Consider the following 57,671-nt stretch of genomic DNA (forward strand, 5'->3'; position numbering starts at 1 on the left):
TGGTCGAAAGCACTGGTCTTGAAAACCAGCAAGGGTTTATAGCCCTTCTAGAGTTCAAATCTCTATCTCACCGCCAAACAAAGAAAAACCGCTAATCGAAAGATTAGCGGTTTTTTGCTTTTTGATAGTTAGAAATTTTAAATAAGGGTTTATAGCACTAAACCTTGAGTAGAGTTCAAATCTCTATTTCACCGCCAAACAAAGAAAAACCGCTAATCGAAAGATTAGCGGTTTTTTGCTTTTTGATAGTTAGAAATTTTAAATAAGGTTTATAGCACTAAACCTTCGAGTAGAGTTCAAATCTCTTTCTCACCGCCAAACAAAGAAAAACCGCTAATCGAAAGATTAGCGGTTTTTTGCTTTTTGATAGTTAGGAATTTTAAATAAGGGTTTATAGCACTAAACCTTCGAGTAGAGTTCAAATCCACTCTCACCGCCAAATAAAGAAAAACCCATTACGAAAGTAACGGGCTTTTTGCTTTTTTTTCAATATCTTGTAATCTTCTTCAACACCCTAGCGTTAGAAATACAAATCAGCAAAAAGAGCAGTAGGATAAGCTTGTAAATCTGTTAATGATGAAACTAAAACTTCTGGTTCACAAGATGGTAGATCAACTCGTACTAATCTTAAATGTAGTGAACCGGTCGATATTTTATCTTTCCTACATCGACGAAGAGACTTTTCAGCACAAGGAAAATCAACGATATTATTATATTTCCCACTTTCTAAAAACGCTTTAATAACATTAGAGCTTTTAACAATGCGCATGCAAAAATTAACACTTTTTAACCTATGATATTTATAAAACCAAACGACAGGATAACCTCTGTCATAAACGATTAAGTCGCCTTTTTGGGTTTTATTTAAATGCTTTATAGTGATATTGGGTATAGAAACGCTTCTTTTGTCTTACTACTACTTTATTGTAACGACTACATAGGCGCCAAAAATCTTTTATTAAGTACGTTAACGTACAGAGTAATTATAAATACAACGATAAGGTAACCTTTACTTTGCCTTTACCAATAAGGCTGCTTTTTATTATTGATATTGGTTCAGCCAATATATAGGAGTTACCCATGTATGGATTCAGTGTGCAATTACAAATACCTTTCGATATCGCGTTTAGTACTGTTATTTACACACTAAATATGAATGGGAGATAAACATGTTATTTCGCCAATTTTTTGATTCTGAATCCAGCACTTATAGCTATCTGTTGGCTAGCGATAGTGGCCACGAAGCGTTACTAATCGACCCGGTAATAGATAAGGTGGATATGTACCTGAAACTAGTCGAACAACTCGATGTTCGATTAGTGCGAGCCATCGATACTCATACCCATGCGGATCACATCACCGGTCTTGGAAAGTTGCGAGAAAAGACCGGTTGCATCACTGTAATGGGCGAACAGACAGAAGCGGACTGTATGTCTGAAACCATTCGGGAGGGCGAGCACATCCGGTTGGATGGTATTGATCTAGAAGCGTTGTACACACCTGGCCATACCGATGAGTCTTATAGCTTTTTGCTTCACAGCGAGCGTCCAGCAATATTCACCGGCGACGTGCTGCTGATTCGTAGCAGTGGCCGAACCGACTTTCAAGGTGGTGACGCTGGTCAAAGCTATGATTCTATTACTAAAAAAATATTTACGTTACCGGATTCAACGCTGGTATACCCGGCGCACGATTATAAGGGCTGGACCCGCAGCAGCGTTGCTGAGGAAAAGGCTCATAACCCGCGATTAGCCGGCAAGAGCCGTGCGGAATATATCGACATTATGAACAACCTGGATCTGCCTGATCCTAAGATGATGGATGTGGCCGTTCCGGCGAACCTTGGCTGCGGTTTAGCTGCAGATGCATAGCGAACTAACAGTTTGAACATTCATTCACACTACAATCAGGAGAAATTTTTATGCTTACGTTTTTAACTGCACAACAAATGATCGATGAAGCCAAAAAAGTGGTTGACACCGTCGACCTTGAAAAGGTAAGGGCTCTGCGTGGCAGCGGTGCGCTAGTGCTCGATGTTCGTGAACCCAATGAGTGGCAGGAAGGCCATCTGGAAGGTGCCGTCGCTATACCTCGTGGTGTATTGGAAATGAAAATTTCCGACGAAGAAAGCGATCACCAACGGCCTATAGTCACCTATTGTGCCAGCGGTGGACGTGCCGCGCTAGCCGCAGCAACGTTACGACAAATGGGCTACATTGCAGCTCTTGCATCGGAAGCAGGCTTTGACGATTTGCAGGCTACCGGACTACCTTGTAATAAGCCGGACTAAATTTCCACACAAACATAGGCATGTGCCTGTGCGATAGCAACTCGGAGCACGCAGACGGGTCCCGCTTGCGTGGTCTCACGGAATGTCAACTGGAGAGAACAGAAATATGATGAACGATATGGGTATGGGATTGGCTATTGATCGGCTGGAAGACGATCCAAAGCCAGGTAACCATTGTCATCATCCCTCACGAATAAGCCCTCGTGTTCAATAAAACCAGTCGCATGCTGGCTAATGCGATGAGTAAGAGTATTCAGTTCACTTTTTTCGTAAAAATTCAGTCGAGTTTAAAAAGACTTAGATTAAATTTATTTCTCCAAGGCAACTAGTTAATCTTTTGGATATCTGGCAGTTATTGGTAAAGCCGAACCGCCAGATCCCGTGATACGACGTTATGTCAGCATCATTGAATGAAACCAGGGATCAACTGTGAACCTTCTCCCATTGCTTGACCTGATCTTCGCCCCCAAAATCTATTCAACGGTAACCACTGAATTCATTTCCCGTCGAACTTTTCTTGTTCGCTCATAGATAACTTTTCGCATTCTGTTCATGGCGCCCAAAGGCTTATGCTCGGATAAACTGTTCCAAGGATTGAAAGCTAGGTTCTCGCAAAATGTATTTTGTGCATCTGTATCGAAGGTCTGTTTAGGAAAGTGGATACGCGCTACAACAGTAAAAGGTGCCTGCACTTCTTGCCATTCGATCATGGAATTTTCGACACTCATTTCGTCGTTTTCTCGAAGTTGAACCAGAAACTCCATGCAGCTTGGATTTTGGTCAAGGCTCGTCTTCATCGCCTCGCGAAGATAATCTGCACCGGCTTCCTCGGGAGCTTCATTTGTCGTGGCTGTACATGGGCGAACTGAGTATTTCACGGCTTTCCGCTGCTGTCCCATCCCAAGCTGGTAGGGAACTTCAGACCAATACCGTGTATGTAAAGGGTTGGCAATTTTTTTGCTAGTCAACTCGAGGCCAATAAGTGAACCTTGAAGTCCCAAATTAAAGGGTATTGCCAATTTATCCCAAAATCCGTCAGACGATAAATTTCGATGTACGGCCACATAGGTTTCAGGTTCTTTAACCGGAAAGACAGGGTGATTAATTAAGATAAAATCCTGCACTGTGCTTTTATCTGCTATGTGCCAGCCAGCCTCGGCTGGCGAAGAAAGCAGCTTTATTGCCATCCCCCTTGCGTCCCCTTTAATGTCCGGGCGATCAGGATCAGGATTTCCATTAGAAAAACGCACCCACGCGGAATAGGATTTACCTGCTTGGAATACACCTTGGCTTAATGATTTAGGTAAATCGTCTAGCACGTCAAACTCTGCGTTTAAACAGCCATGAGCTTTGGGGTGAACATCACGCCTGGCTTCTCCATTGGTATATCGATGGCGGATAATACCTTCAATGAGGTCAGCTGTTTCGTCGGCTAAAAGTGCCTCATGTGGATATAGTTTTTCCCCTAAGGCGGCATCTGCCTCGGGATAGATATTTTCAATAGTCGCAATTTCTTCAACGGAACGGTTCTGAGACTGATTTGCTGGTGAACTGCAACCAGCCAGTATGAGAAGAAATGATAGGAGTGGCGTCAACAGTTTCATATGAATGTTCCTTTAATAGCTTAACGAATAGGCAGGTAAAACGTGAATACTGAAAATTGAACAAAACGGATAGAAAGCACATTTTATTGTCAATCCTAGTCAATAATATTTAATCGGATTCCTCCTAGCACTTCTACTATACACCGTTTTATTCTACCTATACACACGCACTTATACGAGGTTAAAAATGAATAATAAAAAACAGAATCAGCGGCGCACTTAGTGATCGATGGGGTAATATTAAAGAGCGGTTTTGAGGCGCTTGTTTTAAATTCTAAATTATGTGAAAACAGTTGAGTAATAGATGAAAAATCGCCGATTTCCACCCCCTCAAGGATATAAAAGAGATGTAAATATGAGGGAATATGTATCGTTACTTTATAAAACGACATTTTATTTTACCTATAAACCACATCAGCTACGTCTGGTCCCGCTTGATTACTACAAGACCAATAACGTTGCGCTCCTATGACTGCAAATATTTAACAAAGCTATTCCGTTTAGTAGTCACTTTGCATAACTATTTCTGTTTGGGAATATTCTTGATTAACTTAATGATAACGCGATTATCATTAAGTTTGGCTAAGTCGAGCAAATAGCTTTTTTCAAGTTCTTGCACCGGTATTTTTGATAATAATTCTTTTATCAACTCCTCTTAACCATTTACTATGGCAGTTTTCAAGATTACAAAATTCGCTATACTGTGTTCATTTTGAACAGTCATGTTAGAACCCGTTAGTTACGCCTTGTTAATTTTTCGTTTTAAAGTTATCGCTTACGATTAGCAATATAAATTTATCTGCTGTAATGCTGCGGTTTGGATCAGCTAGGGCTTAAACTGAAGCAATAACAAACAAGTCCATAAAGCGGTTTACTGCTTTGGACTCAAGCGCGGCTTGATCTTTACACAGCGTGAAAATAGTTTTGCATTGATGGTTCGGAAACCGCGTCGCTAAGTTCGCTTTGAACTTTTGCTCCAATAGCGGGATCCCTTCTTGGCGCCGGCGACGATGTCCCACAGGGTATTCCACTAGCACTTCTTCTGTGCTGCTGCCATCGTTGAAAAAAATTTGAATGGCGTTAGCGATAGCGCGTTTATCTGCTTCTAAATACTCTGCGGTAAAGCGTTTATCTTCGACAACCTCCATTTTATCGCGCAGTTCATCAATGATGGGATGTGCCTTGTGAAAGTCGTCTTCGTAATGTTCGGCGGTTAGCCCTCCAAACGCCAGCGGCACCGCAACCATATACTGCAAACAGTGGTCACGATCTGCAGCATTAGCAAGTGCACCTGTTTTAGAAATAATGCGAATGGCCGATTCGTGGGTTCGAATGACGATTTTCTTAATATCCGCTAAGCGATTTCTCACCTCAGGATGCAGGATAACCGAAGCTTCCGCGGCAGTTTGCGCATGGAACTCTGCGGGGAAAGAAATCTTAAACAAAATGTTTTCCATCACGTAAGAACCATACTCTTGAGAAAACGAAAACTGACGTTCAGCCTCTGGTTTAAGTGCTTGGTCTTTATTCGTCTTCGAAAAAGAGACGTCGTAAAAGCCCCACTGCGGAGCGGTTAATACGCTTGGAATACCCATTTCACCGCGCATCGACATGTCGGCCAAACGCACAGCTCTTGAGGTCGCGTCGCCCGCGGCCCAAGATTTACGAGAACCCGCATTGGGTGCGTGACGATAGGTGCGCAGCGCAGAGCCATCGACCCAAGCTTGCGAGACCGCCGCCATGATTTGTTCTCTATTGCCGCCCATCATTTTTGTGATAACTGCCGTTGAGGCGACTCGAACTAACAATACATGGCACAAACCAACGCGATTAAAAGAATTTTCTAGCGCTATTACACCTTGAATTTCATGCGCCATGATCATGGCTTCAAGCACTTCTCGCATGGTAAAAGGCTGTTCGCCCTTCGATAGTCTGACCTGAGATAAATGATCAGCCACTGCCAAAATACCGCCTAAATTATCCGATGGATGTCCCCATTCAGCGGCCAGCCAAGTGTCGTTATAATCGAGCCAGCGGATAATACAACCTATGTCCCAAGCGGCTTTAATCGGGTCGAGCGACAACGATGTTCCTGGCACTCGCGCGCCGTTAGGCACAAGGGTGCCTTGTACGATAGGACCAAGGTGTTTTGTACATTCAGGAAAGCGCAGCGCTAGCAATCCGCAACCGAGGGTGTCCATTAAACAGTTGCGCGCGGTATCGAGCGCTTCTTCGCTAGTGACTTCAAAATTCATGACATAATCTGCGATATCTTGGATGACATGATCGTAATCGGGACGGTTGTTAATATCTGTATTACTATTCATTTCTTATCCTTATTCGTTTGATTTTTTAAGATGAGATGATAATTCGATACTTTTATCCTGGCGGATTTAATATGTATCGTCACTTTATAAAAAATGACGTTTTTCTTTTACCTATACTCTAAAGTCATTAAGGTGAAAAGTCGGTTTTGAAAAAACCATTTGGCCTACTGTTTGCGTGAGTGTCAAATGAGCGTGAGCCGCAGTTATTGAGCCGCGAGTAATACTCTTATAGTGTTCTGCCTATTTGCAAAGTCTCAGGCTTATTTGTAAATAAGCCTGACGGTATTATTGAAATAATACCTTGAATTAAAACCAGAATCTTAAACCTGCGATAAGGCTGGTGTCGGATTTCTTACCGCCTTCGGCGATTAGGTAGTCGGCTGTTTTACCAAAGGCTTGATTAAACTTAAGCCCGATGTAGGGCGCAAATTTTCTAGAAAATTCATAGCGTAAACGCAACCCTAGTTCAGCAGATGATAATCCAGATCCAATTCCCATAGATGCATCATCGGAAGAATAGGCACTGAGTTTTAGGCTGGGCGTTAATATCAGTTTTTGAGTAAATAAAGCCTCGTATTCCGTTTCGAATCTAAAACCAATATTTTTGTCGTTGAACACCACTGCTGCATTAGTTTCAAAGAAATAAGGGGCAAGGCCTTGTAAACCGATTACGGCCCAGTTTTGGTTTTTTTCAGGAGTCGTGTCATAACCAACCCCCATTTGAAGATCCCAATATTTTTCAATGGGATGGCTGTAGAGTAGCTGGTTCTCAGATTCGGTTTGTCCATGAAGTGTTTCCCCTTCGGATTTAAGGTAGAGTTTGTGCCAATCCTTACCTATCCAAGACGTGACACCCCAAGAAGTAGGGTTGCCAGTTTGGTCGCTAATTTCAAGCGTATCCATTAGAAAGTACGTTAATAAAGGGTCTCTTTCTCCACCTGCATGCACTTGTGATGTCATTAGTATGGACGAGATAAATATGGTGCGTAATATTACTCTGAATAATTTTTTCATTATATTTCTCCTAGAATACTGAATTTGACTATCGGATTTGTACACGTCTAAACATACCCATCATGTGATAGAGCATGTGGCAGTGGTATGCCCAATCACCACGAGCGTTCATAGTCACTCGATAACTGATTTTGGAACCTGGTTGTACAACGATTGTATGTTTTCTAGGAATATGATTTTCATCTCCCGTTTCTAAATCACTCCATACACCGTGTAAGTGCATAGGGTGATTCATCATGGTGTCATTAATAAACGTAACGCGAATGCGCTCACCGAAGTTAAACTTTAATGGTTGTGCTTCACCATAGGGGATGCCGTTAATTGACCACATATAACGCTCCATATTGCCCGTTAAGTGCAATAGCAGTTGTTTAGTGGGTTTAGGTTCATGGCGTGTCGGATAAAGGTTTTTTAAATCGGCATAGGTTAAGACCTTGCGGCCATTATTTCGTAAGCCAACGCCTGGATCATCTAGCCGATATTTTGCGCCAGTGGCACGCATCGCTATTTGTGGGCCTTCTTTTTCAGGCACATCAATGAGAGGTAGTTTTGGATTCATATCCATTGGAATTTGCTCGTCATCTAAATTAACATTCATGTTAGACATAGTCTGTGCATTTTTTGAATAATAAGCATTGCTGACATCCTGGCCCATTTGCATGCCACCAGACATGTCATTATCGTTCTGATTCTTACCATTCATTTGCATGCCAGTAAGCATATCCTGACCACTCTGATCCATGCCGTCCATTTCCATACCCATGTCTGTCATGCTTAAAATAGGTAATGGATCCATTGCTGGGACAGACGCCAATTTTGAAGCATTAGAGGTGATGGAGCCTATCGCATAACCGGAACGGTCAATGGCTTGAGCAAAAATCGCATAAGCTTGTTTATCTGTATCAGGTTCCACAATGACATCATAGGTTTCTGCTACACCAATGCGGAATTCATCAACCTCTACCGGTTAGATTAAGTTTCCATCAGCAGCCACAACGGTCATTTTTAAACCAGGGATCTGTACATCAAAGAACGTCATAGAAGAGCTATTAATAAAACGCAATCTTACTTTCTTGCCAGATTCCACCACGGTACGCCAATGTGCATTAGGGGAGAGCCCATTCATTAAATAGGTGTAGGTTGCGCCAGTTACATCTGACAAGTCTCGATCGGACATTTTCATGTTGTTCCACATTGAACGATCTTTCCAGGCTTGAGAAAATCCTTTTTGTTTTAATTCACTCCAAAAATCGCCGACCGTTCTTTGGTGGAAATTATAGTAATCACCCATCTTTTTAAGGTTTGCATAAATGGTTTCAGGAGGGGTATCTGACCAGTCAGAGAGTTGAATCACATAGTCATGGTCGGAGTGAACAGGTTCTTGTTTTTTTGGTAAAATAACAATTGCACCGATGACACCTGTTTGCTCTTGATACGCGGAGTGACTGTGATACCAATAGGTACCATTTTGTTTTACGGTGAATTGATAGACATAAGTTTCACCGGGCTTAATGCCGTCATAACTTAAGCCAGGTACACCATCCATATTCGTTGGCAAAATAATCCCATGCCAATGAATAGAGGAATCTACCATTAATTTGTTAGTCACGCGGAGTGTGATTTCATCACCTTCATGCCAAACAAGTGTTGGTGCAGGTAAAGAGCCGTTAACCAATGTTGCTAAAGCGGGAGTGCCGGTAATATTAACGGTCGTTTCGGAAATGGTTAAATCAAACTCAGTTCCCGTTAACATGGGTTGTTTTGGATTGAACTTAGTCGAGCCTTGCGAGATAAACTCATTGCTGGCAAAGGTTGATGGAATGTTTGATGCAACGGCAGCCGCTACTGAAGTTAATGCTAAACCGCGGACAAATTGACGTCGATTAATTATCGAGTGTGTGTTTTTAGTTGAAGAGGTCATCATTAACTCCTTAAAAATAATAAATAAAAGGCTTTGTTTGAAGGTGAAAATGGTCGTTCATCATAAAATTTATAGATGGATCCAGATTAAGCTAATATTCACCCTCGTTCGGTGCGACACCGAACAGATTGAATAGGATATTTGATGCAAACTGAGAAATGTTGACTCTATTAATAAAGCAATTATTTATTGTTTTCAACCTTTAATCTGGAGCAAATACATCATGTTACATACAATTAATGATTTAAAAAATATCGCCATTCAGGCCTCTGATGGCGATATTGGATTGACCAAAGATCTTTATTTTGATGATAAGCATTGGGTGATCCGATATTTGGTGGTGGAAACGGGGTCTTGGTTATCAAGCAAAAAAATATTGCTTTCACCCATATCAATCAAAGAGTTTAATCAGAAAGATAAAACGCTTACTGTCACAATCTCAAGAGAACAGGTAAAAAACAGCCCTGATATAGAAAGCGAAAAACCGGTCTCTAGGCAGCATGAGGTCGATCATATGGAATATTATGGTTACGAACATTACTGGGGTAACACAGGTATTTGGGGAAGTGAATCTAGTCCTAACATGATGGCACTTGGTTATTATAGTGTCGCGCCAAAGCCAGATAACTTAGATAACCCAGAGATATCCGCAGACATCAAGGCTGCACTATCACGGGATAATGATCATCATCTACGCAGCAGTCATGCCGTAGTGGGTTATCACCTTGATGCAATAGACGGTGAATTGGGTCACTTGCAAGGTATGTTGATAGATATCGACACTTGGGCTATTCGTTATTTGATTATTAACACCAGTAATTGGTGGTTGGGTCATCTGGTTTTAATTGCGCCTAAATGGATTAAAGAGGTGAGTTGGCCTACCTCTAAAATTTATGTTGATATGACGCAGCAGCAAGTGAAAGATGCACCAACGTTCGATCCCTCAGTGCCTTTTAGTTTTGAAGATGAGAAAAATTTGCAAACTCATTATAGTCGCAATGATAAATAACATTATTACCTCTCTATGATGGATTTCTGCTTTCTTACTTTCTAGCATTTGAAAAATCATATTCTTAGGCCAAAAATGGATAACTGAGACATATGTACTTATTTCGAGCAATAAATCCATCCAAAAATTTTGTTCATAATCTAAAAGTTGATAAGGGGTTATAAGCCCCCAAACACTGAGAGCAAGAAAAATCTGTTGCCTTAGCATATTCTGAGAAGTTTTGAGTAATAGACGACAGTTCGCCGACTTGGATATAAAAGAGATGTCAGTATGGAAAACATGAGGCAACATGTATTTTCATTTTATGAAAAATGACGTTTTATTTTACCTATATTCGACACTAGATAAGCTAATACACTGGCTGAATCTACATTAAAGGATAATGATAAAAAATAACGGGAATAATATTAATGGATCTCTCTGTATTAGATAAATTCTGGCAGTTAATTGACGAAAAATTACAAGGCTGGCTGGAAGCTGGCATTAAACACTTACCCAATTTTATAGTCGCCATTCTCTTAGTCATATTTTTTGGCTTACTGGCTAAATATGTTGGCAGAGCCGTTCGAAAAGTGCTTCATAAAACCCTAGAATCTGAACAAATTGCTGATCTACTTACGTCTATTATGAAGATGCTTGTGCTGTTCACAGGGCTATTTATCGCCCTAGAATTTTTGGGGTTAACCGGCACAGTAACATCACTCTTAGCTGGCGCTGGTATCATTGGCTTAGCACTTGGTTTTGCTTTTCAAGATATGGCAGAGAATCTTATTGCCGGTATTGCGATGGGTATTCGTAAGCCATTTCAAATTGGCGATGTGGTTGAAGCAGAAAATGTGCTTGGCATAGTAAAAACAATTAATTTACGTAACACATTAGTAGAAACGTTTTTTGGCCAGATAGAAGTTATTCCAAATAAAATCTTGTTTCGAAACGTACTAACAAATTATACGACCACAGGCAGCAGGCGAATCGAAGTACCCGTTGGTATTTCTTACGCAGACGACCCAGAAAAGGCAGCTGGAGTTATTGAAGAAGCGATAAATGTCTGTGATTTTGTTATAAAAAAAGAAGAAACTGCCGTGTTTGCCAAGGAGTTTGCAGACAGCAGTATAAATTTAGTTGTCTGGTTCTGGATTGACTATCCAGGCGACACTGGCTTTATGAAAGCTCGCCATACGGCGGTTGTAGAAATCAATAAAGCGCTGGCAAAAGCTGATATCTTAATTCCATTTCCTATCAGAACATTGGATTTTGGCGCCAAAGGTGGTGAAAAGCTCAATACCATGTTGTCGAAAAAAAATTCAGAAGATAAATCAGCAGACTCAAAAAAGTCATCATCGTCTGAAAATGAAAAGTAACCTCTGGGATCAGAGCAAACTTTCATTAACTAAACGTCCGCTTTGTCGCATCTGACTAATTTATTTACACTGCCCAAATCATTTATAAGGCTGGCTGAACGCTCATTGAACTCTATAAAAACAGTTGGCCATTGGCTTTCTGCTTGTAGTACATGTTTGCTGCAGAAGGCTTGTAGGTCGGTAACACTGAGATAGCCGACGTTCAGGTTTTTCTCTGAGATTTAAATATAAGCGCATACCAAAGTACGTTGAGCGAGATTTTGATGATTTTTTGTGCTGTGGTCGTCTCGAGTATGATTTTAAGCGTGTGATATGCGGTGATTGCTATCATTAGAAACTGGTTGCCTTTCTTTGTTCACTGATCCCGCATTTTTATCACAAAGAGTGGAAGTCAACGTGCCTGTCTAGCGCTTTTTGTCGATTTACTGGATAAAATTGATACCTAACACTATCAAATCCTAACCTTCTCATCCATTAACCTGCTTCAACAGTTGATCCAATGACCCTGAACCCAACAAAATCAGATCATGTTAAATAGATCAGGTATGTGGTTTATTCTTTTGTACTTTTTTCTTTGGGTCATTTATTCGCCACTAACATCGGCTCGTTGATGTTTGCTCGCGGTAGTGTTGGTAAGCGAACAGACAACTCACTCCAACGGACTGATAATACACTTGAGCTAACGCCAACGGCGTTTGCCTATCAGACCCGGAAGGAGCAACCATGTCGACAATCACCACCATTAATCCTGCGACCGAAAAAGAAACCCATACCTACGACATAATTACCGAAATACAAGCGACGGATCGGCTTGCTAATGAAAAAGCTATTGACTGGTCGGTGGGATCTTTTCAAAGGACGAGAAACGTCCACACGGTGGCTTTGGAATAAAAAAAATTGGTCAACGTAAAGTCGATTTTCCTGCCATAACCTGGCTTTAACTACCTAATTTCGAACATTTAATTTAACATTAAGGATTTTTCTATGAGTATGAACATTCTTGTCGCCGGTGCCACCGGAAAAACGGGCCAGTTTCTGGCCCAGTACCTGATAGAACAGGGCCATAAACCAACAGCGCTGGTTCGCGAAAGTTCGGATACCAGTTCGTTGCCCTTGGGGGTAGATGTTCGCCATAGTGATCTTACAGAACTGAAAACCGGCCTGTGCGACGGCATGGACGCGGTGATCTTTGCTGCAGGCTCCGGCGGAACCACCGGCCCTGAAATGACCAAAAAAGTGGATCGGGACGGCGCCAAACGACTGATTGATCTGGCGCTGGAATCAGGCGTGAAACGTTTCGTGATGCTCAGTTCGATCGGCGCAGATCTGTCCAACCCAACCGGTGATCTGGCCCCTTACCTGAATGCCAAGCACGAAGCGGACGAATACCTTAAGGCTTCCGGAGTGACCTACTCGATCCTGCGCCCCGTAGCACTGACCAACAAGGGTCGCGGCACTGATGTGATCTTGGGCGAGGACGTCGATAAATCAGCAAAGGCGTCCCGAGCAGATGTGGCCCATGTGCTGGTGGAGGCCGCCACTACAGGCTGTTACGACGGTATGGCGCAGAATATGCGGTCCGCATGACTGTCACGGCGTAACATCAAGCTTGGAACCTATAACTTGTAATATTTAATAATTCATTTCAACAGGAGAAAACCAATGTCAGAAATCAATGGCAAAGTCGTCATCATTACCGGTGCCAGCAGTGGTCTCGGTAAAGCCACAGCGCAACGCTTGGCAAAAGGTGGCGCCAAGCTGGTGCTTGCTGCCCGCCGTGAGGAACGCCTTGTGGAGTTGCGTGATACGATCAAGGAGCAGGGTGGTGACGCTATTTATCAGGTTACCGACGTCACTGAACGCGCTCAGGTTGAGTCGCTGGCCAAGGCAGCGAAGGAAGCGTATGGCCGCATCGACGTGCTGGTCAACAACGCTGGCCTGATGCCGCTGTCGCCCCTCGATGAGCTCAAGGTCGACGAGTGGGAGAAGATGGTTGATGTCAATATCAAAGGCGTGCTCTATGGTATTGCCGCTGTGCTGCCGACCATGCGCGAGCAGCATGTCGGCCACATCATCAATCTGTCGTCGGTAGCTGGGCATAAGGTCTTTCCCGCGTCCGCCGTTTATTCCGCAACCAAGTTTGCCGTTAAGGCGTTATCAGAAGGCATTCGTCAGGAAGGCGAAGGGGAAATCCGCTCCACCAATATTTCGCCTGGAGCTGTGGCGACCGAACTGACCAGTAAAATCAGCGACCCCGATACTGCTAAGGGTGTTGATGAAATGTACGAGATGGCAATTGACTCTGATGCGATTGCGCGTGCAATTGCTTATGCAATCGAGCAGCCGGCAGATGTTGATGTCAACGAGATTATCATCCGTCCCACCAGACAGCCGCTCTAACCAGGCAGCCACTCTATTGGACAGGAGCAATAGAGTGGTATGGTAAAAGTTCTGAATTACAGCGTCTTAGGGCATACTGTTAAAACACTTATATTGGAAGCCAACACTGGAGAATGATTTTTTAGCGCGGGCTCGAACGGATTTACGGATGCTAAGGAAGTAATGGAAGAGCGGAAGGATCCGCTGCCTTAGTGTATATGTTCTCATTTCTCAGTAAATCCTTTTTTACTCTGAGGTGAAGCAAACGACGAGTATCAACTGTCTATCCCTGATGCCGACCTAATCCATGAGTTCGGTCAAAATTACCTGCAACGCGATTCAACTCTTTTATCGCAATGTGCGGAATAAACCCTGTAGAAACTTGCATTCCAAAAGTCATCCCCCTATGGTGGGAATTAAAAGTAAGCTAATGTTTTAATTAACCAACAAAAAGGGAGTGCGACGAATGGAAAACAACAACGACCAAAGCATAACTAGCTTTGCCGCCATAAAAACTACCATTGCCAATAACGAAGAACAACGGCTCAAAGAATTACTGGCAGGCCAAGTAATGCAAGAACTTGAAAAAAGCTACCTCATTGACCTAGCCAAATTAGGAAATAATCACGCGATTTTGAAGATATTAGAAGACATCCCTGTGGAAAATCAAGAATAGAAATAAGCTGAGTTTCAACCTTATAAAAGTTTTGAAAAATAATATGAATTTGATGAGCAACAATTTGATTAGAATTTTCAAGCATTATTATCATACTGCGAGCTGCCTCAAAACTTGCATTGCTACTAACGCGTGAGTTCAAGGGTATTTGAGAGGAAACCTGTTTTTTCGACAGAAAACATGGATTGCAGGTCAAATGTCTGGTGCAACAATTTGTTAAGCACAGTAAATTATCAATGGTCCTGCCTGATTGAAACAATGCCTAGGTATTCACGGAAAGGTCGCTCAATAAGTCAATTTAATTGTTAGATCAAGGTTTTCCCCATCGTACGTAAAGCTAGCGGTTTCAAACGAAGGTGCGCTCATCGAGGCCTTTGCACCACTTGAAAAACCGTAGGCTTCTGTCGGCACCCCTAGCAAATTTGTGCCAAGCTTACCATCCATATTTTTATCATGAATGACAACCAAGGCATACGTTCCCGGAGGGATATCTAAAAAGTTGCAACGCGCCTGCGTATCTCGAATTTTCATCATCATTATATTGGTTGCAGAGTGCAAAAATTCAGTAGGGAAACCTACTGAAGATTCGAAAAGCGCACAAGCTACAACTCCAGTGTTATTTTTAATGTTCGGAATTTTTACTTGAATTCCGGAGCACGATGATTGGGCAAAAACGATGGCGGGAAGATGCGCAAACACCAGCACGGCCCAACATGCTAAACACCGGCCTCTTTTAGATAAACGCGTCACAGGATGCCTGAAAGTCTTGGCCAACGTAGACCTCCGATTAGTTGATTCACTCATTAGTTCCCTCATAGCTCCGCTCTCTCTGGCTTGGTAGGATCCGCGATTATACGCCTAACGTCTTGATAACCTGCGACGGGTTGCAAGCAATAAGGCTGATTACTGCCGCAACCTTGGTAAAACCAATGAACTTCAATTTTTCTCATTGGTCGTGGTCAGCGTTTATTAAATTGTTCAGCAATTTTTGCCGTTTGAGTCCAATATTATCCATTTTGCCTCAAAATCAACAATGCGGCCTAGGAGCATCAATTACTACATGGTACGTTAACCAGCATAGCATTAAATATTAGTTACCCAGCGTGTTCATGCCCCAGGCTCAATAACATTCCCCTTGGATTAATTTTTTAGGTTGATAGAAAATATTGAGGTCGTTACCGATAACAAGGCCTTTTTTGTATCATTGCACTATTTTTATATCATTTGTTCTCACACAGGTATTGTTGAAGTCGTCAAAATTATCGCATGTGGTTCGAACAAACCAGTTCTGCCGTGGGTCGAAAGAACACTTTGTTTGGTAATGACAGGTGCTGTCAAACTTTTCCCAGTACTGACATTCTTCAACGCATTGTAGATTTTTGTATATATAAGTCTTTTTTTCAAACAGGCACTTTTTATTAAAATCGTCCCAGTGTTGGCATTCTTTTAGAGCCTGCGGGACATGCTCTGTTAACGCTATGCCGCAGGTGACAGTGAGGTTTCCCTGGCGATATGTTTCTCCTGTATCGAGAATTACCTCTTTTGCGAATACACTACCAGCTAAAAATGTCACCCATCCAATGAAAGCTATTAAAAAAATTTTGTTCATGATCTGATTCCTTATTAACTTAATTTTTCTATAATCTAATTGCACAATGCAAAGATATTAGATTTTATTCATCATCTCCTTTTATTATGGCCACAATGACCATGCTATTGATTTGAATCTGGAGGTGGCGACTTCAGCGCATTGCTGATTGAGTCATTCGTGACACCCACAGTCGAGATAAGACTGTGATGAAGTTTTGGGAGAACTGGACTTGTGCCATTACTGTTGCTGATTAGTTGAGAACTGATTGCGCTGCAACCATTTAGGATTAGAAAGGTCAGATAAAAAGAGGTAGTTCGAATTAACTGAAACGTTTTCATCAGTGTTCTCCAAAATGGGTCTTACTACGTGTAATTTATTCGACTCGACTCAGTTGACTTTAGTCTTCTAATGTTTTGAATGGTAAAACAATACGCATAATTAATCTGGAAGTCTGTACTCTAGCGAACACACAAATTGGAAAATCCTGGGGTTTTCTATATGTATTATTTTACACCGTGTGTTTTGTTTGAGTGTAACGTCGTTTAGGGTTACCTATGATTTTTCCATTTATAATCAATGGTTTCAGAATATTTCAAATAACGATTTTGGTTTTGGTTTAGTAGCTGGTAAATAGTTTTAGGTTAGAATTTTAACGGCAGGTATGGTGACTTGATGTCTCCTGCAAGCTCATTGCCGTCAGTCAAGTTTAATTAATCGTATGATTATTTTTCGCTCAGTTCGAATGCTCTTACGACCGTTTTAGGTCGTTAGTTGCCTTTTCTAGAATAGAGTCAAAAGTCAATAATATGCTCATTCTTGCCATTGCACCTGTGAACCAGAGTGAGGTGTCTTCTTTAGTTTGCGACAGGCATCAATCACCTCGAAGTTGCTCTTCGCTTTGCAGAGCAGTCCCACGTAGCACTTGAGCACGTCGCTGTTCGATAGCCCCGGGTCGTCGTAATAGATTTGGGTAACGTTTAATACGTCTAGCGCTTTTAGTACGTTATCGCACAGACTGTAGTTGGTCACCACGTTAGAGTTCAAACAGTACACTGTTATGATTTCAGTGAGCTACCACGCAACTATCATCAATAACTGGAGACAATTATGCGTAATAAACTATATCTCGCAATCGCGGCAACCTTGATGTCGACTTCGCTCTTCGCGATGGACTTCACTACCGCAGACGAAAATGGCGATGGCAAGATCACTAAAGACGAGTTTTATGGCACCCTTTCAGACGCTGGCACTTATTCAGACTTCGATTTGGATAGAGATTACTACCTGATGAAATCCGAGTTTCGCTTGACGGATCATGACTACGGTCTGTTCAATGGTTGGGACTTCAACAAAGACGACCGACTGGATGAAGGCGAGTATTCCTTCGGTTTGTGGTCTAATTACGACGTGAACGAGGATGGCCATTGGGACAATAATGAATGGGACGACGCCGGGGAAGCCGGTTTCTGGGACATGTAAGATAAAGGTAGACTCTTCTCCCGACCGGTTGTTTCCATTTTGGTAGCAGCCGGTTTTTTTATGGGAAAATTGTATAGCGATAGAGCACCACAGGTTTACCTGTGAATGAATGCCATTTGAAATTCTCATTACGAACCCGAAATTAGCTCACTCACAAGCATTTCCCCTTTAATTAGGTCAACATGAAACGGGCACGCTGTAGATTTATATTGAAGCTAAAAAAGTTATTATGGGTGGCTTAATTAGTGTATTCTAAAAAATCATTAACAATAATTTAACTGTCTTTATCTCGTCTAACTCCTACCAGAATAGAATTTATTAATTTAAAACCAGATGGTTAGGATATATCCATCACTTTATGCTTGTTGATTAGGCTTTGATTGCGTTCTTTGTTATTTTGGGGGCCTATGTTCTTTTATCTATTTAAAATCAATAAGGTTACAAATATTTATAGGGAACGAGTATAAAATTTGCTATGTTAAGTTATCAAATATATTCATAGCTTCTCAGTTTAAAGAGCCGCACCCCCTTTACTCTTTGTCGTATGAAGTCAGATAAATAAGAAGAGTTTTTTGCAATTATTTAGCACTCACAAGCTTCGTAATATTCAAGCGCAAGAGCAAGCAATAAAAAAACATGCCATTTTAGTTGTTGATGACGAAGTTGCAAACCGCAAAGTTATTACTTCTATTCTTCAATATGAATTTATCGTTTTAGAGGCTAGCAATGGGGTTGAAGCGATTGAGCTTGTTCAAAAACATCCTAATCCCGAAAGCATCAGTATGGTGATCAGTGATCAGCGCATGCCACACATGAGTGGAGTTGAATTGCTAAGTCAGTTAGCTAAAATAATTCCTAAATCTGTGCGAATTATTGTTAGTGGTTATACCGATGTCGAATCTTTCATCGGGTCTATCAATAAAGCCAATATTTATAAATTTATTATTAAACCCTTTGAACGCGCCGATTTTCTATGGACTATAGAACGCGCACTTGAAAACTTTGAGTTACAACAAAAGCATGACACGCATTTATTATCCCTTGAGTACATCGTAGCAGAAAGAACCAAAGAGCTTGCTGATAAAAATATCGAACTTGAACAAGCTTATAAAAAGCTAGAAGACATTAGCTTAACCGATCCGTTAACTCAATTGAAAAATCGTCGCTATTTAGATAAACATATTGATGCTAAGGTCGGCCTGTCTTTAAAAGCATTTCAAAATTGGCAAAAAGATACCACAAACCCCTTGCCTCATAATGAACAACTCACCTTTTTTATGCTCGATTTAGATAATTTTAAATCAGTAAATGATACATATGGTCACGAATATGGAGATGAAGTTCTTAAAAGCATTAAACCCTTACTAGAAACTTTATTTCGTAGTTCCGACATATTTATACGCTTGGGGGGAGAAGAATTTTTAATTGTTGTTAGAGACATAAATCAAACGGATGCACAAATACTAGCAGAGCGATTACGTAAAACCATTAAGCAATATGTATTTGTTGTTAACTCATACACAAACTTTTCTATAACTTGTTCAATAGGTTATGTTCAATACCCTTATATTACCGAACAACCAAATGCGTTAAGTTGGCAACAGGTAGTGAAACTTACAGATAAAGCACTTTACTTAGCTAAAAATAATGGCAGAGATGCATGGGTTGGACTGAGTCATCTAAACAATAATATCAATGAGAATGAAATCACAAAACTGCTAGATCCAGATGAAATATTAACTCAAAATAACACGATTAATTTAGTCAGTAATATCACTTTAACCATCAAGTAATGTAAATCAGCCGTGAGCCTTGTTTAGTTATGCTATTACCTCCATATTTGAACATTTTTTCTATTTATAAACCATCTAATATTCAACGCAGAATATTGGCTTATTTCCTCAACATATTCGTTATTGTTTTTGTCTTGCTTTACTTTTTATTTATCAGTAATTCAATTGCTTATGGAGGAAATCTAAAGCCTCAATTGAAATTTCAAGACCTTCTTATCGATGAAAACATTGTGGCAATGGATTTTATTGAAGATAAACAGGGCATGTTATGGATAGCATCAGATAGCGGGTTTTATAAGTTTGATGGTATTGAGATGCAACATTATATACAGAATAAAAAACAAAATTCAATATTAAGTAATGCAATCAACACCTTATTTTTAGATAGTCAGGGCAATATTTGGTTAGGTTATAAGCATGCTGGACTATCACGTTTTGATCCCGTCACAGAAAAATTTATTCACTTTTCCTTGCCTACTGCTAATCATAATAAAGTTGCTTATGAATTTTCGGGGAATGCTATAGAAACTATTGTCGAAGATAAATTTCATAATATTTGGGTTGGTAGTGATGTTGGACTCACTCAAATTACTCCTAAAAAAGAAGGTATTGAAGCAACAACAGATGACTTTGTAATACTATCCTTTACTAATGCACCATTTACTAACAGTGTCGTTAACCGTCTTGTCATTGATAAACAACAAAATCTTTGGGTTGGTAGTGATCTAGGGGTACATTTTGTCAATATTTCACAGCTAAACAGTTCTACTGTGGCTTTGAATAAAATAAATTCACTTTTCAAAGAGTTAAAATTACCTTTAAATAACTCAAAATCGATGAGTGTCGTTAGTTTATTGGCTGATAGTGATCAAACATTATGGATAGGTACTAGTGATCAAGGGGTGTTTAGTTTAAATATTACTCATATGTCAAAAGGATCATTGAATTTAGCAAATGATAACAGTATTACGCCAAGGTTTATTAATTATTCTCTTCGTAATGTCGAAGACATTAAGCAAGATAATAACGGTGATATTTGGTTTGCGACTAAATCTGGATTAGGCTTATTCAGTGCAACGCAGCAAGTTTTTTATTTGTATCAACACAACGCAGAAGATCTGACAAGCTTAGCTACAAATCTTATTTATAACATTTTTATTAATCAACAAGGTATTTTGTATCTATCTATTCCATTTACTATTCAAACAGTTAATACCAATAGTACATGGTTCAAAACCATCCCTATTAATACTGAAAATAAAAACATGTTGCAAAGTAAAGCAGTGGTTACGGCAGATTTTGATAATCAACAAAATTTATGGCTCAGTGGTATTGGTACCGGTTTGTCTAAGGAATTTAAAGATAAAAAGAGTAAAAACAAAAGTAACGAATCAATATTAGTCAATTCAAATAGCTGTGCACCACATTGCTTTATTAATTATCAACTTTTAGATAAAAATGCCGAACCGGACAAAAACAGTATATTTTATTTAGATGAAGGTGGTGTAGTAGGCTTTAAAGAAGATTCACAAGGGCGTATTTGGCTAGGATTATATAATAATGGCGTCTATAAAGTGACTGCTAATAAGCAACATAAAACTCATTATAAATATGATAAAGAAAAGCCAAATAGTTTAAGTAGCAACTGGCGTAATCGCGTTATTATTGAAGATTCAGATCAGCGTATATGGGTAGGTAATCAGGCGGGAATTAATTTATATGATGATCTTAAAGACACTTTTTTTCGTGTTCCTATACTGGATAGTAATGCTCAAACAATACTTTCAGTATATATAAACGCCATTGTTGAAACAAAACATCATTTATTAATAGGTAGCGGCGATGGTCGTTTATTTTATTTAACTGAGACAGGAAACAAGCAAAATAAAGATCAAAAATTAAGTTTTGAAAATATAAAAATACGATTAAAAAATGGTGAAAATAAATATGTCACATCAATTACTTCTATCACAGAAACTCAGGATGGTACTATTTGGCTATCAACCTTGACAACAGGTCTGCTTAAGGGAAGTTTAGTTACCACTAAAAGTGGTGAGTTGATCTTTATTGGTGATATTTATGATCATAGACAAGGATTGAATAACAATAATATTAGCGCTTCTCACGCAGACTTAAATGACAATAACCGCTTGTGGTTACATACCGAATTTGGAATTTCAGTATTTTATATTGACCGTGAACGTTTCTATAATTTCAGCTCTATAGATGGTATACCAAGTGTAAAACAATGGATCAACTGTGCAGATCAAGCTAAAAATGGTGATATATATTATTGTGGCCCAGAAGGTGTTGTATATTTTTCACCAAAAGACATTAAGTTAAATACCCGTATTCCCGAAGTAGTCTTAACTCGATTTTACGTAAATAACAAAGTAGTTGACATTGAGCATGAAGACGAAATCCAGCCATTTAAACAAGATAATAAACATTACAATTTACTGACTAAAAATATTAATTTTACTAATAGTATTACGCTAAATTATCAACAAAGTAACTTTGCTTTTGATTTTTCCTCTCTGGATTATACCGCGCCATTAAAAAATAAATATAAATATATGCTTGAGGGCTTTGATAACGAATGGATAACGACCAATGCAAAACGCAGGCATGCTAATTACAGTAATATTCCCGCGGGCGAATATATATTTAAAGTCAAAGGTAGCAATAATCATGGCTTTTGGAATGAAGGTGGTGCAAAAATTAAAATTATTATCCTACCACCTTGGTATTTGACTTTATGGGCTAAAACCATTTTTATCTTAATTTTTAGTTTACTAATTTTTAGCTTTATACGTTATCGTACTCAACAACAAACAAAAATATTAACACAACGTAGCATTGACCTAGAACTAGCAGTTAATGAACGAACCGCTGAGCTTAAAAACGCGCAAAAAACCATTGCAATTCAAGAGAGAATGTCTTCTCTAGGCACACTCAGCGCAGGCATTTCCCACGAAATTAACAACCCAACCAATTTTGTTTATGGTAGCTGTCAAAATATGGATGTTGACTTAACACGCTTTAAGCAATTTATATATGATTTAGCCGGTGACGATGCCGATGAGGAAGTTCTTTCCGCGTTTGAACACAAATTCATCTCTTTACATGAACATCTCGATATTATTGGTGAAGGTGCGCAGCGGATCAAAAAAATCGTCAGTGGATTAAGTGCATTTTCTCGCTCAGATAAAGACGAAATGGAAGTCATCCCAATTAATCAATGCATAGAGAGCACAGTTGAATTGGTCAAAACCGAATATAAGGATGTTACCCTTTTTGAATTAGTATTTACAAATAATCCTGAAGTATTTTGTTTTCCCTCCAAAATTAATCAGGTGATAATGAATTTATTAATTAATGCTGGTCAAGCCATAAAAGCTAATTCACCAAACAAATGTGATGATTATTTTGGTAATATCCGCATCTGTAGCGCTATTGTTGATAATAATTGTGTACTCAAAATTTATGATAATGGGAAAGGTATTGCAACAGGCCATATAACTAAAATTTTTGAACCATTTTTCACTACTAAAGAAGCAGGCGAAGGCACCGGTCTTGGCTTATCACTCAGTTATGAAATTATTCAACAACATGGAGGAAGTTTGTCGGTAGAAAGCACTGAAAATGTTGGCACTTGTTTCACTTTAGTTTTACCACTTAGCCAGCATAACGATATCGAGTCTGTAAAATCTAGCGGCGCTGTTTTATGATCAAACAAATATGTCAGATGTCTCAGGATGCTTTTCCAGATATTTAACAATATAATTAATGGGATTAGTGACTTGAACATCTAAGATAATAATATATCAATCATAAGGATAGTTGGAAAATCAGGAGGAATTCATGGCATTTGGTGATTAGATAAATCACCGAATATCCCTGGCCGGTAAACACCATGAATGTAAAAGCCATCTTGAACAATAGGCTGACACTTGTTGCCTTCAATATGAAAAAAATGCGTTTTAAGGCGCTATGTGCACCGCTGGTCTTTGATGGCCACATTGTGACGTTATATCATGAAGTGCATTACCTTAAAAATAAAAAGAGAGTTGCCTTATCCATAAGCTTAAGGGCAAAATAAAACAAAAACGTCACAAGGAGATATAAGTGAAAAATACAAAATTGACCTACAGTGTTTTTTCTTGCCTACTACTATTATTAATGTCGTGCTCACTTTTTGCCAAAGACACTATCCCTGAACCTTTAACACCATGGGTGTCTTGGGTATTGAAAGGCCACGAAAACCTATCTTGTCCTTTCATCAATAACACTAACTTTGCTGACAAGCAGAATCATATTTGTGCTTGGCCAAGTACGCTGGCAGTAAATGTAACAGACAGTTCAGCAACGTTTAAACAATCATGGCAGGTATTAACGAAAAGTATCATCCCTTTACCCGGAAATGATAATAACTGGCCACTTGGTGTGAAGGTTAATAACAAAGACTTTGCTGTATTTAGTTATAAAGGTAAGCCATCTATTGAATTAGTCAAAGGCACTTATGTTATAGCAGGCCAATTTGAATGGTCAAAAATACCGCAAAGTATCGCTATCCCTGAACAATACGCCTTCGTTAAAATGACAATTAATAACCAAGTCATCGCCTTTCCTAAAATAGAAAATAATGAGCTATGGTTACAAAAGTTTGAAACGAGCCAAGAGCAACAAGACTCTCTTGATATAACGGTTGCAAGACGAATTGCAGACGGCGCTTATATAAAGCTTGAAACCTTCATTAGTATCAATGTGTCAGGTCAAATGAGAGAAGTAAAACTCGGCAAGGTACTGCCTGAAGGGTTTGAACTGATTGGCATTGAATCACCTGTTTCCTCATTTTTAGATGGTGACGGTATCTTGCACGCTAAATTGAAACCCGGCAGTTGGGAAATAAAGGTGCTAGCTTATGCACCCGCTACTTTATTAACGTGGCAAAAACCTGAACAATCTCATCATTGGCCAAAAGAAGAAATTTGGGTTTTTGAAGGGCATGAAAACTTGCGACTGGGTAAAGTTGAAGGTGCAAAAATGGTTGATAGTAGTCAAGCAAATATGCCCAATGCTTGGTATGAGCTACCGAGTTATTTAGTTAATAACGACGATTCACTGCGTTATGATATTCAACATAGAGGAAAGCCCTTACATTTAGAAAATCAACTTAACTTGAAACGCACCTTATGGCTTTCATTTGATCATTCAACTTACACCTTTAATGATGATATTAATGGCGCAATGATCAATGATTGGCGTTTAAGTATGAAATCTCCTTATTTATTAGAGTCTGCAGAAGACCAAGATGGCTCAGTATTAATTACTACCAAAGAACCCAATGAAAGGGGCATCGAAAATCGTTATCCACAGGTAAAAATTGAAGCAAGAGGTATTATCAACTCAGCCAAACAACTACCTGTTAGCGGTTGGAATAACGATTTTGAGCGGGTATCATTGAAGCTAAATTTGCCTCCAGGCAATAAATTGTTTGCCGTGTTTGGAGCCGATACCGTGTCAAACAGTTGGTGGTCAAGTTGGTCAATTTGGGCAAGTTTTATTGTTTTATTATCTTCTTTAATGGCGAGTCGATTGATTAATGTCACCGCAGGTATTGCCACTGCGGTGATGCTGCTTTTTATATATCAAGAAATAAACGCGCCTGTGATCGCCATTCTTAATTTACTTTTAGCGATCGTTATTAAAAAGCATCAACCCTTTGAACGCATGAAAGTCTTAGTTAAGGCTTATTGGGGGATTAGTATAACGGTTGCTATTGGCGCGATATTATTATTTTCTGCAACCCAATTACGAACCGTGATACACCCTCAGCTGGAGTCACGCGAATCAAGTGCAGACAGTTATAGAGAACGTGCAGTTGTACAAAACAAAGAAACACAGATGAGCAGAAAGCGCAGTGATGTTATCTCCTCAGCAGATCTAATGAGTGCACCTGTTGAAAGAATCATAGTGTCAGGTAGTCAAGTGAAAATGGCTGAATTAATGATGGAGCGTTATCAATCTGATGCGTTAATGCAAGCTGGCTCTGGTATTCCAAGTTGGCAGTGGAATAGCTATCAAATTAATTGGAATAGTCCTGTTGCTAAAGATCAAACGTTCGAGGTGATTGTTTTATCAAAAACCATCTATAGGTTTATTAAGATACTGGGTATATTGTTGACTTTGATTTGGCTGTTTTTAATATTAAAAGAAGTCATTAGCGAGGCATACACTAAAATTAAACCTCAGGCAGTCGCGAGTTTGTTGGCTTTATTGTTCTTAATGCCGAGTTATATACCTAATGTTGAAGCCGCCGACTTCCCCAGTCAAAAACTCTTAGATGAGCTTAAGGTAAGGCTGACAGAAGCGCCATCGTGCGTGCCTGATTGTGTTGCTATCAATAGATTACACGTTAGCATTGATGAGAAAGAATTAACCTTGGTGTTATCTGTTCATGCTAATACTGCTACTGCGTTAGCTTTACCCAAGTCTGAATTTTGGCGACCAGAAAAATTATTACTAGGTGAGACTTCAGTTGAAAATAAAATTGAAAGCTTAGTTAACTATAAAGGTTGGGTATATATTCCTATTGCCCAAGGATTATCTACCATCACCTTGCGGGGGCAGGTTGCTCCCGTTGATGAATTCCAACTTGAATTTAAAGATAAGCCTAAGCATGTTAATACATCCTCTTCAGCCGCTTGGCAAATTGTTGGTCGTCAAGCTGACCGGTTAACTGGCAATACCTTGGCCTTTTTAGCAACCAATACCGATAAAAAGGTAAATGAAAATCAGCAAATTTCAACTCGTTATAGTACACAGCCCTTTGTTAAAGTGACTAGAGAACTGACTGTTGACCAATTATGGACGATACGCACTAAGGTTGAACGTATAGCGCCGAATACCGGTTCAATAAATATTAAGGTTCCTTTAATAGCAGGTGAAAATATTACCAGCGCAGAGGTTATTGTTGAAGATAATCAAGTGGCAGTTACTTTACCCGCTGGAGTTAACTTTTTTACCTGGACTTCTATCGTTGCTCAACAGCAAGACCTTCGTTTGCACGCTAAGCCTGAACAGCCGTTAATTGAGCTATGGCGAGTGATTGTTAGTCCTGCGTGGCATGCAAATCTTTCTGGATTACCAATAATTCTAGAAGACCAAGACAATAATGATTATTATCGTTACTCTTTCTATCCATATCCCGGAGAAAGCCTAGATCTCACCATTACCCGACCTGTTCCAGTAAAAGGTGACGTGTTAGCCATAGATTCAGTAAATTACACCATTGAGCAAGGCACCCGTACTTCAACGTTAAGTTTATCTTTTGATTATCGAAGTACACGTGGTGGCGAGCATATTATTGAATTGCCGTTAAGTTATCAGTTAAAAGAAATTAGAACGGATAACAAACTGATTAACCTTCAATTAGAAGACGATAAACTGGCAATTCCAGTACTGCCTGGTAAACATAATGTCCAGATACTGATGCGTGCCAGTGTTGAAGAAGAATTGTTGTTCTCTGCGCCAAAAATAAACTTAAATGCGCCAATAAGTAATATTACCAGTATTATTAATTTGAGTAGTCAGCGCTGGATACTTTCTGCTAAAGGTCCTCTACTGGGGCCAGCCGTACTTTATTGGGGGGAGTTGTTAGCTTTTATTTTATTAGCTTTACTCGTCTCAAGAGTGAATTTTTCACCCTTAAATACAGTGAGCTGGATAATCTTAGGCTTTGGCTTAAGTTTAAGTAATTGGGGAGTGTTGATGCTAATGGCGCTGTGGTTTGCTGCTATCACTGCTAGTACTTATCGACCAAAAAATATTAATCGACTTTCATATAATGCATCGCAGGTTTTATTATATCTGTTATCAATTGTCGCCATCGTGTCGCTTTTACTTGTAGTTCCGGCCAGCCTGTTGAGTTCGCCTAGTATGGGTATTGAAGGTAATTATTCATACGGTAACCACCTGCAATGGTTTTCAGATAAATCGAGTGGTTTGTTACCCCAAGTATCTGTGGTGAGTATCTCAACCATTTTTTATAAAGGTATTATGTTGGTTTGGGTTATTTGGCTGAGTTTTGCTTTTTTAAGTTGGATAAAATGGGCTTGGAAAGCGCTTGGTCAACAGGGCTATTGGCGAAGTGAACTCAGTAAGCAACTAGACGAAAAATAATAGCTCGTTGCAACAAAACTAGATCTATTTGAAATATTAAATGAAAATTTGATTAGATCTAGTGCTTTCATTGGTAACGGCAATAGGAAGTGTTTATTATGTAACATTTGGCATTTGCCACCCATTATTGATTATTTAACGCGGAACTTACATGAATTTAGAACAAGCTTTATTGGTAATCGCTACTGCACATGGCAACGAACTACCTGTTGAAGCGCTAGAAGCAGTTAAAATGAATTGGTCAGTGTTTTATCCTGATTTAGAGCGACTCATCGATCAATTTATTACCGATGATACTTCGCTTACCGATGAGCAACAGGCGATTTTATTTTTCGGCACCTTATTACTAGCAGAATTAAAATATGTTCCCGCGTTGTCAAAATGTCTGCAGTTATTCTCGCGCAGTGATTCCTTTTTAACTCCCCTTGAAGGGGTTTTTGGAGATGCTCTTACTGAATTAACGCCAACCTTATTTTATAATGTGGCAGATGGTAATACACAAGTATTGTCTGATTACATTGTTGATGGTCATCAAGCGATGTACTGCAAAGCTTCTGCTATTGAAGCGGTGTTTGCTCAATACGAAGTGGGTGTCATTGATAAGACCGAATTAAGTGAACATGTAACTCGCTGGCTAGCAGCCTTTTTGGCTTTACCTAATCCAATCAGTAGTTTTTTAATGAGTGCATTAGCCGATTCTTGTATTGAATATCAACTTGATAATTTCAAACATCAGTTTGTAGAATTATGTGATAAAGACTTATTTGACGAAGACCGCTTTAAAAAATCTGAGGTAAAGGCCTGGCACAGGGGAGATGCACCTAAGCTGATAGAGTCTGGTATTATTCAGGCAGAGTTTAGTGTCGTTGATACGTTAAAGGCATGGATTGATGATGACTCTGAAGATGAACTAATCGACACACTTCCAAGTGAAGACCATGATATATTTGAGTCGTTAATGGCTGAAGGTGGTTTATTAGCTAATATCCTTTATGACGAAAAAACAATTTTAGAGAACAGCGTACCGGTGAGTTCATTAGCTATGGCTGGACGCAACGATCCATGTCCTTGTGGTAGTGGCAAAAAATATAAAAAGTGTTGCTTACAGTAAAATACAGAGCAATTAAATCCGTACCTACATTATCTCGTCAAACTAGAAAAACCGCTCATTGAAAGATTAGCGGTTTTTTACTTTCTTAAGGGAATATTTCATTAAAATTAATCGCTATATCAGTTATCTTTTTGATGCTTAATTTTATCAGTAAATGACATAAATCTGTCATCACCAATGTAAAAATCAACATTTTATTAACAAATTTCGTTTGACGCGTCTTTGTTGCTTGCACATTTATTTTTTCTCAATACAATCAATGACAATTAAAGTTTATAGTGAAAATAACATGAAAAAATTAATCCTAGCACTTTGTTGTGCTTTGGTAAGCTTGTCTGCAAGTGCCTTAACTACGCTTGAAGATGTTAAGTCTTTTACCTTAGACAACGGTATGACCATCATCGTATTAGAAGACCATTCTATCCCTAATGCCAACATGTATTTATTCTGGAAAGTAGGCTCTAGAAATGAATATCCTGGCATAACGGGGCTTTCACATTTTTTTGAACACATGATGTTTAATGGTGCAAAAAAATACGGCCCTAAACAGTTTGACCGTGTAATGGAAGCTGCCGGCGGAGCTAATAACGCTTACACTTCGGAAAACATTACCGCTTATACTAATTGGTTCCCGGTTAGTGCAATAGAAACAATTTTCAGTTTAGAAGCCGATCGTATTGAAAACCTCGCTATTGATGAAGCTATGGTAGAAAGTGAACGTGGCGTAGTGACCTCTGAACGGTCAACTCGGTTAGAAAATTCAAACTTCAGTAAACTGCATGAAGAAGTAAAAGGCGTCGCTTTTCGAGCACATCCATACAGTTGGGGGGTTATCGGTCATCAGTCAGACATAGATAATTGGTCGATTGAAGATCTCAAGGCCTACCATAAAACGTATTATGCACCGAACAATGCTGTTGTGGTTATTAGTGGTGATGTCACCTTAGCGCAAGTAAAAAAACTCGCAAATAAACATTTTGCACCGATCAGCGCACAATCAAGCCCAAGAAAAGTACATACCGTTGAGCCTAAGCAACTCGGTGAGCGTCGAACATACGTGCAAAAGGAATCTTCAACCTCTGCCAATGTATTATTTGCTTTTCACGTACCAGAAACTCGCCATGCAGATTATTATCCATTGAAAATGCTTGCCTCTATTTTGGGTGATGGCCAAAGTTCTCGTTTGTCTAGAAGTCTGGTTGATGATAAACAAATAGCAACAAGCGTTTCTACTTATATGCCGGATTCATTTGATCCAAATCTATTCTATGTTTTCGCTACCGCTACCAGTACGGTAAAAGCGAGTGTGCTTGAGCAAGCGATGGTGGCAGAAATTAATAATATTATTGTTAATAGCGTTACTGAGCATGAGCTCACCAAAACCAAAAATATTGCTCAGGTAGATTTTTATCGCACGCTTTCCACAATCAATGGCAAAGCAAATACGTTAGGGACATATGCGTTATTTTTCGATGATTATTCGAAAATGTTTACGGCAATTTCAGACATGAACAAAGTGTCAGTCGAAGACATTAAGCGTGTCGCAAGTACCTATTTAATAAAGTCGAACCGCACGGTTGGCATTTTAGCTGCTGAAGAAGACAGCAGCGAAGGAGATTTATAGATGAAACATTCCATTTTATTTATTTGCAGCTTTATCCTGACATTAAGTCATCCAGTATTCGCTGAATTTACTTTACCCGATTATCAAAAGCTGACATTGAAAAATGGCTTAACCGTTTATTTGATGGAACAACATGAAGTCCCTTTAGTCGATATTAGAGTGGTGACTAAAGCTGGCGCAGTTAATGACGGTGACAATTATGGCTTAGCGAACTTTACGGGTACTGCGCTTGGTTTTGGTAGTAATAAATTATCAAAAAAAGAAATTGAAGATTTATTTGATTTTCATGGGGCTAACTTTAGCAACAACGTTGGTATGGAGTCATCTACGTTAAGCTTATCTATTGCCAGTAAAGATATTGATGGATTGTTGCCAGTATTTAGAGATATTTTATTAGCGCCAAGCTTTGAAAATGAAGAATTTATTAAAGAGAAAAAACGTTACCTTGAAAACCTAAAACAAAGTAGGGAGCAACCCGGGCGAATTATCGGCGGTGCATTTAACCAGCTATATTTTCAACAACATTTATTAGGAAACCCTGTTGATGGCAATATTTCAACTATCGAAAAGCTTTCTCTTAAACAAATAAAAACTTTTTACCAGGCATTCTACTCAGCAAATAATAGCGCACTTATAGTTGTTGGCGACTTTAATAGCAAAAGTATGGAAAAAAAGATTAATGATTTATTTTCAGACTGGCAAACTAAAAATATAAGTGCCCCTAATTTAAAGAGCTTTAAAGCTCCTGAAGAATCAAACGTATTGGTTGTTAATAAAAGTGATGCTAACGAAAGTACTTTTATCATAGGTGGTAAAGGGATAGCGTCTAATCATCCTGATATGGTTGCCATAAAAGTGATCAATACTATATTGGGTGGTAGATTTACCTCGTGGTTAAATGACGCATTACGTGTTAATTCGGGTTTAACATATGGCGCGAGAAGTCAATTCAATAGCTACTCAACCGCGGGTACGTTTGTTATATCTACTTTCACTAAAAATGAAACAACCTTTGAAGCCATCGATTTAGCGCTAAAAACCTATGACAGGTTATGGGAGCAGGGTATTGATAAAGATACCTTAGAATCTGCTAAAGCTTATGTTAAAGGGCAATTCCCTCCAAAATATGAAACAAGCCGTCAACTGGCTGGTTTACTAGCTACTATGTGGGTTCAACAGCTTGATAATACTTTTATTAACGATTTTCAAAAAAATGTTGATGCGCTAAATGTCATCAAAGCAAATGAGATTGTTAAAACTGTTTTTCCAAGAGAAAACTTACAGCTAGTCATTATAGGTAAGGCTGACATCATTGTTGAAAAAGCAAAAAAATACGGTAAGGTAAAAGAAGTTGATATCAATACGGTTAGTTTTTAGATGTGTAATAAAAACGCATAACGCTAAAATTTTTAGCATATAAAATTAAGTGCGCAGTACTATACTGCGCACGTTGTAAACAGAGAGAACCCAACGAGAACAGCAACCATCGCTTTATTCAATAAGCCTCAATTATTGATAAAAAAACACTGAAAAATTGATCACACTGGAGTATTATTTTTAATGGAACTACAGATAAATGTTATAGATGCATTCACTGATGAGACGTTTAAAGGCAACCCCGCGGCTGTCATTATAACCTCAGACTGGCTGACTACAGAGCTTATGCAGTCTATTGCTATCGAAAATAACCTTTCAGAAACTGCCTTTGTTAAACAAATTAATAATCAAACGTATGAAATACGGTGGTTTTCACCGATAACCGAAATTGATTTCTGTGGGCATGCCACGCTAGCTGCTTCATTCGTTATTTTTGCTAAAGATAACACAATTAAAGAAATTAACTTTTTCGCAAAGGCCGTGGGCGATCTGTCAGTTACAAAAACCCCCGATGGCCTTATACAGATGTGTTTTCCCAATAAAGAGCCTGCTGTCGTAAATGAAATTCCTGAGGCGCTATTAAATGGTTTGTCGATTAATCCCATCGACGTTTTATTAAATGACCAAGCGTATTTTGTTATTTACAAAAATGAAAGTGATGTGCTCGCTGTTATAGCCAATAGTGACGAATTAAAGCAGCTTGCTCCTTATGATGTAGTGGTGACATCGACATCAACAGAGTTTGATTTTGTCTCTCGTTACTTTTGGCCTGCAAATGGTGGTGATGAAGACCCAGTAACGGGTTCTATTCATACTGGATTAATGCCTTATTGGTCTAAAAAGTTAAACAAAACCGACCTCATAGCTTACCAAGCTTCTAAGCGAGGAGGAAAACTGATGTGCCGCATAGAAGGAGATAAAGTTTATATCTCAGGTAAAGCGGTGCAATACTTAACGGGTACAGTTACAGTGTAGCGTTATTGTTCAGTGGAAAACTTAGATTAACACTCCCATATCAGGGTCTAAAAAGTTAAACAAAACCGACCTCATAGCTTACCAAGCTTCTAAGCGAGGAGGAAAACTGATGTGCCGAATAGAAGGAGATAAAGTTTATATCTCTGGTAAAGCGGTACAATATTTAACGGGTACAATTACAGTGTAGTTTTTAGAATCTAGCGTTTTAAAAGAGCAAGGGCGCTTTACGCTATTGTTCAGTGGGAAACCTAAACTTAGACTAACACTCTCATACAAGGGTCTAAAAAGTTAAACAAACCCGACCTCATCGCTTACCAAGCTTCTAAGCGAGGAGGAAAACTGATGTGCCGCATAGAAGGAGATAAAGTTTATATCTCAGGTAAAGCGGTGCAATACTTAACGGGTACAGTTACAGTGTAGCGTTTTAGAAAATTAAGGGCGCTTTACGCTATCGCTCAGTGGAAATTAAAAATCACTCTCCCTTTAAGGAATCTCATGTTAAAAACACCGATAAATTTATTGAATAAGTTCACTCGTTTTTCTGATCAATGGTCACCAAGAGTGGTTGCCCAAATGAATGACTATCAATTTAAATTGGCTAAAATTCAAAATGAATTTACTTGGCACTCGCATCCAGACACCGACGAAGTTTTCCTTGTTATAGAAGGTGCTATGAGTATTGAGTTTAGGGATGGCAAAGTGGACCTTCTTGCGGGTGAAATGTATGTTGTGCCAAAAGGCGTTGAACATAAACCTCATGCAAAAGATGAATGTAAAATAATGCTTATAGAACCTTGTGGTGTCGTTAATACCGGAGATTCACCAGGAGAGCTTACCGCTCAGAATGATCTTTGGGTATAAAGTATATAGCGATACTTTTACTTTGCTAACGGGCATTTTTACCCTATTGGCTTTTGTAGGTGCCGCTCTCTAAACTGTTAGCACAGAACATTGCAACGCTAATAACCTCTAGTGTAATCATCATAGGTTTCACAATGTTACTTATGCGATATAAAACTTATACTATCAAAGCAAAAATGTATTTCCGTTTAATTTTAGCAATGGTGGTGCCGCTAGCTTATACAAGAACAAATATTCCATATAAGTTGTGCTAAACCTAAGTGGATAGATCTTATTCTCTTATTGATACGTATATAGAAAAAAAGTTGATTTGATAAATATATGTTGATTAATTTAATTGGTTTTAATGTTTCATGGTTTGGCTTGGTTTATTGGGGTAATAATTTTATTCCATTCGCCTTTATGCTTCTACTTGCCCACTTGTTTTTTCAATCTAAGAATTATAAAGAATTGTTGTTAATCTTGTTGGTCAGCGTCATTGGTATTGGTGTTGATTCATTATTACAGCAGCTCAATATTTTCATTTTTATTGAAAAAGCTCATATTCCTTTTTGGCTGATGATGTTGTGGGCTAGTTTTGCCGCCACCATTTGTCATAGCTTACAATTTTTAGCTTCTTCTAAGGTCCTTCAATTAGTGATAGGAGGATTAATATCACCATTAAGTTATATTGCTGGTTATAAATTATCAGCGGTTGATTTTGGTTATTCTATGCTTACAACTTATACCCTTTTAGCGTTGGTATGGGGGACATTGTTTATTTTGTTTTTTTATTTGAAATCAAAAATTATTACCCAAGAGGTAAATCATGCTTAAATTTTATGCTCGATTGATCGTTATCACCATGTTACAACAATTTATTACCGTTCAAGTGTTAGCAACTGATGATATCAAGCCAGACACATTAAATAATATTCTTACAGAGCAGGTTTATATACCTGTTGGTCAAACAACTTTTTCTGTGCTTTTTTGGGACCTGTACAAAAGTAAATTACTGACAACTTCTGGAAAATATCCTATTGAGTTAACAGATGAAAAATTGTTATACCAGATTAACTATTTGACCGACATTTCAAGTAAAGACTTAATTGAACGAACAGTCGAGCAATGGCAGCATTTAGGTGTACCAAGAAAAAACTTTGAAAGCTATGTACCTATGCTTGAAAAAATATGGCCTGATATTAAAGAGGGCGATAGTTTGTCTTTATATGTCAGTAATAATAAGAGTACTTTTTATTTTAATAACGAGCTTATTGGTGAAATTGAACAGCAAGAATTTAGTCAACTTTTTCTCGATATATGGTTATCAAAAAATACCAGTGAACCTAAGCTTAGGCTTGAATTATTAGGAATTAACAAAGATGAATAAATATATAAGAACTCTAGCTTTTATTACCACAAGCTTATTTATTTCTAGCTGTTCGGTAGAGTTAGAGGAATACAAACCAGTAGCTAAGCCATTTGATATAAAATCTTACTTTGATGGTAAGGTTATTGCTTGGGGAATCGTTCAAGATTATACCAACGAAGTTAAAAGACGTTTTTGTGTCGAAATTGAAGGAAGTTGGCAAGAAGATCAGGGTGTACTTGCAGAAAAATTTTACTTTGATGACGGTGAAATAAGCTATCGTAATTGGCAATTGACTAAACTATCTGATGGAAGTTATGTTGGCGGTGCAGAAGATGTTGTCGGTGAGGCTATTGGCAAGCATCAAGGTTTTGCTTTTCAGTTTCAATATACATTATCGTTAAACCTTGATGGTGACATAATGGAAGTTGCTATGGATGATTGGATGTATCAGTTAGATGAAAATAAGGTCTTTAACAAAACAGCTATGTCTAAATTTGGTGTTCAGGTTGCTGAAATAACATTGTTTTTTGATAAGGAAACAACAAACCAAAGCTGTCAGTCTAATTAAGTTATTGTAGTAGGTCAGTTAAAGCGGCTTCAATTTTATTATGTTTAAAAACGAAACCGCTATTTAATAGTTTTTGTGGTACTACATTCTGTCCATACAGCAACAACTCTGCCATTTCACCAAAAATAAGTTTAAGTAGGGGGGCTGGCGTAGTGAAAAGGCTAGGACGATGAAGTGATTTTGATAAAGCCTTTGAAAATACTTCATTGGTTACCGCATTAGGAGATGTCATGTTTACTGGTCCTGACAAGTTGTCATTATCAACTATATGTAATATTGCAGAGACCATATCGTCAATGTGCACCCAAGACATAACTTGATCGCCCTTACTTATCTTCCCGCCAAGACCTAATTTGAACGGTAATAACATTTTAGCTAAGGCACCAGAACTCTTATCTAATACTATCCCGGTACGTAATAGAGCAACCCTAGTATTTGCTGAACAAGCAAGTAACGCTTTTTCTTCCCACTTTGCACAGACTTCATGAGTAAATTCTTGATGAAAATCTTTAAAGGTTTCATCAATGGCTTGACTGTTTTGTCGACCATATATACCAATTGCACTGCCAGAAATAAGCAAACTTGGTGGTTTTTCTGCGATAGAAATTAACTGTGCTATTTCTTCAGTAATATCCCATCTGCTTTGACAAATTCTATTTTTTTGCTCTTGTGACCAACGCTTGTCAGCAATAGGCTCGCCGGCTAAATTAATAACAATATCAGTGCTTTCTATGTTGGTAAGTAAAAGTTTATCAATAAACCGGACTTTTTTGTTTATGACTGAACTCGCAGATTTAATATTTCGAGTTAACACCGTAATCGTGTTTTTGTCCGTATTTATAGATTTAATCAATGCTTGGCCAATGAGGCCAGTTCCACCGGTAATAAGATAATTCATAGGTACATCCAATGATTAGAATAACTAAATTAATACGTAGTATTAATCTTATAAGATCATTCAAAATTGTTTTAATATTTTATCAAAATATTGTGAACTTTGTCTTTTTTATGCGTGATTTGAAATGAAATTAACTCAATAAGCTTATAATGGAAGCCAAGTGAAATATTTTAAAGTATTAACAGTAGCCATTATAAATATGTTTTTTCTACAAGCTTGTAATGATGGTAAAGCAACAGAGACACAAAAAGAAAAAATAACAATTGTTGATGCTGCTATTAATAATAGCAGTTTTACTACATTAGTCGCAGGACTTCAGGCTACAGGAATAGATGCAATATTATCTAACACCAAAATATCTGTTGGTATCGATACCGTAATTCTTGACTAATAGGTCGTATTACATTTTCTAATTAGTTGATTTTACGCCCCAGCCTATGGGGCTTTTTTTTGCTTATTCTTTACTTTTAAGTGATCGATTATCTGGCCATTAACGTACAACAAAACATGACGATAACAGTTAATCTTTATCGACACGACATAGTAACTCTGACTAAGACATAGTTTTACCTTTTAATGCATAACCTATTTATATGCATATTTTTATGCCCCAGCTTATGGGGCTTTTTTTTGCTTATTATTTACTTTTAAGTGATCGATTATCTGGCCAATAACGTATAACTAAATATGACGATAACAGTTAATATTTATCGACACGACATAGTGACTCTGACTAAGACATAGTTTTACCTTTTAATGCATAACCTATTTATATGCATATTTTTATGCCCCAGCCTGTGGGGCTTTTTTTTGCTTATTATTTACTTTTAAGTGATCGATTATGTGCTGGCCATTAACGTATAACAAAACATGACGATAACAGTTAATCTTTATCGACATGACATAGTGACTCTGACTAAGACATAGTTTTACCCTTTAATGCATAACCTATTTATATGCATATTTTTACGCCCCAGCCTATGGGGCTTTTTTTTGCCTGTTACTTATCTTTATGTGATCGATTGCTTGTTTTTTAACGTATAACAAACAATAACGATAGGAATGAACAATTAATTTCTATCGGCTTTGATTCAAGCATAGTGGCCTGACTAAATGTAGTTTACCTTTGATTCATAGGTTACTTATATAGATGTTTTAGCAGCGGCTTAGATGATTTTTTATATAATTGTGATCATTTTTTGTTCATGCACGTATATATTAATAAGATAATAGAAGTAATAAATATATGAAAATAACTACAATCAATCTACCTGTTTTTCCTTTGCCTATATTCCTTCTACCTGAGGGAGTTACCAAATTAAGAATATTTGAACCGCGCTATTTAAAAATGGTGGGTATTGCTTCTAAAAATGGTGGCTTCATTATATGGTCGAAGAATAGCAACAATGATATTTCAAATTCATTGTGGGGAAGCTGGGTCGAAATTATTAATTTTGATCAAGGAGATGACGGAATATTAGAAATTGATGTTAAATGTAAATCATTAGTAGAAATTAATACGTTAACCTTGGATAGCGATAAATTGTATTTTGGTGATGTAAAGCAAATTCAACATTGGTCACAATCTTCAGTCGATACTTCACTCTCTGAGTTGTCAGAGTCTTTAGCAAACGTATTCACGAACAATCCGGACTTAGATGATTTATATCAGCAAAAGGAAATCACTCGTCCAAGCTGGGTTATTGCAAGATGGCTAGAGTTGTTACCAATAGATTTAGACATAAAAGCCACATTTGTTATTGATCATGATTTTCAAGCAGCAAAAGAATTGGTTCAATCTGTTATAGATAAATAAATATAAATATAAATATATTAATTAATTAATTAGTGATCTTTACTCATTTGTAACCGTATAAGCATCTAAATATAATAAAAGCGGTGATAGAAGTGATGCAAACTAACTTGCTAAGCACAGTGACAAGTGTTAAATCTAGTAACATGACAGAAAAAATTAATCATCCTCAGCTTTGTCAGTGGCTTAACGACGTAGCATGCACAAGAGATAAAAAAGCATTCACCGATTTGTTTCAATTTTTTGCACCTAAAATTCAACGAATTGCCCGGGGTAAATTCCCTAATGAAGCTCAAGCTAGCGAAGTGGTTCAAGAGACCATGAGTAATGTTTGGCGCAAAGCACATTTATTTGATAAAGACAAAGGAGCCGCTACGACTTGGGTTTATACAGTCATGCGAAATGTCACTTTTGACATGTTACGTAAGATCAAGGGCAACAAAGAAGACAACCTCAGTGATGACATTTGGCCATTAGCAGAAAGCCAAGTGAGTGAAGAAGAATCATTTGATGATCATCTTGAAAATAAAGAGCTTTTATCAGTAATTGAAAAATTACCAGAAGCGCAACAGCAAGTTGTTAAAGGTTTCTATTTTATGGAAATGTCTCAAGAACAACTAGCGAACCATCTAAACCTACCTCTAGGTACTATAAAATCTCGTTTGCGTTTAGCTTTAGCGAAACTCAAAGTGCAGTTAGGAGAAAATCATGATTAAACATCACCCGAAATTTGAGTTAATACAGTCGTTTGTTAATGGTGATTTACCCGCTTCTTTGTCTGCAGGTATTTCCATTCACGCTAGTATGTGTCCAACTTGCCAACAGAAAATATCACTGTTGACTGACCAAGTAGCAGAATTGAATTTTGATGAGTCAGCTACAAATATCACTCACAGTGGTGGCGATTTAGTTGTTGAAGGTATTCTAGCGATAAATTTTGATGACATGATTAATAGCATCACAGATTCTGATGCGATTGATGTTATGCAACCAGTTGAAACTAAAACAATCAGTTTTAAAGATAAGTCTTATCAATTACCTAGCGTATTGAATAATATGATGTTGGGAAAAACAGCACATATAGGTAAATTAGCAAGAAAACGTGTACAGCTTGATGAAAATGAAATTCATACTAATTTGTTGCACATGGAGCCAAGCGGCTCTGTTCCACAACATACCCACAAAGGTTTTGAGTTAACGTTATTATTAGAAGGTTCTTTTCATGATGAAAAGGGTGAATATGTAAAGGGTGATTTTATTATGCTTGATGGTGAACATCTTCATAATCCAATTTCAAGCAGTGGCTGCCTTTGTTATACTGTAGCTAATGACGCAATGCATTTTACACAGGGCATTAATAAATTGCTGAATCCAATAGGTTCCTTTATCTATTAGGTAAGCAGATGTTCTAACATTTTTAGGGAAAAATATGATTCACTCAGTCGACAAAGAAGATTTACTTATTGGCATTAGTGCTTGTTTGCTTGGCGAGAAAGTTCGCTTTGATGCCAGTAACAAACCTTCGACTTTTTGTATAAAAGAATTTAGTAATCACGTAACGTATAAATCTTTTTGTCCTGAAGTCGCAATAGGTTTACCGATTCCAAGGCCGACAATTCGTTTAATAAAAAAGGACGATGTCATTCATGTATCTCGTCCTGATGGCAGTGGTGATGTTACACAAGCACTTCAGCTTTACGGTGAAAAAGTCGCTAAAGCGACTAAAGATTTAAGTGGGTATATTTTTTGTGCTAAAAGTCCCAGTTGTGGTATGGAAAGGGTTAAAGTTTACAATCCAGGCGGTCACGCGTTACCATCTGACGGCATAGGTGCGTTTGCTAAAGTTATTATGGAAGCTAACCCACTACTGCCTTGTGAAGAAAATGGCCGCTTAAATGATATGGTGCTTCGTGAAAACTTTGTCGCTCGTGTATTTGCTTACAAGCATTGGCAAAACCTCATTGCTACAGGGCTAACTAAACACAAATTAACAACATTTCACAGCAAATATAAGTACACAGTAATGAGTCATGATTTAATTGCTTACAAAGATTTAGGTCGATTGTTAGCGAGAGCGGATATGCCGCTTGCTGATATGGCTGACGAATATATTTTAGGGCTAATGACTGCACTAAAAATAAAAGCGACTCGTAAAAAACACGCAAATACTCTTGCTCATATTCAAGGATATTTTTCACAGCATCTCAAAGCTAATGAACGACAAGAGCTTTGTGATCAGATAGATGCTTATCGTGAAGGACTTGTGCCATTAGTTGTTCCTTTAACGTTAATCAAGCATTACCTATTACAGTACCCTAAAGATTATTTAACAAATCAATCTTATTTAGCACCTTATCCTGATGCACTAAGGTTAAGATATTCATATTAATGCTTTTCAAATTAATTAAGTCATCGGCTTTACAGAATAGAGTACCAGTCAAAGGCCAGATGTTTATTTTATAAAATGTTGTACTATTTATAAAATAAAGCATCAGTCATTGGCTGTTTACCATTAGCAATGATTATAAAATTTGTTAAACGGGCAAAATTATTTTCAGTCAATGATAAAGGAATAAAATTTGTTACTTTGGTTTCGCAATGATCTTAGAAGTCATGATAATCCCGCATTACAGTATTTTTTAAAAAACAATCAAGATAATGCTCCCCTTAAAGCCGTTTTTTTCATCTCTGAACAACAATGGCACCAGCATGATTGGTCTGCTATAAAGATTGATTTTATAAAACGCCATGCCATAGCACTTCGCGAAGAGCTTCTGTCAGTTGGTATTGAGTTAGAATTAGTTGACGCCGCTACTTTTGAAGATCAGGTTTCATACTTACAAGCGCGTTGTGAAAAAGAAAATATCAATGAGATTGTTGCCAACAGTGAAGTCGAATTTAATGAACAAAAACGTGATAAAGCTATTGTTGCACTGGGTATAAAGCTCAGTTTATTTGAAGCTGATGTTATTGTGCCTAAGGGAAAAGTTCTTAATTTATCTAACCAGATGTATAAGGTTTTTACTCCTTTTAAACGTGCCTGGTTGACTTATGTTAAGCAACATAGCTTTGATTATTTAGGTAAAATAGAAACTAGTACCGCTAAAGTTTCATCAACAGATACTCTTTCTGATGCAAGTATATCTTCTGGTTGGCCACTGGTAGGTGACATTGAAAAACATGTACTTCCTACTTTCTTTAATGAAAAAATATCTGATTATCACGATCAAAGAGATATCCCTTCCATTAAGGGCACCTCGGGGTTGTCACCTTATTTAGCTGCTGGTGTCATTAGTCCCAGGTATATATTAAGAACTTTAATTAACGCCTACCCAGACATATTAATCGCTTCAGATAGTCAAGAATTTTCATGGTTAAATGAAATCATATGGCGTGAATTTTATAGAAATTTAATGTTTCATGAACAAAGGCTTTCTAAACACCAGTGCTTTAATGAGAAGTACCAAGGCGTTCATTGGCATTATGATAAAGGTTTGTTTGATGCTTGGTGTCAGGGTAAAACAGGATATCCGCTAGTAGATGCCGCCATGAGACAACTCAATCAAACGGGTTGGATGCATAATCGACTTCGTATGGTTGTCGCAAGTTTCTTGACTAAGCATCTATTAATCGACTGGCGTCTTGGTGAAAAGTATTTTATGAGTCAGCTAATCGATGGTGATTTAGCCTCTAATAATGGTGGCTGGCAATGGGCAGCAAGTACGGGTTGTGATGCACAGCCATACTTTAGAATTTTCAACCCGATAAGACAAAGTGAACGTTTTGATCCAAAAGGCATTTTCATCCGTAAGTATTTACCAGAGTTGGGAAGTGTTCCAGATAAAAATATTCACTTTCCGCATTTGTTTATAGAAAAAAACAAAAAAAATATTTATTGGCCACCAGTTGTTGACCATAAAGAAGCTAGGTTAAAAGCTCTCGCTTTCTATAAGGTATAACTGGCTTACTTATAATTTTAGCTAATCAAAATTTCTATGATTAGCTAATGCCATTACGGTAACAGCAATGCAAAATAATGCCCCACAGGATACATCAACCACTTCGCCGTTTTGGTTAAATAACTTTGTTAACGTTTATCAAACTCTTTCTACCGACAACCTAGATCTTCTTTCAAAGATTTATCATCGTGATGTTATTTTTATTGACCCCATTCATGAGCTTAAAGGCTTTGATAACTTATTTGAATATTTTCAAAATTTATATCAAAATCTATCGACTTGTGATTTTGTTATTACTAATATTATTGCTGAAAAAGATCAAGCTGCTATTTATTGGACGATGTCATATCAACACCCCAAGTTGAATAAAGGTAAACTTATCACTGTAATAGGCCACTCCCATATTAAAGGTTATGAAGATAAAGTCATTTACCACCGAGATTACTTAGATCTTGGCGCAATGCTTTATGAACAATTACCTGTTTTAGGTAAGCTAATAAAATTAATTAAGCAAAAGGCGGCAAAGTAATGGCAATTCGTACTGTTTTAATCACAGGCGCCACTTCAGGTATTGGCCACGCTTTATATGAAAAATATTTAGCGCAGGGTGACAATGTTATTGCTTGTGGACGTGATAAAAGTAAATTAGATAAGCTGTGCAGTAAGGCTTTTAAAACATTGGTATTCGATATGACCAAACCTGCCCAGATAGAGTCTGCTGCTGTTGATATCAAAGAAATCGATATCATGATATTAAATGCAGGCGACTGCCGTTACATCGACGATGCTAAGCATTTCGACGGCAAACTATTTAGTGATATTATTGCAACAAATTTATCATCATTAGGTGCTCTTTTAGAATTTTTCTTGCCGCTCACTAACAAAGGTGGGCAGGTGGTATTTGTTAGTTCTAGTGCAACAATCGTCCCTTTTCCAAGAAGTGAAGCATATGGTGCCTCAAAAGCAGGTATGGATTATTTAGCGAATAGCTTACGACTTGATCTGGTGGCTGAAAATATTGGTGTAACATTGGTACATCCTGGGTTTATCAAGACGCCTTTAACAGAAAAAAATACCTTCGATATGCCGTTTCTATTATCTAGTGAAGAAGCCGCTACACGAATTTTTAAAGGTGTTAACCGCCGAGCTAATTATTTGCACTTTCCAAAAAGGCTTACGTTGACCTTAAAGTTATTCTCTTTTTTACCTGCATCTCTTTGGCAATCAATTATTTTAAGGAAATAAAAAGCATGAAGCACATTGCTATTATTGGCTCTGGTATCTCTGGTTTAACCGCGGCTTATTTACTCTCAAAAAAGCACCAGGTAACTGTCTTTGAAAAAAATGACAAAATCGGTGGTCATACCGCCACAGTAGACGTTGAAATCGCCGATGAAACTTTTGCCATAGATACAGGTTTTATTGTTTTTAACAATAAAACTTACCCTAATTACTTGGCTTTATTGTCAGAGATTGGTATTGGTAAACAAGCTACTGAGATGAGTTTTTCTGTTCATAACTGTCAAACAGGTCTGGAATACAATGGCCATAACTTAGATACTTTATTTGCGCAAAGAAGAAATATATTTAATCCAAAGTTCTGGTTTCTTGTTAAAGAAATATTACGCTTCAATAAACTTTGTAAAAGTATTTATCAGCACAATGATTATCAGGAAGGGTTAACATTAGGTAAATTTTTAACTGATAATAATTTCAGTGCATTTTTTGCTGAGCATTATATTTTACCCATGGCTGCTGCTATTTGGTCAAGTTCATTAGCGCAAATGGAAGATGTTGAATTTAAGTTTTTTGTACAATTTTTCCATAACCATGGTTTACTTAATATCGCTGACAGGCCTCAATGGTACGTTATACCAAAAGGCTCTAGAAGTTACTTAACGCCATTATGTGCGCCATTTAAAGATAATATAATACTTAATGCTGATATTTCAGGGATTACGCGTAGCAACGACAAAGTTCACTTGCACTTTAACGAGCGCGCTAGTGAGACCTTTGATGAAGTTGTTATTGCCTGTCATTCAGACGAAGCCCTTGCCTTGTTAAATGATGCAACTGATAATGAAAATAGTATCCTATCTGCTATGCCTTACAGTGCCAATTCTGTGATTTTACATACCGACAAAACACTTTTACCTGATCGCGAGAAAGCGTGGGCAAGTTGGAATTACCAGCTCAGTCAAGATCGCTCTAAGGCAGCAAGTGTTACTTACAATATGAATATTTTGCAAGGCATAGAAAGTCAGCATACCTTTTGTGTGACATTAAACCAGAAAGAAGATATTGATCCGAAAAAAATATTAAGAGAATTTACCTATCACCATCCTATTTTTTCTGCTGATTCAATCACCGCTCAAAAAAGCAGATCACTCATTTGTGGTGTCGATCATACGCACTTTGCCGGAGCTTACTGGCATAATGGCTTTCATGAAGATGGTGTTAGAAGTGCTGTAGAAGTGGCTAATAAATTTGAATGTTATATAGCACCTACTGTTAAAGGCTAAAAATGTCTGAATTATTCAACAAAAGCAATATTTATCAAGGTAATATAATTCACCGTCGCTTTAGTCCTAAGGCGCATAGTTTTGATTACTCTTTGTATATGCTCGCGATAGACGTTGATGATGTAGAAAATAATAGTAACAGTATGGGGATTTTTGGTTTTTCGTGGTTTCATCCTTTACGCTTTGTTGAAAAAGATTATGTCAAGGGTGAACTATCCTCTCTTAAGGACCGTATAAAACAAAAAGTTGTTCTATTAGATGGGCACAATGAGATAGCTAAAATTGTCATGTTGGTACAAGTTAGATGTTTTGGTATATATTTTAGCCCAGCTAATTTTTATTTTTGTTATAACGAAAAAAATGAATGTACTCAAATGTTAGCAGAGGTTAGCAATACCCCTTGGAATGAAAGACATTTTTATCTAGTTAATTTACTCAATAAAAAAACAGCTAATACCAGTAAAAAAGAGTTTCAGGTTTCACCCTTTATGGATATGGCAATGACATATTTTTGGCATGTAAAGCCGCCGTCATCTGAACACGATAAGCTACTGGTTAAAATTGAAAACAAAACAATTAATGAAGAGACAGGCGAAGTCAGTAAATTATTCGATGCCAGTCTTGTTATGAAAAAGAAGCCATTTACTAAGAAAAGTTTGTTGGCAATCTGGTGTCAACTTCCTGTAATGACAGTAAAAGTTGTTTGGGGCATCTACTGGCAAGCAGTAAGGTTGTTCGTTAAACGGATACCCTTTATTGGCTATCAAAAATCAAATTAATATATAGATTGTAAAATAAGATTAAGGAGTACCAAATGGAACAAATTGAAGGTGTTAGAACTTTGCAGACAGCGAATTGGATAGATAAGCGTTGTCGTGACATGGTTCATTCTGTCTTTTCGAAGTTATCATATGGCCAATTAGAAGTCGTGGAAGGAACAGAGCATAACATTTTCCCTGAAACACCAGGAAGTTCGCTACTCAAAGGAAAGATCAATATACATGATATAAGTGTTTACCGTGATTTTGTTAAAGGTGGCAGTATCGGTGTATCCGAAGCCTTTATCGAAGGAAAATGGAGCAGTCCTAATCTTACTAATGTCATTAGAATTTTTGCTAAAGCACAACAAGAAACTGATAGCCTTGAGTCAAAAAAGTCATGGTTAAACAAGTTTAAGAACAGCATAACGCATTGGCAGAATAGAAATACTCAATCAGGTTCAAAGAAAAATATTCTTGCTCATTATGACCTTGGTAACGAATTATATACGCGTTTTCTTGATCCAGAAATGATGTATTCGTCTGCAATTTATCCGACCAAAAATGCCACATTAGACGAAGCTCAACTCCATAAACTGGAAACTATTTGTCAGCGTTTATCTTTGTGTGAGAGTGATCATTTACTAGAAATAGGAACAGGTTGGGGCGGTTTAGCTATATATGCAGCACAAAATTATGGCTGTAAAGTAACGACAACAACTATTTCTGACGCGCAATTTAATTATGCCCAGTCGCGTATTGAGAAGTTAGGGTTACAAGATAAGATCACTTTACTCAAACAAGATTATCGCGATTTAACAGGATCATTTGATAAAGTCGTTTCAATTGAGATGATTGAAGCCGTAGGCTATGAATTTTTACCTAGCTTCTTTAAACAATGTAATGATTTATTGAAAAATGGCGGTAAATTACTTATACAGTCAATCACTATCGCCGACCAACGTTTTGATTACTATAGAAGTAACGTAGACTTTATTCAGCGTTATATTTTTCCAGGTGGTTTTTTACCTTCGGTAAATGTACTCTCAGATAATATTACCAAACATAGTAGTCTTGTTGTTGAACAGCTTGATGATATTGGTCTAGATTATGCGCAAACACTAGCACATTGGCGTGAAAAGTTTTTAGTTTCTTGGTCTGATCTTACTCAATTTGGTTATGATGAGACATTTAAACGTCTATGGTTATATTACTTTGCTTACTGTGAAGGCGCATTTTTAGAGCGTTCAACGAGTGCTGTTCATATAGTTGCGCGTAAATAATAAAGTGTTGCAAGCTTGCCTTATTTCTTAATATTAATTGAATCTATTAAGTAAAGTGCGGGCAGCCTAATTAATAAGTAACCTATTAAACAAAATAGGCAATAATGCCTATTTTGTTGTTATAACATGCCCCAACCAGTCAAATATTAACCGTAATTTCAATATTTATCCTCACATCAACAGCTATATCGTAATACAAAGGTGTAACGGTGCCAATATTACTGTAAATTAGCCTATTGCTTTTACTTTATTGAATCCTTATGACACCAATTCGCTTGACCCAATACTCACACGGCGCCGGTTGTGGCTGCAAGATCTCCCCATCGGTACTTGATGTAATGCTTAAATCTTCACTGGTATTGCCTGAACACAAAGAACTATTGGTGGGTAATAGCACTAAAGATGATGCAGCCGTTTTTGATATAGGCAATGGCCAAGGCGTTATTTCAACTACCGATTTCTTTATGCCGATAGTTGATGATCCCACTGATTTTGGTAAAATCGCAGCATGTAATGCCATCAGTGATATTTATGCTATGGGTGGTAAGCCGATAATGGCAATTGCTATTTTAGGTTGGCCAGTCAATATTTTAGCGCCTGAAATTGCGCAACAAGTACTTGATGGCGCTAGAGCTATTTGTGCTGAAGCTGGGATCCCTTTAGCGGGTGGACATTCTATTGATGCACCTGAGCCTATTTTTGGATTAGCCGTTACCGGTTTAATCAATAATGAGCAGATAAAACGTAATAATACCGCAGGTGTTGGCGATCTATTGTATCTCACTAAACCGTTAGGTATTGGCATTATGACTACCGCTGAAAAGCAAGGTAAATTATTAGCTGAACATGCACACCTAGCACCACAAGAAATGAAAGCTTTGAACATAATCGGTCAAAAATTTGCAGCTCTAGAAACTGTTACGGCAATGACAGATGTCACTGGTTTCGCACTTTTAGGACATCTTTTAGAAATGTGTCAGGGTAGCAATGTTGCTGCTATTGTCGATTTTAAGCAAATACCTTGTATTGACTTTGTTAATGATTACATTGACCAAGGTTGTATACCGGGTGGCTGTGAACGTAACTTTACCAGTTATGGGGAAGATGTTGGCCCGTTAACCCCTAAACAAAAAACACTTTTATGTGATCCGCAAACTAGCGGTGGTTTACTGGTTGCTGTTCAGCCATCAGGTAAGCTAGCCTTTGAAGCTTTATGCCAAGAAAATGGTCTGAATCTTCAACCTATTGGTGAACTAGTGGCTGCAACTTCGCCTACAGTGAGTTTATTGTAATGATTATAAACACCGCTGCCACAGAGCGACTAGACAGCAGCGATTTTCGCACTATTATTCGCAATAAAATTCCTTTGATGGATGTTCGCGCTCCTATTGAATTTGAAAAAGGCGCTTTTAACCAATCTGTTAACTTTCCGCTAATGAATAATGATGAACGAGCGGAAGTAGGGCTCTGCTACAAAAAAAAAGGACAAGCGGCCGCCATTAACCTTGGCAATGAACTTGTTTGTGGACAAAGTAAAGATAATCGCTTGGCACAATGGCAAAGTTTTGTTCAGCAAAACCCGCAAGGCTATTTATATTGTTTTCGTGGCGGTTTACGCTCTCAAACGGTACAGCGTTGGCTAAAAGAATCAGGTATTAATTATCCTTTGCTAATCGGGGGTTACAAAGCACTTCGTCAATTTTTACTCAACGAGCTAGAGCAACTTGCTCTACATCCATTAACTATCTTAGCTGGTAATACCGGCAGTGGTAAAACGCCTTTTCTTGCTCATTGTAGCAATAGTCTTGATTTAGAGGGGGTTGCAGGTCATCGCGGCTCAAGTTTTGGTGGTTTTGTTACCGCACAACCCAGCCAGATAGACTTTGAAAATAAATTGGCTGAATTATACATTACCGGTAATTATAGTTTAGATAAACCGTTGATCTTAGAGGATGAAGGGCGATTAATTGGTAGCGTACATTTACCTGAAAGTTTGCGACAAGCAATGACATTAGCGCCAATTGTGGTCATTGAAGAAAGTTTGGACTACCGTCTTGAACATATATTCCAAGAATATATTATAAAGATGACTGCGCAATATCAAGCAGCGTATGGCGTAGAGCAAGGTTTTATTGCCTTTAGTGAATATTTAGCACACGGCTTATTTAAAGTACGTAAACGTTTAGGTACAGAACGATATGCACAACTACAGATACTTCAAACTAAGGCATTTACTGAACAGCAAAAGGGTCTAACGCACTATCATTTAGATTGGTTAAAGCCATTACTTGAAGAATACTATGATCCTATGTATCAATATCAGTTAGGTCTCAAGGCCGAAAGGGTGATCTTTCGAGGTAACAATGCCCAATGTTTAGACTTTCTAGAAGGTAAGTAACACACCAAACTAGATCAATAATTTCTACAGCCGCAATGAATGATACTAATAACAAATGCTTCGTATTGAGCGTTCTACATTACAGTCATATTGCGGCATATTCCCTCCCTTAAACGAGCAATTCACCTTAAAGTACGATCACTGAAGATATTTGTTAACAGTAGATTGATGTAAGACCCAGCGAAAATTCAAGTATTCTGACGTTAAATTTTTAAAATTTCATTAAAAACAGCCAATTAATCTATCGCTATTTATTAGCCGTGATTAAAAAATAGCGGTTTATTTACACTCGCTCATCAATTTATAACCTAAAATATAGTTCGTATACTAACCATTATTATAAGTTTTAAAGTATATTTATACCCATATATGTAGCTTATTATATTGATTTAAAATGATTTTATAGACTTACCTTCACTCTAGAACGATAACAGTAACTTGATAATTTCATTCAGAACCGTTAGAATTATAATTAATTGAACGTTCAATTAAAAATAATATTCGAGAAGTCAGTGCCTAAAATTGGAATGAAGCCCTTACGTAAACAACAGTTAATTGATGCTACCTTAGATTCCGTCGCACAATTTGGTTTACAAAACACCACAATAATAACGATCAGTCGGATCGCTGGCTTATCGTCAGGTATTATTAGTCATTACTTTGGTGGCAAGCAGCAATTAGTAGAAGCAACCGTTAAACACTTGCTTGAACAATTGAAGTTAGCGCTACTCGAACGTGTTAGAGGTCAACATCTTGAGCCAGCCGATCGACTTATGATGATTATTGAGGCTAATTTCACTCAATTACAACGTTCTAAACCCGCAACAAAAACTTGGCTTAGTTTCTGGGCGCAATCAATGCATGAACCAGGATTGGCAAGGCTACAAAATATAAACAGCAAGCGCTTGCACAGCAATCTACTTTTTTCTTTTCGTCAATTATTAAATGACGATTTAGCACTCATCGCCACTAAGCAGGCAGCAGCTATGATAGATGGTTTTTGGTTACGTAGTGCATTAAGCCCAAGCCCTGAAAAAGAGTTCAGGCAAGCCGAGCAATTTTGTAAAAAATTTATAGTCGATCTGCTTAAGCAGTATGGAGAAATATCTTGTCATTAGTATGTTATAAAAACTTTATCGATGGTGCCTACATGGCAAATGATAGCGGCGAAACATTTGAAGTAATTAACCCAGCAACAGGGAAAGTTATTTACAAAGTTGAAGTTGCTGACGAAAAAATTAAACAGCAGGCAATTGCAAGCGCGCAACGTGGATTTGCTACTTGGTCTGCAATGAGCGCAATTGAGCGAAGTCGTATTTTACTTAAAGCAGTTGCCTTATTACGTGAACGTAACGATGAGTTGGCTAAAGTAGAAGTACTTGATACAGGTAAGCCATGGCAAGAAGCCTCAGTAGTCGATGTAGCATCAGGTGCAGACTCGATTGAATTCTTTGCTGGGTTAGCGCCAGGTGTTGAAGGTAATCAACAGTCGGTAGATGGCGATTTTTATTACACGCGTCGCGAGCCATTAGGCATTTGTGCAGGTATCGGTGCTTGGAATTACCCACTACAGATAGCTTGTTGGAAAGCAGCACCAGCGCTTGCCTGTGGTAATTCAATGATTTTTAAACCTTCAGAAGAAACACCTTTAGGCGCTTTAAAACTTGCAGAGATATTTACAGAAGCAGGTATTCCTAATGGCGTATTTAATGTTGTTCAAGGGGCTGGTGAGGTAGGTGCGTGGTTGTCTCATCATACAGAAATTGCCAAAGTGTCTTTTACCGGAGAAGTCGGTACCGGTAAAAAAGTGATGGCAGCAGCAGCTACTACGCTTAAAGATGTCACCATGGAGCTTGGTGGTAAGTCGCCATTAATTATTTTTGATGATGCTGATGTCGATAATGCGGTTTCTGCAGCGATGTTAGGTAATTTTTATACTCAAGGCGAAGTTTGTACCAATGGTACACGCGTATTCGTTCAAAAATCTATTTATCCCGTTTTTATTGAAAAGTTACTTCAGCGCACTAGCCAAAATATAATTGCCGGTGACCCTATGGTAGAAGAGACTAACTTTGGTGCACTGATTTCTTTAAAGCATTTAAATCTAGTGATGAAATACATCAAGCTTGGCGTTAGTGAAGGGGCAACCTTATTACATGGCGGGAAAACCCTTCAGCCAGACAATGCACCGGGTGGTTATTTTGTCGCTCCTACTATTTTTACCGACTGTACTGATCAAATGACTATTTGCCGCGAAGAAATTTTTGGGCCAGTGATGTCTGTATTAACATTTGATGACGAAGACGAGGTAATAAAACGCGCAAACTCGACTGACTTTGGTTTAGCCGCAGGTGTGTTTACACAAGATATTACTCGTGCTCACCGAGTGACCCATCAAATGGAAGCAGGAATTTGTTGGATAAATAGTTTTGGTGCTTCTCCGGCTCAAATGCCTGTTGGCGGTTATAAGCAATCTGGCGTTGGCCGTGAAAATGGTCTGGTAACACTCGATTATTACACGCAAATAAAAGCGGTGTATGTTGGGTTACAGCCATTAGACAGCCCGTTTTAATAAAGTTAAAGCTTAGTTAGCGTCCTTAAGCCTTGAATAGTTGCCAAAATTAAATGTTGGCAACCAAAGTAATAAAGTTGAGTGTTAAATGAACAGTGATAATTATGATTACATTATAGTCGGTGCCGGCTCTGCTGGTTGTGTATTAGCGAACCGTCTAAGTGAAGACAGCAACAGTAAAGTTTTGTTACTTGAGACTGGCGGCAGTGACAAAAGCATTTTTATTCAAATGCCTACCGCCTTATCTATTCCGATGAATACCAAGAAATATGCATGGCAGTTTGAAACAGAGCCAGAGCCTAATCTTGATGGCCGACGTATGCATTGCCCTCGTGGTAAAGTATTAGGCGGCTCGTCTTCAATCAACGGCATGGTGTATGTTCGTGGACACGCGCGTGATTTTGATGAATGGCAGGAAAACGGCGCCCAAAACTGGGATTACGCTCATTGTTTACCGTATTTCAAAAAAGCAGAAACATGGGCATTTGCCGGTGATGAATATCGTGGAAAAAATGGACCATTGGGTGTTAATAATGGCAACCAGATGAAAAACCCATTATATAAGGCCTTTGTTGATGCAGGTGTTGAGGCCGGATATAGTGCAACCAGTGACTATAATGGTACTCAGCAAGAAGGCTTTGGACCAATGCACATGACGGTAAAAAAAGGGGTGCGCAGTTCAACTGCTAACGCCTATTTACGACCAGCAATGGCACGTGCAAATTTAACTGTGATAACTCATGCTTTAGTACATAAAGTATTACTTAATGGCAAAAAAGCAGTTGGCGTACGTTACGAACGCAACGGAAAAACAGTTGACGTTGCTGCTAATAAAGATGTTGTCTTATCAGCAGGTCCTGTTGGCTCGCCCCACATACTGCAACTATCAGGTATTGGTCCTAAAGCTGTCCTTGAGGATGCCGGTATTGAATTGATACATGATTTACCTGGCGTTGGCGAAAACTTGCAAGATCATCTTGAGTTCTACTTCCAATTTAAATGTAAGCAGCCGATCACCTTAAATGGCAAGTTAGATTGGTGGAGTAAATTGCAGATTGGTGTTCGTTGGATCCTAACAAAGAAAGGATTAGGCTCGACTAATCACTTTGAATCTTGTGGATTTATTCGCTCTAAACCAACGGCAGAATGGCCAGATATTCAATATCACTTTTTACCTGCAGCGATGCGTTATGACGGCAAAGAGGCCTTTGCAGGTCATGGTTTTCAGGTGCATGTTGGTCATAATAAACCAAAAAGTAGAGGTTTTATTAAGGCTTTGTCGAGTGATCCTAAAGCACACCCGCAAATACGCTTTAATTACCTTGAGCACGAAGAAGACCGCGAAGGTTTTCGTGCCTGTGTTCGCCTAACCCGAGACATTATCAATCAAAGCGCATTAGATAAATATCGAGGTGAAGAAATACAGCCAGGCATTGGTATCCAAAGTGATGACGAAATTGACACTTTTGTTCGTCAATTTGTTGAAAGTGCTTATCATCCATCATGTTCATGCAAAATGGGCACAGATGAATTGTCGGTTGTAGATCCCCAAACCCGAGTACATGGTATTGAAGGGTTAAGGGTTGTTGATTCGTCAATATTTCCAACTATTCCTAACGGTAATTTAAATGCACCAACCATAATGGTCGCTGAACGTGCCGCCGACATTATTCGTGGCCGAGAAGTTTTATCGCCATCAAACGCCCCTGTCAGCTTAGTGCAAAATTAATAGCAATTGCGCACTAAAGCCAAATCTAAAAATTAACTAACGTTAATCGTCAGTACGCGGTTAGATCTTAATTTTCGCCATCAAGATATTTTCATGATGGCGACAATTGAAATCTTCAGCTTAAATTTGCCGTGTACTTTTATAAACCTCAAAGAGGAGTACTACTTGTTTATATTAATTAATACCTTACTCAGGAGACAACTATGACTACATGGTTATCAGCTGGGCTGATATTTACCTTCACCGCCATCGCCTTTGTATTATATCGGTGGGGCAATATTCGCTGTGTCGGTGTAACACCGGTTAAAACATTTACCTTTATTGCTATATTGTTTACCTCTGGGCTAGATGTTGGCTTGATCATGTTTCCGTTAACCGAATTTGCCGGATATGCTGATTTAGCAACCAACCCCGAATATGGATTTACTAACCCGTTGGCCATAGAGTTTGGCTACTGGGCATTTCTCATCTGGGGATTTTACTTTCTAACTTGTTTCTATTTTTGTGTGATTGAACCTCGTGTACGTTTTTTTGAAATTCCACTGGTTAAACTGGTAAATAACGTAGTTATTATTGGTACCTGTGCTTTTACCGCCTATTTATTATTAACCAATTTACCTTGGTATATGCCTGAACTTGGCGATGGTGAATCTATTGTTAGTAGCTTCTATTTGATTGTATTTTTAGTCATAGCTGCAGCTGTTTATTCAAGTACTAATATTCGTTACGTAAAAATATTAAGTTTGGCAACTACTTGGTTATTTTTGGCATTGATTGGTCTAATGTGGGGTGGAGCTTTTCTTTCAGAAACCTCAAGTATTGGTGAGTTTGCCAACACTATCGCGATGATTGGCGGTTACTTTGGTAATATCCACGAATTTGCTTTGCCTCTTAATGATTACCATGAATTTTACCTTTATTGGTGGTTTGCTTGGAGCATTATGATTGGCCAGTTTACTTCTCGGTTTGTTGGAGGTCTTCGTACTTATCAAGTATTGGCAGCGATGTTGGTTTTTCCTTCTATTCCAATCGCCATATGGTTCTCAGTACTTTATTACTACAGTGCAAATGGGCTAGAGACCGCTGGTTTCTATAATATCGCGATGGCATTTGTTGGCATAACCTTCGTTATTAACTCACTTGATTCATTGATCCGTCTCTATACTGATAATTTGAACTTGAGTGTTGCAAGGCTGGGCAGAGTGAAATATTTCTTCGGCAACTTAATTGCTCTTAGTTTACTTACCCTGTTATTTAAATTAGATTTCTTGCAAATCCAATGGGTTGGCGCTGTCGTTATTGGACTCTTTTTTACTTGCTTTGGTTATATCCTGTTTAACAAGTTTAAAGCCGTTAGCGAAATTGAGCGTTCACCGAAAGAAAATAAAATTGATTTTACTAAAATCGAATTAGTCGAATAGCACCGACCATTTTGTATTTGAATACTAAATAAAAAGAGAAACTAAATGAATAAAAGTATTATAGCTATAGCCGCAAGTTGCCTATTAACATTATCTTCTACCGCACTAGCTGATGTGTCTGCAACGGTTAACATAGCCTCTGATTATACCTTTAACGGTGTTAGCCAAACAGGCAACGATCCAGCATTACAAGCGAGTTTGGATTATGCAGATGATAGCGGCTTTTATGCTGGAACTTGGGCGTCAAACGTTGACTTTGGTCGCTATGAAGACACTAACATTGAGTGGGATGCCTATGTTGGTCAATATTTTCAACTTAACGAAAAAATAGGACTAGATGCAGGTATTGCTTACTATACGTACCACGGCGATAACGTGTCAGATACATACAACTATCCTGAAGCTTATGCAAAATTTGGTTACAGTTCATCGATGGGTAACAGTGAAGTAAACTTTTGGTATAGCTGGGATTATTTTGGTCTTGATGTTAATCATTATATCGCTATGGTTGCTCATACGTTTGAAGTTAAACCGGGTCATAATATCAAGGTAAGTTTTGATCGTTCAATGTCAGCGAATAAAGATAAATGGTCGTGGAACGCCAAAGATGCTTACAACCATTATCGCGTTGAATATATGACCAATTGGAACGGCTTTGATGTTGATCTTGCACTTGAAGATACAAATATGAACATTGATTTGGCTGATACCCGTGTCGTGTTATCTGTATCTCATACCTTCAGCTTATAATTGTATTGGATTAAGTAACGTTTATTGTAGGTAGTTCAACGAGCTATCGACTTATTATCTAAGCCTCAGTGGTTATCACTGAGGCTTTTTTTAGTGTTATGGATAAACGGCAACGGTAGTTTTTAGGCTTGGTTATACCCGGTCACCATGACTTTATTAGCTAATTTACCCCTTTAAAAGACGAATACCTGACTAATTAAAAGATTTACTCTTCCTGAAATTGCGCTATCCCTGTATTATCACCCGATAAAATTTACGTTAATTAATGTTTAAAACATTCAGTGATATAAAGAGCGATCATGACTAAACCACATAAGCCCCAAAGCAATGCTATGCTTAAAAGAGCCCACGAAAATATGCCGTTAGGGGTTGCAGACAGCTACCGTTATTGGGGGGAAGAAAACACCGTATTTTTAAGCAGCATGAAAGGCTGTACCATCACCGACTGTGATCAACAAACGTTTGTTGACTTTCGTTTAGCCTATGGCCCAATTATTCTTGGTTATCGTGACGAACGCGTAGACAATGAAGTGATTAACGCGATCACTAGCGTTGGCACCATTTCCGGTTTCTCTACCGGTCTTGATTCTGATGTGGTTGAATTGGTGAAGTCACTTTGCCCTAATATCGATAAAATGCGCTTTGCTAATTCAGGTACCGAAGCGGTTATTGGCGCAGTGCGCACCGCTCGTGGATTTACAAAACGTAATAAAATAGTCGTGGTTGAAGGTGGCTTTCATGGACTGCATGATGAAGTGATGTGGAAATCTGATGTAGATAACTGGGAAGTCACTGATGAAAACGCGCCTGAAATTATACCTTTTGGCGCAGGTATCCCACAAAGTACGCGTGAACATCAAGTAAGTGTACCGCTTAACGATTTTAAAGCTATCGATACTGTTTTCGCTGAACATGGTCATGATATTGCGGCTATATTGATTGAACCTATCATGGGTAACTGTGGCTCGATTGCCTCAACGCAAGCCTATATGCAAAAGTTGCGTGACGCTTGTGATACCAATGGTTCTTTGCTAATTATGGACGAAGTCAAAACGGGTTTTCGTGTTGCCAAGGGCGGAGCACAAGCCTTATATGGTATCTATGCTGATTTAACCACGTATGCAAAAGCTATGGGCAACGGTTACCCGATTGCTGCTTTTGGTGGTAAAGCTAATGTTATGGATGCTATATCATTTGCAAAAGACGGGGTAACTCACGGCGGCACTTATACCGCTAATATGGTGGCACTGAGCGCAGCTAAAGCGACATTAACCGTGCTTAAAGAAACCGATGCACTTGAAACGATTGCGACAGTAGGTCAAAAAATTCAAGCGTTACTCTCAAGAGTATTTACAAAATTTGATATTGAACATTGTTTTGCAGGACCCGATGCAATGTTTGGCGTACATTTTGGTAGTGAAGTACCACAAAATTATCGTGATTGGAAAAAAACGAACAGTGATCTTTATACGCAATTCGCGCTTAACTTAATCGACAATGGCGTGATGTTAGAGCCGGATTCACGTGAACCTTGGTTTATTTGTGAAGCCCACCAAACTGTCGATCTTAAGTGGTTAGAGCAAGTTGCTGAGCAATCAATGAGCGCCGCGATTAACGCGCAGTAACTAGAAGTTTTTTTCAATTTGTAGACCTAACTTATTATTTAGGTAGCCTAGTAGTAAAAATTTATCGCTATTGATCCGACGTCAATTAGCGATAAATGGACTAAATTTTCATTGCTTAATGCCATGTTAAGCAGTGAAACCTAAAATGGATGTTAATCCTCAATGTTATGCTATTTATAAAGTCATTTAATAAACAGTAACTATATCAACAACTTAAAGGTAACGCGTTACTTTTGGTTGGGCGTATTTATATTGGCTTAGCCATGGAGTGGTTAAATATCTAACGATGTTAGTAAAAGCACAAGCACTTTAAAAACATATACGGCTAAGGTACAAAAGCCCTGACTACTAATCAATAGATTCAAAGGATATGAGTAATACTATGAGCATAAAATTCAGCCCACTTTCTAAATATGACGTTAATTATAGAAATGTTATTGAGCTTTAT

General features: G+C 38.3%; 48 protein-coding genes and 2 pseudogenes (1 of these 50 running past the window's edge). 41 read left to right on the forward strand and 9 right to left on the reverse strand.

The window, feature by feature from the left end; all coding sequences use genetic code 11:
* Positions 1-520: 520 nt before the first annotated feature.
* A complete protein-coding gene (locus tag H4J75_RS15610) occupies positions 521-769 on the reverse strand; it encodes a hypothetical protein (RefSeq protein ID WP_259366429.1) in 249 nt (82 codons plus the stop codon).
* 400 nt (positions 770-1,169) lie between these two features.
* On the opposite strand from H4J75_RS15610, the gene H4J75_RS15615 reads away from it, so the two are divergent.
* Complete coding sequence (locus H4J75_RS15615; protein ID WP_182217748.1) at positions 1,170-1,871, forward strand: MBL fold metallo-hydrolase; 702 nt, start codon at positions 1,170-1,172, stop codon at positions 1,869-1,871.
* 50 nt (positions 1,872-1,921) lie between these two features.
* Positions 1,922-2,290: a rhodanese-like domain-containing protein gene (locus tag H4J75_RS15620; protein ID WP_259364988.1), complete on the forward strand. Its 369-nt coding sequence runs from the start codon at positions 1,922-1,924 to the stop codon at positions 2,288-2,290.
* A 473-nt stretch (positions 2,291-2,763) separates the two neighbouring features.
* Here H4J75_RS15620 and H4J75_RS15625 read toward each other — a convergent pair whose 3' ends face one another.
* The 5 genes and pseudogenes from H4J75_RS15625 to H4J75_RS20280 form a co-directional block, all read right to left on the reverse strand.
* Positions 2,764-3,894, reverse strand: a complete 1,131-nt coding sequence (locus H4J75_RS15625; protein WP_182222650.1) for a catalase family protein — start codon at positions 3,892-3,894, stop codon at positions 2,764-2,766.
* A gap of 833 nt (positions 3,895-4,727) precedes the next feature.
* Entirely contained in the window at positions 4,728-6,221 is a 1,494-nt protein-coding gene (gene prpD / locus H4J75_RS15630) for a 2-methylcitrate dehydratase (protein ID WP_182222651.1), read from the reverse strand.
* A 306-nt stretch (positions 6,222-6,527) separates the two neighbouring features.
* On the reverse strand, positions 6,528-7,235 hold the full coding sequence (locus tag H4J75_RS15635; RefSeq protein WP_182222652.1) for a copper resistance protein B: 708 nt from the start codon (positions 7,233-7,235) through the stop codon (positions 6,528-6,530).
* Positions 7,236-7,263: 28 nt separating this feature from the next.
* Positions 7,264-8,031 (reverse strand): multicopper oxidase domain-containing protein, encoded by a 768-nt coding sequence (locus H4J75_RS20440; RefSeq protein ID WP_310733793.1) that lies wholly within the window; start codon positions 8,029-8,031, stop codon positions 7,264-7,266.
* A gap of 84 nt (positions 8,032-8,115) precedes the next feature.
* A pseudogene (locus H4J75_RS20280) lies at positions 8,116-9,159 on the reverse strand (multicopper oxidase domain-containing protein); the annotation flags it as partial.
* A gap of 220 nt (positions 9,160-9,379) precedes the next feature.
* Here H4J75_RS20280 and H4J75_RS15645 point away from each other — a divergent pair.
* From H4J75_RS15645 to H4J75_RS15670, 6 genes are all read left to right on the forward strand, one after another.
* Positions 9,380-10,165, forward strand: a complete 786-nt coding sequence (locus H4J75_RS15645; RefSeq protein ID WP_182217757.1) for a PRC-barrel domain-containing protein — start codon at positions 9,380-9,382, stop codon at positions 10,163-10,165.
* A gap of 410 nt (positions 10,166-10,575) precedes the next feature.
* Positions 10,576-11,526: a mechanosensitive ion channel family protein gene (locus H4J75_RS15650; RefSeq protein ID WP_182217758.1), complete on the forward strand. Its 951-nt coding sequence runs from the start codon at positions 10,576-10,578 to the stop codon at positions 11,524-11,526.
* A 723-nt stretch (positions 11,527-12,249) separates the two neighbouring features.
* Positions 12,250-12,417 carry a hypothetical protein gene (locus tag H4J75_RS15655; protein WP_182222653.1) on the forward strand — a complete coding sequence of 56 codons (168 nt, stop codon included), beginning with the start codon at positions 12,250-12,252 and terminating at the stop codon, positions 12,415-12,417.
* Between the two features lie 93 nt (positions 12,418-12,510).
* Positions 12,511-13,113: an SDR family oxidoreductase gene (locus H4J75_RS15660; RefSeq protein WP_220465339.1), complete on the forward strand. Its 603-nt coding sequence runs from the start codon at positions 12,511-12,513 to the stop codon at positions 13,111-13,113.
* 75 nt (positions 13,114-13,188) lie between these two features.
* Complete coding sequence (locus H4J75_RS15665) at positions 13,189-13,926, forward strand: SDR family oxidoreductase (RefSeq protein ID WP_182217761.1); 738 nt, start codon at positions 13,189-13,191, stop codon at positions 13,924-13,926.
* 445 nt (positions 13,927-14,371) lie between these two features.
* Complete coding sequence (locus H4J75_RS15670; protein ID WP_182222654.1) at positions 14,372-14,581, forward strand: hypothetical protein; 210 nt, start codon at positions 14,372-14,374, stop codon at positions 14,579-14,581.
* A gap of 285 nt (positions 14,582-14,866) precedes the next feature.
* On the opposite strand, the gene H4J75_RS15675 is transcribed toward H4J75_RS15670, so the two are convergent.
* Positions 14,867-15,355: a DUF2141 domain-containing protein gene (locus tag H4J75_RS15675; RefSeq protein ID WP_259366916.1), complete on the reverse strand. Its 489-nt coding sequence runs from the start codon at positions 15,353-15,355 to the stop codon at positions 14,867-14,869.
* Positions 15,356-15,782: 427 nt separating this feature from the next.
* Complete coding sequence (locus tag H4J75_RS15680) at positions 15,783-16,190, reverse strand: hypothetical protein (protein WP_182217767.1); 408 nt, start codon at positions 16,188-16,190, stop codon at positions 15,783-15,785.
* Between the two features lie 1,089 nt (positions 16,191-17,279).
* On the opposite strand from H4J75_RS15680, the gene H4J75_RS15685 reads away from it, so the two are divergent.
* The 13 genes and pseudogenes from H4J75_RS15685 (at position 17,280) to H4J75_RS15740 (ending at position 35,495) form a co-directional block, all read left to right on the forward strand.
* Positions 17,280-17,651: a hypothetical protein gene (locus tag H4J75_RS15685; protein ID WP_182222656.1), complete on the forward strand. Its 372-nt coding sequence runs from the start codon at positions 17,280-17,282 to the stop codon at positions 17,649-17,651.
* A 572-nt stretch (positions 17,652-18,223) separates the two neighbouring features.
* Positions 18,224-19,444, forward strand: a complete 1,221-nt coding sequence (locus H4J75_RS15690; protein WP_182222657.1) for a diguanylate cyclase — start codon at positions 18,224-18,226, stop codon at positions 19,442-19,444.
* Positions 19,445-19,638: 194 nt separating this feature from the next.
* The gene (locus H4J75_RS15695; protein ID WP_182222658.1) at positions 19,639-23,175 is read left to right on the forward strand and encodes a sensor histidine kinase; all 3,537 of its coding nucleotides are present in this window, start codon (positions 19,639-19,641) and stop codon (positions 23,173-23,175) included.
* Between the two features lie 397 nt (positions 23,176-23,572).
* Positions 23,573-27,628 (forward strand): hypothetical protein, encoded by a 4,056-nt coding sequence (locus tag H4J75_RS15700; protein WP_310733769.1) that lies wholly within the window; start codon positions 23,573-23,575, stop codon positions 27,626-27,628.
* A gap of 151 nt (positions 27,629-27,779) precedes the next feature.
* The gene (locus tag H4J75_RS15705) at positions 27,780-28,739 is read left to right on the forward strand and encodes a DUF1186 domain-containing protein (protein WP_182217300.1); all 960 of its coding nucleotides are present in this window, start codon (positions 27,780-27,782) and stop codon (positions 28,737-28,739) included.
* Between the two features lie 289 nt (positions 28,740-29,028).
* Entirely contained in the window at positions 29,029-30,363 is a 1,335-nt protein-coding gene (locus H4J75_RS15710; RefSeq protein ID WP_182222659.1) for a pitrilysin family protein, read from the forward strand.
* Positions 30,364-31,740: a pitrilysin family protein gene (locus H4J75_RS15715; protein WP_182217297.1), complete on the forward strand. Its 1,377-nt coding sequence runs from the start codon at positions 30,364-30,366 to the stop codon at positions 31,738-31,740.
* Positions 31,741-31,923: 183 nt separating this feature from the next.
* Positions 31,924-32,715 carry a PhzF family phenazine biosynthesis protein gene (locus H4J75_RS15720; RefSeq protein WP_182222660.1) on the forward strand — a complete coding sequence of 264 codons (792 nt, stop codon included), beginning with the start codon at positions 31,924-31,926 and terminating at the stop codon, positions 32,713-32,715.
* A 64-nt stretch (positions 32,716-32,779) separates the two neighbouring features.
* A pseudogene (locus H4J75_RS20525) lies at positions 32,780-32,902 on the forward strand (phenazine biosynthesis protein PhzF); the annotation flags it as partial.
* A gap of 308 nt (positions 32,903-33,210) precedes the next feature.
* The gene (locus H4J75_RS15725) at positions 33,211-33,576 is read left to right on the forward strand and encodes a cupin domain-containing protein (RefSeq protein ID WP_182222661.1); all 366 of its coding nucleotides are present in this window, start codon (positions 33,211-33,213) and stop codon (positions 33,574-33,576) included.
* Between the two features lie 321 nt (positions 33,577-33,897).
* Positions 33,898-34,392: a DUF2878 domain-containing protein gene (locus H4J75_RS15730; RefSeq protein WP_070373616.1), complete on the forward strand. Its 495-nt coding sequence runs from the start codon at positions 33,898-33,900 to the stop codon at positions 34,390-34,392.
* Positions 34,385-34,945: a chalcone isomerase family protein gene (locus H4J75_RS15735; RefSeq protein WP_182222662.1), complete on the forward strand. Its 561-nt coding sequence runs from the start codon at positions 34,385-34,387 to the stop codon at positions 34,943-34,945. The genes H4J75_RS15730 and H4J75_RS15735 overlap by 8 nt, the downstream gene beginning before the upstream one ends.
* A complete protein-coding gene (locus H4J75_RS15740) occupies positions 34,938-35,495 on the forward strand; it encodes a DUF3833 domain-containing protein (protein WP_182217290.1) in 558 nt (185 codons plus the stop codon). Before H4J75_RS15735 ends, H4J75_RS15740 begins: the two co-directional genes overlap by 8 nt.
* A gap of 1 nt (position 35,496) precedes the next feature.
* Here the strand turns inward: H4J75_RS15740 and H4J75_RS15745 are convergent, their stop codons facing one another.
* Entirely contained in the window at positions 35,497-36,393 is an 897-nt protein-coding gene (locus H4J75_RS15745) for a TIGR01777 family oxidoreductase (protein ID WP_182222663.1), read from the reverse strand.
* A 160-nt stretch (positions 36,394-36,553) separates the two neighbouring features.
* Here H4J75_RS15745 and H4J75_RS15750 point away from each other — a divergent pair, with 160 nt between their 5' ends.
* From H4J75_RS15750 to H4J75_RS15845, 20 genes are all read left to right on the forward strand, one after another.
* Positions 36,554-36,784 carry a hypothetical protein gene (locus tag H4J75_RS15750; protein ID WP_182222664.1) on the forward strand — a complete coding sequence of 77 codons (231 nt, stop codon included), beginning with the start codon at positions 36,554-36,556 and terminating at the stop codon, positions 36,782-36,784.
* An 855-nt stretch (positions 36,785-37,639) separates the two neighbouring features.
* Positions 37,640-38,209 (forward strand): LON peptidase substrate-binding domain-containing protein, encoded by a 570-nt coding sequence (locus tag H4J75_RS15755; protein WP_182217286.1) that lies wholly within the window; start codon positions 37,640-37,642, stop codon positions 38,207-38,209.
* Positions 38,210-38,352: 143 nt separating this feature from the next.
* Positions 38,353-38,922 carry a sigma-70 family RNA polymerase sigma factor gene (locus H4J75_RS15760; protein WP_404842425.1) on the forward strand — a complete coding sequence of 190 codons (570 nt, stop codon included), beginning with the start codon at positions 38,353-38,355 and terminating at the stop codon, positions 38,920-38,922.
* The gene (locus H4J75_RS15765) at positions 38,915-39,601 is read left to right on the forward strand and encodes a ChrR family anti-sigma-E factor (RefSeq protein ID WP_182222665.1); all 687 of its coding nucleotides are present in this window, start codon (positions 38,915-38,917) and stop codon (positions 39,599-39,601) included. Before H4J75_RS15760 ends, H4J75_RS15765 begins: the two co-directional genes overlap by 8 nt.
* 34 nt (positions 39,602-39,635) lie before the next feature.
* Positions 39,636-40,595 carry a DUF523 and DUF1722 domain-containing protein gene (locus H4J75_RS15770; RefSeq protein WP_182217283.1) on the forward strand — a complete coding sequence of 320 codons (960 nt, stop codon included), beginning with the start codon at positions 39,636-39,638 and terminating at the stop codon, positions 40,593-40,595.
* A 190-nt stretch (positions 40,596-40,785) separates the two neighbouring features.
* The gene (gene phrB / locus H4J75_RS15775) at positions 40,786-42,165 is read left to right on the forward strand and encodes a deoxyribodipyrimidine photo-lyase (protein ID WP_182222666.1); all 1,380 of its coding nucleotides are present in this window, start codon (positions 40,786-40,788) and stop codon (positions 42,163-42,165) included.
* A gap of 67 nt (positions 42,166-42,232) precedes the next feature.
* Complete coding sequence (locus tag H4J75_RS15780) at positions 42,233-42,694, forward strand: nuclear transport factor 2 family protein (protein WP_182222667.1); 462 nt, start codon at positions 42,233-42,235, stop codon at positions 42,692-42,694.
* Complete coding sequence (locus H4J75_RS15785; RefSeq protein WP_182217278.1) at positions 42,694-43,410, forward strand: SDR family NAD(P)-dependent oxidoreductase; 717 nt, start codon at positions 42,694-42,696, stop codon at positions 43,408-43,410. The genes H4J75_RS15780 and H4J75_RS15785 overlap by 1 nt, the downstream gene beginning before the upstream one ends.
* Positions 43,411-43,415: 5 nt before the next feature.
* Complete coding sequence (locus tag H4J75_RS15790) at positions 43,416-44,687, forward strand: NAD(P)/FAD-dependent oxidoreductase (protein WP_182217276.1); 1,272 nt, start codon at positions 43,416-43,418, stop codon at positions 44,685-44,687.
* A 2-nt stretch (positions 44,688-44,689) separates the two neighbouring features.
* Positions 44,690-45,466, forward strand: a complete 777-nt coding sequence (locus tag H4J75_RS15795) for a DUF1365 domain-containing protein (RefSeq protein ID WP_070373604.1) — start codon at positions 44,690-44,692, stop codon at positions 45,464-45,466.
* Between the two features lie 35 nt (positions 45,467-45,501).
* The gene (locus tag H4J75_RS15800) at positions 45,502-46,728 is read left to right on the forward strand and encodes a cyclopropane-fatty-acyl-phospholipid synthase family protein (protein ID WP_182222668.1); all 1,227 of its coding nucleotides are present in this window, start codon (positions 45,502-45,504) and stop codon (positions 46,726-46,728) included.
* Between the two features lie 260 nt (positions 46,729-46,988).
* The gene (gene selD / locus H4J75_RS15805) at positions 46,989-48,020 is read left to right on the forward strand and encodes a selenide, water dikinase SelD (protein WP_182222669.1); all 1,032 of its coding nucleotides are present in this window, start codon (positions 46,989-46,991) and stop codon (positions 48,018-48,020) included.
* Entirely contained in the window at positions 48,020-49,126 is a 1,107-nt protein-coding gene (gene mnmH / locus H4J75_RS15810; RefSeq protein ID WP_182222670.1) for a tRNA 2-selenouridine(34) synthase MnmH, read from the forward strand. The genes selD and mnmH overlap by 1 nt, the downstream gene beginning before the upstream one ends.
* 512 nt (positions 49,127-49,638) lie before the next feature.
* Entirely contained in the window at positions 49,639-50,244 is a 606-nt protein-coding gene (gene betI, locus H4J75_RS15815) for a transcriptional regulator BetI (protein ID WP_182222671.1), read from the forward strand.
* Positions 50,235-51,698, forward strand: coding sequence for a betaine-aldehyde dehydrogenase (gene betB, locus H4J75_RS15820; RefSeq protein WP_182217266.1), 1,464 nt, complete (start codon positions 50,235-50,237; stop codon positions 51,696-51,698). The genes betI and betB overlap by 10 nt, the downstream gene beginning before the upstream one ends.
* Positions 51,699-51,786: 88 nt before the next feature.
* Complete coding sequence (betA, locus tag H4J75_RS15825) at positions 51,787-53,427, forward strand: choline dehydrogenase (protein WP_182217264.1); 1,641 nt, start codon at positions 51,787-51,789, stop codon at positions 53,425-53,427.
* A 203-nt stretch (positions 53,428-53,630) separates the two neighbouring features.
* The gene (locus H4J75_RS15830) at positions 53,631-54,848 is read left to right on the forward strand and encodes a BCCT family transporter (protein ID WP_182217262.1); all 1,218 of its coding nucleotides are present in this window, start codon (positions 53,631-53,633) and stop codon (positions 54,846-54,848) included.
* Between the two features lie 45 nt (positions 54,849-54,893).
* Entirely contained in the window at positions 54,894-55,598 is a 705-nt protein-coding gene (locus H4J75_RS15835; protein ID WP_182222672.1) for a TorF family putative porin, read from the forward strand.
* A 299-nt stretch (positions 55,599-55,897) separates the two neighbouring features.
* Positions 55,898-57,223, forward strand: coding sequence for an aspartate aminotransferase family protein (locus H4J75_RS15840; protein ID WP_182222673.1), 1,326 nt, complete (start codon positions 55,898-55,900; stop codon positions 57,221-57,223).
* Between the two features lie 382 nt (positions 57,224-57,605).
* Positions 57,606-57,671, forward strand: partial view of a GNAT family N-acetyltransferase gene (locus H4J75_RS15845; protein ID WP_182217256.1) — the 5' portion only. The gene runs 489 nt beyond the window's last position; only the first 66 of its 555 coding nucleotides appear in the window; its start codon is at positions 57,606-57,608; the stop codon falls past the right edge of the window.

It is taken from the genome of Colwellia sp. BRX10-1, from assembly GCF_014077545.1.
Classification (GTDB): domain Bacteria; phylum Pseudomonadota; class Gammaproteobacteria; order Enterobacterales; family Alteromonadaceae; genus Colwellia_A.

Excerpts from the sequence above, each read along its gene's own strand:
- H4J75_RS15755 (WP_182217286.1), top strand. The coding sequence starts at position 37,640 with ATGAAAATAACTACAATCAATCTACCTGTTTTTCCTTTGCCTATATTC.
- H4J75_RS15780 (WP_182222667.1), top strand. The coding sequence starts at position 42,233 with ATGCAAAATAATGCCCCACAGGATACATCAACCACTTCGCCGTTTTGG.
- H4J75_RS15615 (WP_182217748.1), top strand. The coding sequence starts at position 1,170 with ATGTTATTTCGCCAATTTTTTGATTCTGAATCCAGCACTTATAGCTAT.
- H4J75_RS15685 (WP_182222656.1), top strand. The coding sequence starts at position 17,280 with ATGCGTAATAAACTATATCTCGCAATCGCGGCAACCTTGATGTCGACT.
- H4J75_RS15830 (WP_182217262.1), top strand. The coding sequence starts at position 53,631 with ATGACTACATGGTTATCAGCTGGGCTGATATTTACCTTCACCGCCATC.
- H4J75_RS15665 (WP_182217761.1), top strand. The coding sequence starts at position 13,189 with ATGTCAGAAATCAATGGCAAAGTCGTCATCATTACCGGTGCCAGCAGT.
- H4J75_RS15745 (WP_182222663.1), bottom strand. The coding sequence starts at position 36,393 with ATGAATTATCTTATTACCGGTGGAACTGGCCTCATTGGCCAAGCATTG.
- betA (WP_182217264.1), top strand. The coding sequence starts at position 51,787 with ATGAACAGTGATAATTATGATTACATTATAGTCGGTGCCGGCTCTGCT.
- H4J75_RS15720 (WP_182222660.1), top strand. The coding sequence starts at position 31,924 with ATGGAACTACAGATAAATGTTATAGATGCATTCACTGATGAGACGTTT.
- H4J75_RS15840 (WP_182222673.1), top strand. The coding sequence starts at position 55,898 with ATGACTAAACCACATAAGCCCCAAAGCAATGCTATGCTTAAAAGAGCC.
- H4J75_RS15740 (WP_182217290.1), top strand. The coding sequence starts at position 34,938 with ATGAATAAATATATAAGAACTCTAGCTTTTATTACCACAAGCTTATTT.
- H4J75_RS15770 (WP_182217283.1), top strand. The coding sequence starts at position 39,636 with ATGATTCACTCAGTCGACAAAGAAGATTTACTTATTGGCATTAGTGCT.
- H4J75_RS15680 (WP_182217767.1), bottom strand. The coding sequence starts at position 16,190 with ATGAACAAAATTTTTTTAATAGCTTTCATTGGATGGGTGACATTTTTA.
- mnmH (WP_182222670.1), top strand. The coding sequence starts at position 48,020 with ATGATTATAAACACCGCTGCCACAGAGCGACTAGACAGCAGCGATTTT.
- H4J75_RS15795 (WP_070373604.1), top strand. The coding sequence starts at position 44,690 with ATGTCTGAATTATTCAACAAAAGCAATATTTATCAAGGTAATATAATT.
- H4J75_RS15800 (WP_182222668.1), top strand. The coding sequence starts at position 45,502 with ATGGAACAAATTGAAGGTGTTAGAACTTTGCAGACAGCGAATTGGATA.
- H4J75_RS15705 (WP_182217300.1), top strand. The coding sequence starts at position 27,780 with ATGAATTTAGAACAAGCTTTATTGGTAATCGCTACTGCACATGGCAAC.
- prpD (WP_182222651.1), bottom strand. The coding sequence starts at position 6,221 with ATGAATAGTAATACAGATATTAACAACCGTCCCGATTACGATCATGTC.
- H4J75_RS15730 (WP_070373616.1), top strand. The coding sequence starts at position 33,898 with ATGTTGATTAATTTAATTGGTTTTAATGTTTCATGGTTTGGCTTGGTT.
- H4J75_RS15710 (WP_182222659.1), top strand. The coding sequence starts at position 29,029 with ATGAAAAAATTAATCCTAGCACTTTGTTGTGCTTTGGTAAGCTTGTCT.
- H4J75_RS15635 (WP_182222652.1), bottom strand. The coding sequence starts at position 7,235 with ATGAAAAAATTATTCAGAGTAATATTACGCACCATATTTATCTCGTCC.
- H4J75_RS15790 (WP_182217276.1), top strand. The coding sequence starts at position 43,416 with ATGAAGCACATTGCTATTATTGGCTCTGGTATCTCTGGTTTAACCGCG.
- H4J75_RS15645 (WP_182217757.1), top strand. The coding sequence starts at position 9,380 with ATGTTACATACAATTAATGATTTAAAAAATATCGCCATTCAGGCCTCT.
- selD (WP_182222669.1), top strand. The coding sequence starts at position 46,989 with ATGACACCAATTCGCTTGACCCAATACTCACACGGCGCCGGTTGTGGC.
- H4J75_RS15735 (WP_182222662.1), top strand. The coding sequence starts at position 34,385 with ATGCTTAAATTTTATGCTCGATTGATCGTTATCACCATGTTACAACAA.
- H4J75_RS15650 (WP_182217758.1), top strand. The coding sequence starts at position 10,576 with ATGGATCTCTCTGTATTAGATAAATTCTGGCAGTTAATTGACGAAAAA.
- H4J75_RS15715 (WP_182217297.1), top strand. The coding sequence starts at position 30,364 with ATGAAACATTCCATTTTATTTATTTGCAGCTTTATCCTGACATTAAGT.
- H4J75_RS15760 (WP_404842425.1), top strand. The coding sequence starts at position 38,353 with ATGACAGAAAAAATTAATCATCCTCAGCTTTGTCAGTGGCTTAACGAC.
- H4J75_RS15725 (WP_182222661.1), top strand. The coding sequence starts at position 33,211 with ATGTTAAAAACACCGATAAATTTATTGAATAAGTTCACTCGTTTTTCT.
- H4J75_RS15625 (WP_182222650.1), bottom strand. The coding sequence starts at position 3,894 with ATGAAACTGTTGACGCCACTCCTATCATTTCTTCTCATACTGGCTGGT.
- H4J75_RS15610 (WP_259366429.1), bottom strand. The coding sequence starts at position 769 with ATGCGCATTGTTAAAAGCTCTAATGTTATTAAAGCGTTTTTAGAAAGT.
- H4J75_RS15835 (WP_182222672.1), top strand. The coding sequence starts at position 54,894 with ATGAATAAAAGTATTATAGCTATAGCCGCAAGTTGCCTATTAACATTA.
- H4J75_RS15620 (WP_259364988.1), top strand. The coding sequence starts at position 1,922 with ATGCTTACGTTTTTAACTGCACAACAAATGATCGATGAAGCCAAAAAA.
- H4J75_RS15655 (WP_182222653.1), top strand. The coding sequence starts at position 12,250 with ATGTCGACAATCACCACCATTAATCCTGCGACCGAAAAAGAAACCCAT.
- H4J75_RS15660 (WP_220465339.1), top strand. The coding sequence starts at position 12,511 with ATGAGTATGAACATTCTTGTCGCCGGTGCCACCGGAAAAACGGGCCAG.
- H4J75_RS15670 (WP_182222654.1), top strand. The coding sequence starts at position 14,372 with ATGGAAAACAACAACGACCAAAGCATAACTAGCTTTGCCGCCATAAAA.
- H4J75_RS20440 (WP_310733793.1), bottom strand. The coding sequence starts at position 8,031 with ATGGATCCATTACCTATTTTAAGCATGACAGACATGGGTATGGAAATG.
- H4J75_RS15765 (WP_182222665.1), top strand. The coding sequence starts at position 38,915 with ATGATTAAACATCACCCGAAATTTGAGTTAATACAGTCGTTTGTTAAT.
- H4J75_RS15785 (WP_182217278.1), top strand. The coding sequence starts at position 42,694 with ATGGCAATTCGTACTGTTTTAATCACAGGCGCCACTTCAGGTATTGGC.